Raw genomic sequence first — 57,671 nt, forward strand, 5'->3', positions numbered from 1 at the left:
TCGGGAAGCAAGGTGCTTTGACCTCGGTGTTCACCCTGGATAAACCGTTTCATGGGAATCCTTGCGATGGAAGTGTCGGAAATCATAGCAAGGATTTGTCAGGACGTTTTTACACACCCTGGGCCAGAAGCGGACATTTCCGAAGTACATGAAATCGGAGGTAGCTCACAGGCCTAGTATCTTTGACAAATGTCTGACGTCAGGTGAGCGCAAAAATATTGCGTCCTTGATCTTTCGATTGGAGCGACTATTCAGCCGCACCATGTTAAGCATAAGGCTTGTAGCTCGTTCGTAAATTACTGGATGTTCTGCTTTCGCCAGTTATTTATCGCAATCGACAGACGGTTATCTTTGGCGGGCTTTTGCCATTCATCCCAAAAATTCACCGTGCCACTATTTGGCTTATTTTTTGGCTCATCAATTCTTATTCTACTGGGCAGCAGGCTGGCATCGCCAACAACCAGGGCCTCGCCTGTATCGAGTGTTGGCAGGATATCGCTAAATCCGCCGAGGCTATCGGGAAGAAGTCGTTTAATAACGCCCTGATCTTCGGCGTTGGTCAGCCTCATCGATACAAAGTTGCTGCATTGACTGAGCATGGTTTTATTCACTTCGGATGGGCGCTGACTGATCACCACAAGACTGACACCGTACTTTCGGCCTTCCTTCGCGATGCGCTCGAAAATATCTAGTGAGATATCGTCGGCGGACTCCGCCATGCTTCTTTGGGGCATATAAAGATGCGCTTCGTCACAAAGAAGCGCGATTGGATGGCGCAATTCGGAAGGTGTCCATTGTTGGACGGAAAACGTAACCCGCGCGACGAGGGAAACGATCAATGGGAGAACGTCTGACGGCACTTCTGAAAAATTGATAATTTTGATTCCGGCGTTGCCATTCTCCTCAGAGCTGCCGAGCACGGTAGTGGTGAACTTTTCAAGCCAAGAAAAATCCAGGACATCTCCTCCACCGCTGAACATGAAGCCTAGACGTCTATCAGAAATTTTGTTCTCTAGACGGGAAATCATCCGAGCGAGCTTTCCAAAAAAATCCCCCTGCTTTTCTTTGCCAGCTGATGCCCCCGGCACCATCTCGACGTTGATATCGTTCAGTCTGCCCATCAGCACATCCAAATCAAATGGTACCGGGCTATCAACGGTGAAGTGCTTCAGTATCGCCTTATGGTCGCTATCCTCCAGATACTTTCTTTTGGCCTGGTTGATCTCACGAGACATGATCATGGCCTGGTTAGGCGCATTCTGATCACTCCGGTCTACAAACATTGAAACAAGCGCTTCATACGAAAGCAGCCAGTACGGCAAGTAAAGAACGCCATCGTTAATGGTGCGTTTTGCCTCGACATCTGCAGGTCCAGCCACCTTTAAGTGTTGAATACCCTCACCCGTCAATGGCGAGTACTCACCGTGGAGGTCAAAAACAATCGCGTTAGCCGTGGAGAGCTCTGCCACCTGTTCAATGATTTTGGCTGTCGTCCAAGATTTACCTGAGCCGGTACTGCCACCGATAAAGGCGTGGCGTTGAAAAAACTTGTTGCCGTTTAGGTAGGCCACGGCATGCTCGTCCAACGTATATTTGCCTAGCGTTAGGGCTTTCCCATCAGCTGAGACGCTTGAGAGCGTACGCATAAAGTTGGTGAGGTTTTCGCCCTCCAGCGAAAAGCAATTCGCGTCGATTTCTGGAACGCTTTCTAAAGTGCGGCGAAAGACGTTTTCTTTTTCCCCGTCTCGATCCAGCATCGTACCGATTAGAGCGATCTTGCAAAGGTTGAGTTCTGAGGTCTGATCGCTGATGCCATCATTGGCAATGTCTTCAATGCCACGCTTGCGGGTCACTTGGGTGATGAGCCCGATGAGATGCTGTCCTAGTCGACTGCTTTGGAGCACAGCCAGATGATTGACTTGCAACCTTTTGAGTTGGTCGATATTTTCCACATCCACGATAACGTTTGTCGTATCTACGGAGGCCACCTTTCCAAGCGCGTCTTCATCCCTAAAATTGAATATCGGCATCTTTTCTTCCTACATGATGAGTGACAGGTAACCCTCGAGACTCCATATATTTTTTTCAACGGTGACGGGGGTCTTGTCCAAAGAGGAGTGGACGATGGACTGATCGTCTGTTGCTCCCCGCTCTATAGCTAAGTAATTTTGCGCCTTGCCATCAGTAATCAGTTTTTTTGCCGCGGCTGAAAGCGCACATGTAATAATCGTGATCGGAGTATTCTGGCGTTGACACCTCGCCATAAGCTTTGGCTGAATGTGCTCATCATTGAAACCGTAGCCAATGCACAGGTAAGAGTTTGCCGCAGTAATTGCTCGGTCAGCGTTATTTATGATTGAGCGGTAAGGCTCTAAATGCGTTGTTTGATATTTCTGAGTGCCAGGTGTCACGATTTCCGGCTTGTAATTGGCAGGTATCTCTTGAATATTTGAAAGGGCCACAATGTCTTCGAGCGGCGATTTGAACCAATCCAGCGAGCCGTGAACTTTCCAGATATTAACTCTACGAGCAGACTCTATCTCATTCGGTGGAGCCAGTTGCCGGAAAAAGCCGTGCGTGAAGCCAGTATAATGATGAATTCGTTCCTGATCGCAGGCATATTCGGCGAGCCGGTCATAATTCGTAGTCACGATGTTTAATCGGGTGAGGCTGCTTTTGAACATGTGACCCAGCAGTCGGCTAAGAGGAAACATCGCCTGGTTCTGAAGGCTTCCATTAAAAATGTGGATATCTTCAGCATTGATGAGCGACCAAGTTGCTTCGACAATTCTAGAGGTTAGCTCAACTGTAACAGCCACCTGGTGCAGCGCCGACTCCAGATCTACGCCAGCATCTAATACTTGACAGAATCGCTCCCAAGCTTCTATTTCGTCATCGGATAATCCTGATACTGACGTATTAGCGACTAGATGCTTTGAGAGCTGCCACATGCCAGACATGCCATGGGCGGCCGATGCACCGCTGCCCAGGATAATAAGGGGAGCCTTGTTGTAATAGTCCTGTGCTTGCTTTTCAAAATTTTGGGCTGACAATAGCCTGTCCTTGCTGTTGTGTTGATCCTAAAAGCTTCCCTAGGCAGCTTATCAGGCTTCAGTGCTCAATGCCCTCGGGTTAGGCGTTGGCGCTTTCAGACAGCCTGGCCGCGAAACAGATAACAGCACCCGACCCAAGGCAGGCCCACATCGTGCTCTGGTGACACCCGGATGTCTACTTCTGGCGGATAGCAGGCATCTGTGAATAGCTTGGGTCGATGACGGTCACTCACGAACTGCTGCTCTCGACCATCGCAGTCGTTCGCAGCAATAGCACGACTGAGCGGCATTAGGCCAAAGCCGCCACTCGAAGTTCGGGTATCGGGCGAGCAGGATTTCCTAGCACTCTAATGCACTTTTATTCTTTTTAAACATCTCGCTCTACAATGGAAATTTCATCAACGGTGAGGCCGTAGAGGGTGTAAACCATCTTATCGATTTCATAATTCAGTCTGTCAATCTCAGCTTTCAGGGCAACGGCTTTGGCTCTTTCCGCCTCAAAATGCATCATCCATTCTGATTTCTGTTGGAGCGCTATTTTTTTAGGCTTTATTTGCTTTTCAATAGCACTAACAAAATCGGCAAAGGAAAGAGAATGCCAATTTATTTGCAATGTAGTGGTGGCATATCCTAAATCCGCAGAAAGCAGCTTGATAAAATTGGTAGATATGCGGTCCAGGCTAATAAACGACATTTTCATATTTAAACTTAACTGTTTTAGACGCAAAAGCTGTTCGCTTTCTCTCGATAAATCTGGAACAGGGATATTGGCAAGAACAGTAGGCTTTACTTGAGCCAATACCCTTCCGACCTCGCCCGATAGAAGCCTGTATAAATAAGTCAATAAGCGGCTGTTTAAAATTGCCACAAGACAATCGGACAGAGCATGATTGATTGGACAAAAAAGGTATAGCCCGTCTGTGGGGTATAGAATGTCCTCATCAACAGCAGTGATTATTTTATCGCCCGTGATGACTCCTATGATTTTCTTGTGCTTTTTAAAAATTTTTTCATCGCGAGGGCGGTGCAAAGTATATAGGGGGTGCTTCCCCAGTTTGACTTCTTTGCAGGAAATTAAATGCTCATATTTTGAAATATGAGAAACAATATTGGGGAACTCTTCAGGTGCATCAGTCCTAGATGTGTAAATAATTATTTTATTACTTTTGGGAATGTAAAATCTCTTTACATCCTCTCCCCCTGTAACGGTTGGTTTTAAAAATGCTGCTTCGAGGCGATTTTTTTCTGCGCCTTGATCATCGACAATAAATGCTTGCTTCAGGTCAGGGCTAACGCCGCGCTGAATTCCATCCTCATCCACAAATTCAGATAATTTAAATGGGGCCTTCTTTAATAGGGCGTAGCTCTTAATATTTTTTGTTGGCCATATTTTACCGGGCAGACTGTTTATTACACCACTTTCGATTCCCTCGGCTTTTTTCTTATTCAGCGCTATATCCTTGTTAAGCTCTTTACTTACATCAAGTATTTGCACACACGAAGCTTTTGAGGATTTCATTTTTCTAACAATAAAAATTGCACAGGGCTGCGTAACTTCATCAAATGCATCGCCTAGATTAACTACTTCTTTTAGGGTGTATTCCGATGCAAGGCGACCCCTTAGCTTTTCGTTGTCCGACTGATACAATATAGCGTCCGGAACAACCCATCCATTGTATCCATTGCTTTTCGATATGTTTAGTGCGTGATTAATAAAAAACATATATGAGTTCACCATTCTAACAATGATCTCTTTGTGTTTTTTTCTAATGGCCTCTAACTGGTCAGCTTCTAATTTTGCCCCCCATGGCGGGTTGCCAACCACAACGTCAAAGCCGCCCGCGTCCATGATTTTCGTGAACTCCCTACGCCAGTCAAAGGCCAGATCCCCCGCGATGGCTGGATCATCAATCAGGGAGTTACCAACTTTGATATTGTTTTCAAGATAGGTGAGTTTTTCGTTCCTGTTCGCGGTTTTCAGCCACAGCGATAATTTCGTAATTTCCACAGATTCACGGTTTAAATCCACGCCGTAAATATTATTCGCCAGAATATGCGTGTCCCACCGAAAAAGATCTGTCTGCTCCCCCGTCAGTCTTGCAAGTTCGTTATTGACCGCCTGCCCTTCTCTTTTGAGATAGTCGAACACCTCGTTCAAAAACGCACCGGAACCGCAGGAAGGATCAATAACTTTAATACTCGACAATTCTTTTTTATACGCTTCCCATGCAGCAATATGAGCGGCGACATTTTTATTTCGCTCGTGCTTGACTTTTCGCTTTCCAGTGATTTTAATGCTAGAAAAGTCATCATCAGTCAATAATGGCAATTTATCAAAGCCGATTTCATTTTGCCTGTCAGCCAGCCACCCCCCCACAGATTGTTCCACTATGTATCTGGTGATATAGGTGGGGGTATAAAAAATACCGTCCTTTTTACGCTTGCTTTTCTTTTTGTCGAATACGTATTCTGCGCCTTCGGCCTCGGCTTTCAGTTCTTCAATGTCTGAGATGGACTGTTCGAATATATGGCCAAGGATGTTGACGCTGATCTCGCTGTCAAAATCGTACTCGCCAATTTTTTTGAAACCTTCGCAGAGTTCGTCGCTGATCTTTAGGCTGTTCAGCTCGATATCGTCCGCGAACAGCCCACCGTTATAGCCAGGAATATTTAGAGCGGCATTACCCTTATTAATCGCCTGAAACAGCCCCTTGAAATTTTCCCAAACGGGCTGTGGGTTGAAGGGGTTTTGGGTTTCATAGGCTTGAGCTAGAGTTTTATCGGGTAACAACCCTTTATCCTCTGCAAAGGCCACGAACAAAATGCGGTCCAGAATAGTCTGTGTACACCGGATAATATCCAGCTGATTTTTAGCGGGGTTGTCGGTAGCAATTCTGTCAATCATGTGACCGCGCAGCGTTTTATAATCGGCGTAAAGCTGATCGGTAATGTCCTTTTCGGCTTGTTCGCTTTCTTTGAGCAGGGATAGGGTTTTGCCGTTCAGCAGATTTTGCGCAGAAAGTAACAGGATAAAACGAGCGTAATGCTCGGGCTTTTTTAGGCTGGACAATTCAAAGAATTCATATTCCTTGCGGCCATAACCCACGGCATAAAGACGTATTTCCCGATAATTCGACACCAGAACCCATTGCGCACCCTTGGCATCCATCGCGTATTCCCATGCCTGCTGCACGGGCGACTTGTTGCGTCCGGGCATGATAGCGTCCAGGTCGCGCGTTTTTGCGCCCTTTAGCTCCATCGGAGCAAGGATGCTGACAGAATCGGCAGTGAAATGGCCCAGCGCGACATCTACATTGCCTTTGCCAACAGGCTGGTTTTTTGCCACCGTCCATTTTTGACCGTCGCTGCTGCCGACATAACCAAGAATGTCAATCAGTATGCGCTGGATAAACTCCCCATCATTCTGGGTTTCGCTATCGTAAATCCCACGCTCAAGGTTATCCGCCCACTTGCCCAGCGCCCCGGCATGTTGAGGGGGCATATCCTGAATGTGTTTGACGTGTTTTTCGATAACGCGCTGGTGAAAGAGGGGCATAATACCTCGCAGACTTTTATTGTTCGTATCCGACCGCTATTGTAATTGCCTTGGGTTACAGATGCAGGTTATTGCCCGTATTTTTAGCTACAGCTTCTGAGGCTCGTGAATAAACTAGGGATAGGAAGTCCACTTCACCAAAAAGATCCGTTGTCATCGGACGGCTGTTTTGGCCGAGAAGTGGTCGGGCGGATTGACATATCGAACGGCAACTTCTGGCCGATAGCAGCCTTAACCGCAGGACTGATAGCGCGTCCCGTGCGGCCACTCTCACCGATTCTAGTATCCAGTAAGATTCTCTCCGGCCATTTCACCGCAAAAATCACACTAGACGCTCGGGAAAAAGAAAACAGAGATTTGAAACCTGAGACGAGATCACACAGGCCTTAGTGGGCAGTAGTTTCAGAAATGATGTGCGGTTCATGCCGGTCATGGTTAGTCCCGACGTTCGAGAATATCGGCAAGCAGCCGGGCATCTTCAAGCGCGTGATGGGGAGGTTCAGCGCCATCGTACGAAAACTCAAGGTCGCTGCTGATTCGGCCAGCCGTGACGTTACCTGGCATGCCTTCCGGACCGGCCAGCCACAACAGTAGAGGCCAATCCCAGGAGGGCGCATCGCAGATGATTTCGACCGGGCCAAGGCCCCTAAGAAAATCCAGCAGCCGCATACGTGCCTGTACCGTATCGCACCCGTGAACTTTCAGATCGAGCTGCGGTAACACGATCTCTTTGACGAAGTCCGAACAATCGCATTCTTCCCACGCGTCCGTCAGCTCGACATAAAACTCAGGGCCACTGGGGACTACTAGAGCAAGGCTGATCAGCTTGTAGATATATGAGTTCAGAACCGTGAACTCTGTGTCCAGATAGGCGCGGATCATTTCAATCTCCGGCTTGCTGCCAAAAAGTGGGTGGTGCTTTTCTTTATGCCTCTCGTACTAGAAAAAACGCCACTCTCCGACCTCCTCAAAACCCGGGCCATCAGTGGTAAGTCGGCTTCGGTAACGACCGGATAGTGTTTATCAGTACGGCCTCGTCAGCTTCGCGCATGACACAGACGTACAAGCTGTTGCGCGTGTTCAGCACCAGAAAACCGTCATGCAGAATAAAACCCGCTATGGGAGAGGTGCGTATAGTATGGCCGTCGGCAAACCTGTTTGTGACCGGATCTGCTTTGAGGTGGTGATATATCGTGCCAAAGGCCACCATGCCAACAATAATAGGATGTAGCAGATACCCTGTCACAGCGAAAGGAAAAACAGTATCCCGCGCTTTTTTTAACGCCTGCTCTTCTGACCGCAACAAGTCATAACTCATCTAGCCCTACTCTCAGATCGGAGTATTTTTACGCACCTTCGATGGCTATGGAGAGCCAAGTGTCGTCAACGCGACGATACGACGACATAACGCAAGGTGCAGCTGGAGAGAGAGAACCGCCCGAAGGCGGTTTTCAAAGCCACCCGGAGGGTGGTGAAGGATTACAGCTCGGCCACTAGAGCACCGTTTTCTTTCTAAGCCACCCAGAGGGTGGTGAAGGACTACAGCTCGGTCACTGGAGCACCGTTTTCTTTCTAAGCCACCCAGAGGGTGGTGAAGAACTACAGCTCGGTCACTAGAGCACCGATTTCTTTCTAAGCCACCCGGTGGGTGGTGAAGAACTACAGCTCGGTCACTGGAGCACCGATTTCTTTCTAAGCCACCCGGTGGGTGGTGAAGACGCTTGCTCACTTACCTAAGCGGTTGCAACAATTCCTATAGTAGAGATGAGAAATAGCCGCGTCAACATTTTTCCTATATTTTTCAAGGGTTTGGTATACTCAGTATACCAGAAGAAATACTGCCCACCTGTGAGCTGCAGCAGTACCATACGCAAAAATCTATAGTCCTCGGCCAGCCACAGAAATGCCTTTCTCTGATCGCTGGGTCTCAATTAACTGGTGGGCTGGGTACAGCCCGCTGAACCACCCCAAGAGTTTCCGCAGCAAACCCTTAGACCCCATCCGCACCCAGCGACTGCTCAATCGCTTCAGCCAAGTCACGAAGTGCATCCGAAAGCCGGCTGTCCTCGCGAGCATCACCAGTGGCGGGCTCGAAGCTCTTCGCGTGACGAAGCAAGGCTTCAGCGTCATTTGTATTCAAATCCAGTCGGATCATGGCATCGGCTTCCTCGGATACGGACAGAGATACTGTCCAGGCGGGCAGTAGACAGAATTATCTAACCCGGAAAATATTTTGGTCAAACTCCTACCCCAAACCTACCCCAAACCAATTTTTGGCCAAAAAAAAGACCTGCCCTTTCGGGCAAGTCTTTGATTTTTATGGTGCCGGCACCAAGAGTCGAACTCGGGACCTACTGATTACAAGTCAGTTGCTCTACCAACTGAGCTATACCGGCATGGGCACGCATTATATATGCCTAAATTTTTGTGTAAAGCCATGCGGCGCATCAGTTTGCATTTAAGTGCGTTTTTTTCTTCAGTGCGGCGTCTGGTCACTTGTGCATTACTTTTCGTTAATCACTTGACTTAGCACGTGCAAGCTGTTGTTTTGCCGAGCTTATCAACCGTGATCAATTTTCATACGAAAGCTGCCAGCACTCGTAATTACTGGCCCTCAGAGAGTTACCACCGTGTCATCAACACAGTTATGCACAGCTGACGTGGATAACCTCAATTATGCAAAATCTGTGGATAAGTCTGTGCACTAGCAGTTCATAGACTGGTGATTAATTGTCAGACATTTTTTCTGCCAACAGCAGCAAATTGCGTGGCGTCAGGCTTGGCGCGCAGAATTCGCCAAGCTGCACCCGGTAGCCAGCATCCTGCAGGTAGAGCGCGCGGTCGAGCAGCAGCCAGATTTCCAGCGGGCGGCGAAAGAGCCCGCGCACCAGCTCCAGGTTGCGTACCTGGGCAAGCCGCTGCCAGCCGCGGCTTTCGAGTTGCGTCCAACTGGCGGGGGCTGCCAGATGCAGCCGGTGGTGCGCAGCCAGGCTATGACAGAAACCGGCGAAGCCCTGGGCAGTGCCGCCTAGCGGCTTTGATGGCGTGGATAAGTACTCATCACGGCCCCGCTCTTCCCGTTGCCATAGGTCAAAAGCCAAACGCCAGGCCATAGAGCGATCACGCTGTTCGCGCTCACGGCGCCCGGCCGTCACCGTCTCTTGCAAAGGCAACCCCAAGTCATCTCTACTTAGCTGCAAGCGCGCCTTCCGAGCGGCCGCAGAAAGTGGCTGATAGTTTTCCCCAGCAATGCGGTTATAGCAGCAAGGCGACAGTGCCAGTTGGTGGCAGCTACGCGAGACAACCCGTTCAAGCAAGGTGGTATGTAGTTGGCCACAGGCATGCAAGGCGACCAGACTATCGCTGTTATCGAACAGCATAGAGGCATCAGCGGCCAATACGTCCTTGTCCATATGGGTAGCATCAATACCAAGCGCGCTACTAAGCTCTGCACCAGCCAGGTTCAATGCCGGGTCATGCTCCAGACAGGTGAGTGACTGCCCGCCCTGCCAGGCCAACAGGCGACCTAGGTGGCCCTTGCCCGCGCACCAGTCGACCCAGCGGACGGTGGGCTGATCAAAGCGCGCAGTCGTGGCGTAAGCAAACTCGGTAATCTGCTGCCATTTGCGGCCGGGGATATGGCGGTACAAGGGTTCAGGGAGGTGCCCGGTTGAATCACCCTGCCAGCGCGGCAGCCGACAAAACCCCTGCGCCTCGGCGGCTAGCTGCGTGAAGGGAGCCGGTGCGCTCAATAGCTGAGGTTGATGGTGTGCAGCTTCTGCCTCGGCCAGAGTTCGCTGTCGCAGCCAACCGGACAGCTCAGGGTAGTCGGCCTCCCACTCGAGTGTGAGTTGAGTGAATGGCTTCGGGCGCCACAGTTGCTGGTGTTGCTGCAGCCAGCAATCAAGCTCAGCAAAGCGCTGGGCAAAACTCACACGAGCTTGCTCAGCGCGATTGCCGACTGGCATCAACCTTGAGCCAGCGTTCTACCAAGCGAAACAGCTGGGTAAATACCAAGGTAATAATCAGGTACATCGCCCCCGCCACCATGAAGAACAACTCATATTCATAGGTCCGCGAGTTGATAGTGCGGATAACTCCCATGATATCCATCATGGTTACGGTGTAGACCACCGCACTGGCTTTGAGCATCAAGATCACTTCATTGCCGTAGGCAGGCAAGCCGATACGAATGGCGCGCGGCAGAATGATGTGCTGCAGAGCCTGACGCTTGGACATACCCAGTGCACGAGCAGCCTCAACTTCTCCCGGCGGAACCGCCTGAATGGCGCCACGCAGGATCTCGGCAATATAGGCAGCGGTGTGCATGGTCATGGTGATCAACGCACACCAGAAGGGCTCACGCAAATAGGGCCAGAGAAAGCTGTCACGGACCACCTGAAACTGCGAAATACCGTAATAGACCAGAAACAGCTGCAGCAGTAGCGGCGTGCCGCGAAAAAAGAAGATGTAGCTGTAGGGTAAGGCGCGGATATACCAATGCCGAGAGGCGCGCGCCAATCCCAAGGGGATCGCCACAAAAAGACCAATCAGCACAGCCAGGCCAACCAGCTGCAGCGTCACCAAAGTGCCGTCCCACAACTGCGGTAGAAAGCGCTCAATCAGCGCCCACTTCTCGGCCAGAATCATAGCTCGGTCCTTACATAGCCACGATTGGCCCGGTTTTCAAACCAGTGCAGCGCACCCATGATAAAGACCGTTAAAAACAGGTAAATGCCAGCGGCCAACAAGTAGAAGGTGAAAGGCTCCTTGGTCGAATTGGCAGCGGCCTGCGCCTTGCGCATGATTTCATCAAGCGTAATCAGCGACACCAACGCGGTGTCCTTGAGCAGAATCAGATATAGATTCCCCAGACCCGGCAGTGCGACGCGCCAAAGCTGAGGCAGCGTTATACGATAGAAAATACGCCAATTGGACAAACCCAGCGCCAGGCCTGCCTCTTTTTGGCCAGTCGGAATGGCGAGCAGCGCACCCCGAAAAACCTCAGTGGCATAAGCACCGAAACACAGTGCCAGTGCCAGGGTACCGGCAACAAAAGGGCTGAGCGAAAAACGCGGATAGCCAAAATAGGCACCCAGCGCGTTGAAAGCGGATACGGTGCCGAAGTAGATCATCAATACCCAGACGGTTTCCGGGATACCGCGTACGACCGAGGTGTAAAAGCCACCCAGACCACGTGCAAAGACATTGTTCGACACCTTGGCAGACGCACCGAGCAGGCCGAACAATAGGCCAACGGATACCGCGGCAAGGGACAAACGAATGGTCATCCAGGTCCCTTCGAGCAGGGCTGGACCGAAACCTTGTAAATCAGGCATGGGCATAGTTCCAGGCCGGGCTCCGCAGAGCCCGGCTGGTCATCAGTAAATGCTGAAAGGGAAGTACTTGGCGTTGATGTTCTCGTAAGAACCGTCGTCAATGATGGCTTGCAATGCAGTATTCAGGCGCTCACGCAGCGGGTCACCCTTGCGTACAGCAATACCGATCTGGTCATTGTCGAACACGGGCTCGCCCTTGAACTCAAAGTTGGCGCCAGCGTCGCTTTGCAGCCACTCGTATTGCACGAAGTTATCTGCCAGTACGCCGTCAATGCGACCGGAGTTCATATCGAGGTACGCGTTTTCCTGGGTGTCATACAGACGAATATCCACGACGTCAGCCATGTTGTCTTCGAGCCATTGGCCGGCGATGGTCGCACGCTGGGCGCCGATCGTCTTGCCTTTCAGGCTAGCTTCATCGACTTTGAAATCAGCTGACTTAGGAGCAACAAACTGCAACTTGTTGGTGTAGTAAGGATTGGTAAAGTCAACCGCCTGTTTGCGCTCGTCGGTGATCGACATGGACGCGACCAGAAAGTCGAATTTGTTGTTGTTCAGCGCGGGAATGATGCCGTCCCAATCCGAGGTCACAACTTCACAATCAACTTCCATCTTGGCGCACAGGGCGTTAGCGATATCGAGGTCAAAACCAACCACTTCACCACTGCTGTCCACCAGGTTGAATGGAGGGTAGGCACCTTCAGTACCGATGCGCAGCGTCTCGGCAAAAGCCGGAGCACTCATAAACAACGCTGTGGCGGTTGCCAGCAAAACTTTCTTGTATTGTTTCATGGACCTACTCCTATTTGTGGCTTGACATGAACTGTCTGCAGCGTTCGGAACCGGGGTTATCGAACACCTGATCCGGCGTACCGATCTCTTCGACCAGCCCTTGGTGTAGAAATACAACCTGGCTCGAAACCTGTCGAGCAAAACCCATTTCATGGGTAACCAACAGCATAGTACGTCCTTCATCCGCCAATGCTCGAATTACCGTCAACACCTCGTGAACCATTTCTGGGTCAAGTGCTGAAGTGGGCTCATCGAACAGGATGACGCGCGGCTGCATGGCCAGCGTGCGAGCAATCGCGGCACGTTGCTGCTGGCCGCCGGACAGCTGCGCCGGGAAAGCGTGGCGCTTGTCGGCTATACCGACCTTTTCCAGAAAGGCTTCGGCCGACTCTACCGCTTCAGCCTTGGACTGACCCAGCACACGACGAGGTGCCTCGATAATGTTGTCGAGAATGCTCATATGCGGCCACAGGTTAAAGCTCTGAAAAACGAACCCAACACGTGCCCGCAGACGATTGATCTGCTTGCTATCGGCAGCAACCAGCTCGCCACTGCGCGCAGGCTTAAGTTTGAGCTCTTCACCGGCAACCAGAATCTGGCCTTGATGGGGGTTTTCCAACAGGTTAATGCAGCGCAGCAACGTACTCTTGCCTGAACCGGAAGAGCCGAGAATAGAAATAACGTCGCCATCGTTGGCGACCAGGTCAACGCCCTTGAGCACCTCAAGGTCGCCGTACCGTTTGTGCAAGTTGCGCACTTCTAGAGCGGGCGAAGTCACTTATCGTTATCCACTAGGCTTTTAGCCGTCAGGTGTATTACCACCGCATTTGTGATGCGGCAGCCGGGGTGCAGCGTTCTCTGCAGACGCCCGGTCGTCATATTCTGGCAAAATTAGCACAGCTGATCCGCATGACCAAGAACCCTCTTTCGGTCACGCCGCTAAAATCACAGGCAAAACGCTTGCCAAGATGCCAGCTAGACAGCTCTCAACTGCCAAAAACAAAAAAGCCCGCTGGGGTTGCCAGCGGGCTTTCGTAATAAGTGGTGCCCAGAGACGGAATCGAACCGCCGACACGAGGATTTTCAATCCTCTGCTCTACCGACTGAGCTATCTGGGCATCAAGGGCCGCTATTAAACGGTTTAAGCCTTTTTGTGTCAAGCGCCAAACGAAAAATATTTTCTACTTATCAGCCGCTTACCCAAACATCATGCGCTCGGAGGCACGTATCCCTCGGCTTGAGCGTAATCTTCACCGGCCAGAAACTTGTCCATTTCAGCCTGGATAAAGCGTCGATCTTCCGGATCCATCATGTTCAGGCGACGCTCATTGATCAGCATCGTCTGGTGCGCTTGCCAGTCATCCCAGGCGCGCTTGGATACATCCTGAAAAATCGCTTCGCCCTTGGGACCGGGATAAGGCGGCCGCTCTAGACCGGGCAGTTCTTCTTTGAATTTGCGGCACATAACCATGCGTGTCATCGCGGGCTCCTTCAGGCAACAGTGGGAACATAGGACTCAACCAGTTTCAGCAGCTTTTTAACTGGCGCTGCCAGACCAAGACGACTGGGTTGGCGCAGGTTATACCAGACCTGCCCCGCTTCAGCCACGCCAGCACTGGCGTCCACCCGCAGCAGCAACGGCTGAATATCCAGATGAAAGTGGCTAAAGGTATGCCGCAGAGCCGGTAACGACTCACGACTATGAACACGCAGCGCCTGCCCACCTAGCCACTGGGCAAGCTCTTCCTCGCCATCCAGCTGTGGCGGGCACCAGAGGCCGCCCCATAGGCCACTCGGCGGCCTGCGCTGCAACCACACCTCGCCATCCTGATTCATCAACAAGGGCATCACGCACTGGCGTATCGGTACTACCTTACGCGGTTTGGACGAAGGGAAGCGGGTAGGCTCACCGAGCATTCGCGCCTCACAGCCGTCCTTGAGCGGACACAGCAGGCAGGATGGTTTAGTGCGAGTACACAGGGTCGCCCCCATATCCATCATGGCCTGCGTGTAGTGCTGCACCCTGTTTTGGGGCGTATAACGCTCTGCCATGCTCCACAAGCGGTCATGCACCTTCTTTTCGCCCGGCCAGCCCTCGACCGCGCCAAAACGCGCCAGTACCCGTTTGACGTTGCCATCCAGAATCGGCGCCCAGATCCCCATACTCAACGAGGCTACCGCGCCAGCGGTCGACCGGCCGATACCGGGGAGCTCAATCAGCCCCTCAATACTGCGCGGGAATTCACCGGCGTGCTCGCCGACCACCAGCTTGGCCGCCTTGTGCAGATTGCGCGCCCGACTGTAATAGCCAAGCCCGGTCCACAGATGCAGTACCTCGTCGTCACTGGCGGCAGCCAGGGCATGCACATCCGGGAGCGCTTGCATGAAACGCTCGTAATAGGGAATGACGGTGGCTACCTGCGTCTGTTGCAGCATGATCTCAGACACCCACACGCGGTAAGGCGTCATGCCCTGCTGCCAGGGCAGGTCCTTGCGTCCGTGCAGGTCATACCAGTCCAGCACCCGCTGGGCGAAGTCATCAGGGCTCAATTGGAAAACAACCCCTTGAGTGCATCGCGCAGCTGAGGTGCCTTGTCGCCCAGTTTCTCGTCGATACGCTCTTCCAGCTTGCGCTTGGCTTCATTGCCAAGTAACTGGCCAGCTACCCGGGTGACGCCCTCGCTATCAACACCACAGCTGCTGGCCGCGTTATGTAAATACCCTTGGCAGCGCACGGGCCACTCGACCCCCACATAGCGCTCGTTAACCTGGCAGGCTTCATCCGGCATGTCGCTCTTGTCACCTTCCAGCAGCAGACCAATGCGATAGTCCAGACGCTGATCTGGCAGATTAACTTCGCCTTTGCCCTTGGCCGTGATCCCCGGCAAGGAGGCGACCAAATCGCGACTGGTGATTTGGCCATCACGTATGCTGAAACTACCGTTCAGCTGTCTGAAGGGGGTGTTTTCACTACCATGCTCGCCACTGAGCGACTTGCGATTGGCCAGGGCGATAGCGCGGCATAGCTGCTGCTCGAGATTCACCCCCAGCAAAGCGCCATCGTCTACCTGGAAGCGAGCGTTGCCGCCCAGAGTATTCATCCAGCGACGCATGCTGTTGCCGCGCATGCTCAGATCCATATTCAGGTTCAGATCGCCACGTACCTGAGCCGGCACATCGTAGGCCTGTTGCGCAGCAAGCGAATCCAAACCAGCGATCTCACTAGTCAGGGACACTTTGACCGGAGTCTGGCGGGTGTCAATTTCACCTTTGCTGGCGAAGGTGCCGGAGAATATTCCGCCATCGAGCTGTTTGAGCTGGATGCGACCATCGCGCGCAACAACCTCTGCTTTAAACGGCTGGATGCTTTGGCCGGTCAGGGTGAGCTGCTTCAGTGCGAGGCTACCGTCCACATCGAGGGCGGCCAACCGCTCCAGCGGCAGCACTGACTCATCACTCCATTCTGCTGGCGCCGCGGTCGACTTGCTGCCGCCAGTTTGCTGCGACGCAGTGCCATCCTTCTGTTCCACCGCTGGCAGGTAGTTATCCAGATTGAGGCTATCGCCCGCCAGATTGAAGCGCAGCGCCTGGCGCTCAAAGTCAGCCACGCCCATTTGCCCTTTCAGGGTTGCACCGTCAACCAACAGACTCAGATCCCTGAGCATCATGCTGGTAGCAGAGCCATCCAGCTTGGCGGACAGCGATATCTGCGAAAGTGCGCCCGGGTCGGCCATATCGGGCAACTCCTGCCCCAAATCACGGAGCAGATCGCGACCATCAAACTCGGCCACATCAATCTGGCCCGCTAATGTCGGCGCAGTATCCAGGGCGGTGACCTTCAATGCGCCGGTCGCGCGCATATCGCCCAATGACATACGCAGCTGGTTCAACTCTGCCACCTGTGCGGTCAAGTCCAGCAGGCCATCGCCTTGCAGCTGGAGATTGATGGCACGACCAGAGAAGGGTTCGCCACTGGCATCCACTTTCATCTCCAGAGCGCTGAACTCGTAGCGTTTCAACCCGAGGTCGAACTGAGCAACGGTTTTCATATCCATGCGTACGCGCAACGCGGGCTTATCAGTAGTCAACAGCCCCAGAAAACTGACATCAAAGGGTTCGCCTTCGATCAATGCGCCTGTGGTCAGATTGGCCTGATCGAGGCTCAGTACCTGCCCGCTTTGGCGATCTTCGTAACGCACGCTGGCATTAGTCACCTGCACACTTTCAACCGCAAAATCCATCTGCTTGTCTTCAGTGGCAGGTGGTGCACTGGAACCGCCATCAGCGCCTTCGGCGGCAGCAGATTCCTGTGGGCCAATGCTAGCCCAGTTACCCACACCATCGTCACCTTTGACCAGTTGCAGGTGCACGTCGTCCAGAATCACATCACTCATGCGCAGCTGACGGCGCAACAAGGGCAGGACCTTGACACCAAGCCCCAGCGAGCCCACCTGAGCCAGCGACTGATCCGGATGGGCGATGGGCGCCACGCCCACATCTTTGAGCTCAATACCCAGCCAAGGGAACAGCGACCAACCGATATCGCCACCCAGGGTCAGCTCAATATTGGCCTGCTCACGTGCGGCCTGCTGAATCTCTTCCTTGTAATCATTCGGATCGAACATCCGGGTGAGGAAAAACAGCACGCCGACAGCCAGCACCGCAATGCCGAACACCACCAGCCCTAGTACCTTGGCAAAGGCTTTCATCACTTCTCCTTATTGGCCCCGCCGAAAACACTTCTGCGGGGTAATACAACCTTGATTTCAGCTTTGATTTCAGCTGGCGTCCAGCATCCGGCCTACCTGATCCGCCAGCGCTAGACTGGCAGTCAATCCCGGCGACTCTATGCCAAACAGGCTGATCAAGCCTTTCACGCCATGCGTAGTCTGATCTTGGAGGACGAAATCCATGACCGGTTCCCCCGCCCCGCTCAGCTTGGCCCGAACGCCAGCGTAGGCCGGCTGCAATCGCTGCGGATCGCAGCCGGGCCAGTAACGCTGCACCGCTGCCGCGAATGGTTGGCGACACTCTTCATCCACAGCGTAATCCAGCTGATCGACATAGCGTACATCGGGACCAAAACGCAGCTGCCCACCCATATCCAGTGTTGCATGCACACCCAAACCGGCCGTATTGACCTCCGGCATAGGGTAAACCAGATGACGGAAAGGCGACGACCCGGCATAAGCAAAATAACGGCCCTGGCACCAGTGCACGGGTGGCACCTGCCTCACCCCGGTTACCGATTGCTGCAACTGCTGCGCAAAGAGTCCGGCGGCATTGACTACCTGCCTGGCGGTAAGACGAAAAGGGTCAGAGCCGCTCATACCTTCGACCGCCAACCCCGCCCCACAAGGCACAATACGCTGCACCTGACTGCGACAGATCAGACTGCCGCCGGCTGATTGCAGGGCAGCCTCGAAGGATTGCATCAGCGCATGGCTATCCACAATCCCAGTCTGCGCCGAGAACAGCCCCGCCACAGCCCGCACCTCGGGCTCCATCGCACGCACTTGCGCCGCATCAAGCCACCGCAACGCCACGCCGCTAGCCGCCGCATTGGCCTGCAAACGCTCGAGAGCGGGAATCTCCTCTGGCGTCACGGCTACCAGCAACTTACCAATACGCCGGTGCGGCACCGCGTACTGCTTGCACCACGCGTACAGCAGATCGCGCCCGGCGACGCACAATCGCGCCTTGAGCGAACCCGGCGGATAATAGATACCGGCGTGAATGACCTCGCTGTTGCGGCTGGAACTGTGCTGGCCGATCCAATCTTCCTGCTCAAGCACCAGCACGCTGCGCCCAGCACGCGCCATGTGCTGCGCCAGGGCCAGCCCCACCACACCAGCACCAATCACTATCAGGTCAAAATCCGTCGTCATAGCCTCTATCTCTGAGCTCTAAACACCCTGTCATTTCACTACGCATTCTGCCCAGGCCTCAGCGCCGATCACAGCCCACTAGCCCAGCGACCAGGGCAATCAATCAGGCCAATAAGTCCGCGGTAGCCCAACCGGGCCACAGACACGTATAATGCCCGCCCTTGACCGACAATTTCAGCGGAGATTCATCATGGCCGAGCGCAAGGCCAGTGTCGCGCGCGACACTTTGGAAACCAAGATCAATGTTGCCATCAACCTTGATGGAACGGGTGCGGCAGACTTTGACATTGGCGTTCCCTTCCTTGAACACATGCTCGACCAGATTGCCCGACATGGCCTGATCGACATGACCATCAAGGCCCGAGGCGATCTGCACATCGACGACCACCACACGGTTGAAGATGTGGGCATCACGCTGGGTCAGGCCTTTGCCAAGGCCATCGGTGACAAAAAAGGCATCCGCCGTTATGGCCACGCCTATGTACCTCTGGATGAAGCACTGTCACGTGTCGTGATCGACTTTTCCGGTCGTCCCGGCCTGCAGATGCATGTGCCCTTTACCCGCTCCAGCGTCGGCGGCTTTGATGTTGACCTGTTCATGGAGTTTTTCCAGGGCTTCGTCAATCACGCTCAGGTTACCCTGCATATCGATAACCTGCGCGGTGTGAATACACACCACCAGATTGAAACCGTGTTCAAGGCCTTTGGCCGCGCACTGCGCATGGCTATCGAGCAAGACGAGCGTATGAGCGGCATCATGCCGTCTACCAAAGGCTGCCTGTAATCCATGTCGAGTCATGTAGCGGTTATCGACTACGGCATGGGCAACCTGCATTCGGTTGCCAAAGCACTGGAGCATGTCGGCGCGCAACAGGTTGAAGTGACCAGCGATCCACAGGCCATACTTAATGCCGATCGCGTGGTACTACCTGGCGTTGGCGCGATCCGCGATTGCGTCAGCGAACTGCGCCAACTGGGCCTGGATCAGGTGGTACTGCAGGTCGCCAGGGAGAAACCCCTGCTCGGCATCTGTGTCGGTATGCAGATGCTGCTGGAGCACAGCGAAGAGAATGGCGGCGTTGATAGCCTTGGCCTGTTTCCCGGTCAGGTGAAGTTTTTTGGTGACGAGCTGTACGACGCAGACGTACGCCTCAAGGTGCCGCACATGGGCTGGAATCAGGTGCAACAAACCATCGACCACCCGCTCTGGCACCGCATTGAACAGGATGCCCGCTTCTACTTTGTGCACAGCTACTACGCCGCACCCGGCAAAACCGGACAGCTGGCCGGGCGCTGCCATTACGGCGTCGACTTCGCCGCGGCACTCGCGCAGGACAATGTATTCGCCACCCAATTCCACCCCGAGAAAAGCCACACCAACGGTCTGCAGCTACTGCAGAACTTTCTCGCCTGGGATGGGCGCTGGTAAAGATCAGAGCTGCAGGCTGCAAGTCGCACGTCGCAAGCAAATCCGCTTGCCGCTCGCCGCTTGAAACTTGAAGCTCTTTTTCCAAAGGAAAAAGTTATGCTCATTATTCCCGCTATCGACCTCAAAGACGGTGCCTGCGTACGCCTGCGCCAAGGCCTGATGGACGATGCAACGGTGTTTTCCGATGACCCGGTCGCCATGGCCGCCAAATGGGTCGAGGCCGGCTGCCGTCGCCTGCACCTGGTCGACCTGAACGGTGCCTTTGAAGGCAAGCCGGTCAATGGCGCCGCCGTGACTGCGATTGCCAAGCGCTACCCCGACCTGCCAATCCAGATCGGTGGCGGTATTCGCTCACTGGAAACCATCGAAGAGTACGTCAAGGCTGGCGTCAGCTACGTCATCATCGGTACCAAGGCGGTAAAAGAGCCTGAATTTGTAGCCGAAGCCTGCCGCGCCTTTCCGGGCAAGGTCATCGTTGGCCTTGATGCCAAGGATGGCTTTGTCGCGACCGACGGCTGGGCCGAGGTCAGCAGCATTCAGGTGATCGATTTAGCCAAGCGCTTTGAAGCGGACGGTGTCTCTGCCATCGTCTACACCGATATCGCCAAAGACGGCATGATGCAGGGCTGTAACGTAGAAGCCACCGCAGCGCTGGCGAATGCCACCTCGATACCGGTTATCGCCTCCGGCGGCATCCATAATCTGGGCGATATTCAGACCCTGCTGGATACCACCACACCCGGCATCATCGGCGCCATCACAGGCCGTGCTATTTATGAAGGCACGCTGGATGTCGCGGTAGCACAGGCCCTGTGTGACGAGTACGCGGCCAGCAATAAGTAAAAGCTGGAAGCTGGAAGCTGGAAGCTGGAAGCATGCGTCGAGGAAGCTCGACGTCAAGCACATACAATACTTGGGCCGAGCACGATCGGCCGAATTCGATGCTTTTGCTTTAAGCTTCCAGCTTTTAGCTTCAAGCTCGCCAAAAGATCTGGAGCTAATTACCTATGCCGCTCGCCAAACGCATCATCCCCTGCCTCGACGTAGACAACGGTCGCGTGGTGAAAGGCGTCAAGTTCGAGAATATCCGCGATGCCGGCGATCCGGTTGAGATAGCACGCCGCTATAACGAGCAGGGTGCCGATGAGATAACCTTTCTCGACATCACCGCCAGCCACCAGGAACGCGACACCACGCTACATACAGTGGAACGCATGGCCAGTCAGGTATTCATTCCGCTGACCGTGGGCGGCGGCGTACGCACGGTTGCAGACATTCGCAACCTGCTTAATGCTGGTGCCGATAAGGTCTCGATCAACACCGCAGCCGTGTTTAATCCGGAATTTGTGGGCGAGGCCGCGGATCGCTTTGGCTCACAATGCATTGTGGTTGCGATTGACGCCAAACGCGTCTCAGCACCAGGCGAGCCGGGGCGCTGGGAGATTTTCACCCACGGCGGTCGCAAGCCTACCGGGCTGGATGCCGTGGAATGGGCGCGCAAAATGGAACAGCTGGGCGCAGGCGAAATATTGCTCACCAGCATGGATCAGGACGGCGTCAAAAGCGGCTACGACCTGGGCGTTACCCGAGCCATCAGCGATGCACTGCACATCCCGGTCATTGCCTCTGGCGGCGTCGGCAACCTGCAGCACTTGGCTGACGGCGTAACCCAGGGCGGCGCAGACGCCGTGCTGGCCGCCAGCATCTTCCACTTTGGTGAATTTACCGTCGCCGAAGCAAAAGCCTACATGGCTGAACGCGGCATTGAGATGCGCCTCTAAGCGGGCCAGCTCAGGTTAATGCGGGCGCGTCAGTAGCGCCTGCACACTCACCAGCCTTACGCCCTCGCGCTCTTCCAGTTCCGGCAAGCGGCGCTCGAGAAAACTCAGACTCTCAGGATAAGGATGACCAATCAGCACCGCTGAACCCTGCTTGCGCGCCAGCGCCAACGCCCGCTTAAACTCCTGTTCCAGCCCTGCCGTGCTGCGTTCGTTATCCAGAAAGACATCACGCGATACGCTATCCACATTCAACGCCTGCGCGGCAAAAGCCGCCTGCGTGTCCTTGGTTGTGCGGCTATCCACAAAAAACAACTGGCGCGCAGCCAGCTGCGCCATCAGCCAGTCCATGCGCTCGCGATCGGCCGTCAGCTTACTACCCATATGATTATTGACGCCCTGAATTGGGCTGAACGCATTGAGACTGGCCTGCAGCCGAGCATCAAACACGCTTCTACTCATCTGTGTATCAAGACCGCCCTCACCCATCGAGAGCGAGGCCATGCTTTCCATCGGCAGGTGCAGCATAACCGGCTTGCCCGCCTCGGTAGCGAGCCGGGCCAACAGCTGCGCGTTGGGCGTTAAAGGCATAATGGCCAGCGCTACCTGTCCCGGCAGCGCAATGACCCGCTCACCCGCAACGCGGCTTTGGCCTATATCGTCAATGATGATACTCAGCACTGGGACCCGCAGCGATGGCTGTGCAAACTCTGCCGGGGCAGGCATCTCAGGAATGACGACGGGAAGCAGGTCAACAGCCGGCACGCCCGGCTCCGTCAGCGGAACCTCGGCAGCCGGCGGAACAGGTGTAATCGCGCTTTGCGGATCATCAGGCGGCAACGATGGCAGCGATTCAGTTGCGCCGGGGGCTGCTTGCCGAGCTAACTCAGCGGCTGGCTCTGGCGGCTGTTCATCAGTGCACCCGCCCAAAAATAGCGCAGAGATCAGCAACCAGGTCATCAACAGCCGCGATACGCGCGCGCAATCAGCTGCAGCTATAAATAGCCTGACCACCTGCTGAACTTACTGCACGCGTTCGCGGGCGACGTTCAAGCCTTTCAGCAGGCTAACGGCCTGGCTAAGCTGATAGTCATCAGCCAGAGGGCTGGCATCTTGACGGGCAGCCGACGTCGGACGCTCATTACCACTGGCGTTGTTCAGATGGCCAGCCAGATCAGCCTCACGGTAGCTGATCTCACTTTCATCCAGCGTCAGGTGAGCACGCTCCACTCGGATATCCGGAACAATGCCCTGCGCCTGAATAGAACGACCCTTCGGCGTGTAATACAGCGCGGTGGTGAGCTTGAGACCGCGATCATTGTTCAATGGCAGCACCGTTTGTACCGAGCCCTTGCCAAAACTGTCGGTCCCCATAATCACTCCGCGCCCCAGATCCTGCAGCGCACCAGCAACGATCTCTGAGGCAGAGGCTGAGCCGCCATTGATAAGTACCACCAGGGGCACGTCGCCGGAGGGGTTATTACTGGTCGCGCTGAAACGCATTTCTGCATTACTCAAGCGGCCCTTGGTATAGACGATCAAGCCTTCGTCGACGAAGGTATCTACCACCTCGACTGCGGACTGCAGCACGCCACCTGGGTTGTTACGCAAATCCAGCACCAGCCCCTTGAGCTCGCCATCGGCTTTCAGGCGGTTAACACTAGTGCGCACTTCGTCCCCGGTATTGACCTGAAACTGGGTAATACGCAAGTACGCATAGCCGGGCTCAAGCATCTCGGACTTAACACTCTTGACCTTGATGATGGCGCGCTCCAGCGACACCTCGAACGGCCGACCGTTATTTCTCACCAGCGTCAAACGAATGCTACTGCCGGGCTCGCCGCGCATTTTGTCGACCGCATCCATCAGACTCATGCCCTTGACCGGCTGATCGTCAATCTTGACGATCAGGTCGCCCGCCTCGATACCCGCCTCGGCGGCGGGCGTGTCATCGATCGGCGAAACCACTTTGAGAAAGCCGTCTTCCTGACCAACCTCAATACCCAAGCCGCCGAATTGGCCCTGAGTCGAGTCCTGCAAACCGGCAAATTCATCCGGCCCCATATAGGCGGAGTGCGGGTCCAGTCCTTCAAGCATGCCGCGAATGGCATTTTCCAGCAGCGTGGCGTCATCCACCGGCTCAACATAAGCCGTGCGGATACGCTCAAACACTTCAGCGAAGGTACGCAAGTCATTCAGCGGCAGGGGAGCAGCAGCCTCCTGTGGTGCTTCTTGCGCATACACAGGAGCCAGGCTGAGACTCAGGCTCAGGCCGGCTACGAACAGACTACGCACTGCAATCATGAAACTCTCCCAACGCAAGAAAGACGGACAGCAACCAAGCTGCGAACAGGCGGCAACTCAGGTGGCATCATCCCGACAGCATACACCAGGCCAATGGATCAAGGGCCTGCCCTCTGTGACGGATCGCAAAATACAGCGATGGTTCAGGTAAACCGCCACTATTACCTACCGTAGCGATAGCTTCGCCCGGCTGTACCCAGGTGCCCACCTCGCGCAGCAAAGTCTGGTTATGGCCATAAAGACTGAGGTAGCCGTTGCCATGATCCAGAATCAGCAACAGCCCGGAGCCACGCAGCCAGTCCGCGAAAACCACGCGGCCGCCGTGAATGGCATGAACCTGAGTACCTAACGACGCGGAAACCAGGAGGCCATCCCACTTCAGCCGGGCATCCCCACCGCGCTGACTGCCGTAGCGAGAGACAATGCGCCCACGCACCGGCAGCGGCATCTTGCCTCGCGCCTGGGCAAAGGCAAGGCCGCCGGCAGGCCAAGCCGCCGGCGTCTGACTGGCATTCTGATTTGCACTCTGGCTTTGGCTGGAGGCTTGGCTCCGCGCGGGAGGCGGCGTAGGCGTGGGCAGGCTGGTAATGGCTTCGTCCAGCTGTTTGATCAGTTTGTTCAGCGCCGCCCGCTCGGACTCCCGCGCGGCGAGTTTCTGCGCTTCTGAGCGACTCTGTCCCTGCAGCGACGCCAGCAACTGAGAGCGCTTGTGCTGTTGCGCCTGCAGCGCGCTTTCACGCACTACCAGATCCTCGCGCGCGCTCTGCAGGGCGGCCTGCTCGCGCACTATATCGGCACTGGCCAGCTGAATCTGGCTCAGCGTATCGTTGAAACGGTTGATCTCCTCGACACGTGCTTGCCCCACGTACTCGTAGTAGCGCATCATCCGCGCCATGCGGCCCGGGTCATCCTGGTTCAGTAGCACCTTGAGGTAGCCTTGCTGCCCGGCCATGTAGGCCGCCCGAACTTGCTGGGCTATTTGCTCCTGCTGGGCTTCCAGCGAAGCCTGTAGCGCCTTGGCCTGCTCGCGCAAGTCCAGCAAGCGAGTCTCGCCTTCACGGATCTGCTGCTCCAGCTCGTTGCTTTCGCCCTTGAGACGACCGATGTCCGTCTCGCTTTCCTTCAGCTCGGACTCTAGCCCGGAGACTTCCTGCTTAAGCCCATCGAGCATATCCTTCAAGCGTTGAATATCGGCCTGAGTCTTCTCCAGCTCAGCACGCGCCGCGCGCGAATCGGTCTCCTGCGCAGTGACAGGCAGAGCAGCGCCCAACACCAGCACACTCATGCCAGCGGCGATCAGCGCCCTGCCGCAAAACCTTGCCGTTACCAACAGCCACTCCATCGGCCCTGCCTCCCGCTGCGGATATGTAGGTTTCAGAGCCGAGTCACAATCGAGCGACCGGTCATTTCTGCCGGCTGCGGCAAGCCGAGCAGCGTCAGCACGGTAGGCGCCACATCAGAGAGAATGCCGCCATCGCGCATCGTAACGGCACGTGGGCCAACATAGACAAAGGGCACCGGCTCGCAGGTATGAGCGGTATGCGCCTGACCTGTCGAGTCATCTGCCATCTGCTCGACGTTACCGTGATCGGCGGTAATCAGCGCCTCACCACCGACCTTACCCAGCGCCTCTTCAATGCGCCCGACACATTTATCAAGACACTCTACAGCGGCTACGGCTGCATCGAACACGCCGGTATGACCGACCATATCGCCATTGGCGTAATTAACAATAATCACGTCGTAACGCTGCTGCTCAATGGCCTCGACAATACGATCAGTGACTTCAGGCGCGCTCATTTCCGGCTGCAAATCGTAAGTCGCTACCTGCGGTGAAGGGATCAAAATGCGCTCCTCACCGGCAAAGGGCTCTTCGCGCCCACCGGAGAAGAAGAAGGTCACATGCGCGTATTTTTCTGTCTCCGCGATGCGCAGCTGGGTCTTGCCTTGTTTAGCGAGATACTCACCCAGCACGTTGTCGAGCGACGCCGGCGGATAGGCACAAGGAGCAGGGATAGTGGCCGCGTACTGCGTCAACATGACAAAACCGCCCAGATTGAGTTTGCGCCCGCGCTCAAAGTCACTGAAAGCAGGTTCCACGAAAGCGCGACTCAATTCACGTGCGCGGTCAGCCCGGAAGTTCATAAACACCACAGCATCGCCATCTTCAACCCGCACCGCATCGCCAATAGTGGTGGCCTTAACAAACTCATCACTCTCGCCGCGCTCGTAAGCAGCATTCAAGGCATCAACGGCGGTCGGCGCGGAGAACTCGCCCTGCCCTTCGGCGATCAAGCGATAAGCAGATGCAACGCGATCCCAGCGGTTGTCACGATCCATCGCAAAGTAGCGACCAATCAGGCTGGCAGTGCGCCCCTTGCCCAAGCGGGCATAGGTTTGCTCCATCAATTGCAGCGAGGGTGCAGCGCTCTTAGGCGGCGTATCGCGCCCATCCAAGAAGCCGTGCACGTATATCTGCTGCGCACCACGCTTGGCGGCCAGTTCCACCATGGCCGCCAGATGCTCCTCATGACTGTGCACGCCGCCTGGCGACAAGAGACCCATAATGTGTACCGCGCGACCCGCGCTGACGGCCCTATCAACGGCGACACAAATAGTCTCGTTGGTAAAGAAGTCACCGTCATCGATCGCCTTGGTAACCCGGGTAAAATCCTGATAGACCACCCGTCCAGCGCCCAGATTCATGTGACCAACTTCAGAATTACCCATCTGCCCATCCGGCAGCCCCACATCCATGCCCGAACCGGAAACCAGCGTGTGTGGCGCGTTAGCCCACAGCCTATCCCATACCGGTGTATTGGCAGCCATGATGGCATTGGATTCCGGCGACTCGCTGTGACCGAAGCCATCCAGAATCATGAGGACTACGGGCTTTGGGGTTGCTGTCATACTGAATGAACTCACAGGTTGAATTGGGCGAAGAGGACCACAGCCAACCAGGGCTGTGCCAGGCGACAAACTAAGTCTACAGTTTACTTGCCAGGCCCCGAGCTGTCATGCTCGGTTCCGCCCCGGTATTGCATCGACCGTTCGCACCTGCACAATGCTTTTCCCAGGCGCGTCACCCGCACTCGTTATTCGATGCCCACCTTGGTGTATACTCGCCCCCTTTATCGATTTTGGAAGCATCTCCAATGCAGTTTCTTCAGCACTTGATTGAATTCATCAGCGCCCACTATCTGCTAACCACCGCCTTTCTCGTCGTACTGGCGCTGTTGCTGTTTACGGAAGGACGTAAGTCCGGCACCGCGGTCAGCACCCAGCAGGCAACGGCCATGATCAACCGCGAAAATGCCATTGTTGTCGACCTACGCCCCAAAAAAGAATTTGCGGCTGGCCATATCGTTGACTCCATCAACATCCCGTATGACAGCCTGACCACTCGCATCAGCGAGCTGGACAAGCACAAAGGCAAGCCATTGCTACTGGTTTGCGCCGCCGGTCAACACTCGGGCGGTTGCGCCAAGCAACTCAAGGCAGCTGGTCACGACAACGTCGCTCGCCTGTCCGGCGGTGTTGGCAGCTGGCGCTCAGACAATCTGCCGCTGGTGAAATAATATGGCAAAGGTCGTAATTTACAGTAGCAACTACTGCCCCTTTTGCATGCGCGCCAAGCGGTTACTCGACAGCAAGCAGGTCGAGTACAAAGAGATCAACGTCGATGGCTTGCCTGCCGTGCGCGCAGAAATGACGCGCCTGGCCGGTGGCCGCACGTCGGTGCCACAGATTTGGGTCGGTAACACCTACATTGGTGGCTGTGACGAACTCTTTGTCTGCGAGCGCTCTGGACAACTGAACAGCCTGCTGGCAGGGTAATCAGCCGATTTAACCAACGCTTTAAACAACACTAACGAGCACTTCATAAGGACCGAACATGGCCGAAGAAAACCAGAACAATCAAGCCGCCAACGGTGCAGCCAGCCAGCCGCAATTCAGCCTGCAGCGCATCTATACCAAAGACATTTCCTTCGAGTCCCCGAAAGCGCCCAGCGTATTCCAGACCCAGTGGAACCCACAGGTTAATCTGGACCTGAACACGCGCCACACCGAGCTACAGGAAGGCATGTACGAAGTCGTGCTGACGCTGAATGCCACCGTCACTAATGGCGACAACGAAACCACCTTTATCGCCGAAGTGCAGCAGGCCGGTATTTTTGCCATCAATGGTCTGGACGAAGCGGCTCTGCGCCATACCCTTGGCGCCTTCTGCCCGAACATTCTGTTCCCCTACGCACGTGAGGCGATCGACAACCTGGTTCTGCGTGGCAGCTTCCCTCCACTGATGCTGTCACCAGTCAACTTCGACGCACTCTACGCTCAGGCCGAGCAACGTCGCACCGAAGAAGCCGCTGGTACTGCCTGATTCTTTTGGCGACAGCGACAACTGTGGCGCCCCTTCGTCGGGCGCGCCACACCGTTTATCCCCCGCTTGCAACCGTCCGCAACCACCACTGCGCTGAAACCGACTTTAGCCTTGTGCGCCATGCAGCGCATGCTCTAAGGTAAGCAACCGCAAATTTGCAGAAGACGGAATATCGCATGACCCTGCCGGCCTCCCGCCCCCTTTACCTGCTTGCCTTCATTGCCTGTGTGTTGCTGATGGGCGCCGCCCTGTACCTGGAACACATAGTAGGCCTCGAACCCTGCCCGCTCTGCATAGTGCAACGCGTTGCCGTGATCCTGATCGCGCTGACTTGCCTTGCTGCAGTGCTGCACAACCCCAAGCCGAACAACGAAAAGCGCACCACTGCCCGCTGCTACGGCGCACTAGTGACCCTGATCAGCGTGTTTGGCGGGGCTATTGCGTCACGCCAAATATGGCTGCAGCATCAGCCTGCCGACGAGCTTCCTGCGTGCCTGCCAAGCCTGGACTACATGCTGGACGTGCTACCGTTCCAGGAAATGCTCAGCCTGGTCTTCAGCGGGACCGCAGAGTGCGCCGAAGTAAGCTGGACCTTTCTTGGTCTGAGTATTGCCGAGGGCACACTGATTGCCTTTGTCTGTTTCGCCGTGTTCGGCCTGATGCAACTGGTGCGCAGGGTCGACTAATCCTGACTGGAGTCTTGTCGATGAAAAAACTGTTAACGGTACTGCTCTGCTGCGTTCTGGCCAGCTGCGCCAGCCCCGATGTTGAGCAATACGCGGCGGAGAAACCAGCACTCTCGCTGCAGGACTACCTCAATGGCGATCTGCAGGCCTGGGGCATGTTCCAGGACCGCAGCGGTGAGGTGATCAAGCGCTTTCACGTCAAGATGACAGGCACCTGGGAAGGCGACACCGGCACACTGGATGAACGCTTCACCTACTCCGACGGTACTACCGAGCGCCGGGTCTGGACCCTGACCCGGCAATCCGATGGCAGCTGGCAGGGCACCGCGGACGATGTAGAGGGCGTTGCGCAAGGCACGCTGGCAGGCAATGCGTTCCACTGGCGCTATACCCTGCGCCTGCCGGTCGATGGCCGTACCTGGCTGGTCGACCTGGATGACCGCATGTATCTGGTGGATGACAACGTCATGCTCAACCGCGCCGTGATGAGCAAATGGGGCTTCACCCTTGGCAGTATCACGCTGAGCTTTTATAAACCTTGAAGCGCAGCTGTCGAGTGGCCTATTCTGTAGCGACAACGAAAGAACATATACCCATATAGTCGGTCCGCCGGCACAGTTTGACGAGGTGGAACATGCTGGACAGTTGCAGAAACTCCCAGGAACGCTGGGGCGGTGTTCACCAGTTGATCGACCGCTGGCTCGCAGAGCGCAAACAGCTCATTCTGCACTACACCAACTTGCGCAAGCGCGAGGCACCAAAGAACGCCCCGGACAATGAACTGGCGGCCTTTTGCGATGCGCTCGTCGACTACCTGTCAGCCGGCCATTTTGAAATTTATGAACAGCTGATGCGCGAAGCGGAAGACTTCAAAGACCAGCGCGGCATTGAACTGGCCCACCAGGTTTATCCGCGCATCGAAACCACTACCCGTGAAGCGGTCACCTTCAACGATACTTATGGCCAGCCCGACTGCGGCGTCGATGAAGACACCATGCAGACTCGCCTGCAACACCTCGGAGGCTTGCTGCATGAGCGCTTCGAGCTGGAAGATTGCCTGATTGAAGTACTGCATACCGCTCACAAAGACATGCTCAGCACCGTCTGACCCACAGGAAATGCCAGTGACCAGCACCGATAAAAGCGCCACCACCGCCAAGCAAGACGACAAGGTTTCCAATCCTCTCAACCTGCTGCAAACCTTGACCAGAACGCTCAACGAACACTTGGCGGATGCGTGCAATCAGGCCGAGCAGGACGCACAGAAAGCCTTGGCCAAGCTGCAGCGCCAGCAAGAGAAGCTGGATCTCAAGCTCAGCCAGACCAAGCAGAAACTCAGCGCGCGGGAAGCCGAGCAGCCAGAGAAACCAGCGAACAAAACACGCAAGAAGCTGGCCGAACTGGAGTCAGCCAAGGTCGAGCTACATGAAGCCCGACTGAGAGCCGAAAGCTATATCAAGCAGTTGAGCAGCGATGTACGCCAGACCCTGCGCCTTGCCAAAGGCCTCGAGCGCATCGACACTCAGGTTGGCCAGGCACTGGAAAAGCGCGACAACCCAAAACCTGCAGCCAAGCCTCGTACACGACGCCCCGCTGCGCCGCGCAACAACAATAACGCCAAGTCATCACGCGCGCGCAAACCCAGATCCGCAGCCAAGCCCACTACGCCGCAGTCGAACTAAAGTCGGCGACAGCGGCTGCATACTGATCAAGCAATGCTTGCAGCCGCTCACCACTCTCTCCTCCGCCTTGCACCTGCGCCAGCACGCCAAGCTGCTCAACCAAGGGCAACATGACAGGCACGGACAACTCCGCAAACAACGGCTCCAAGCGCCGTAACTGTAACAACTCAGCTTCCAGCTCAACCGCTTTCACCTGTTGATACAGCGACTGTGCCGACTCATCCTGCTTGAGCTTGCGCCGAACCAGTCGTAATGGCTTGATCACCTGGTCCTGCCAGGATTGCTGCTGCGCAAGCATTGGCAACATATCCTCGTGCGACACTCGCCGACCCTGGGTCCATAACCACGCGGACGCCAGCAACAGCAAAACGTCCAACCCACACTCATCCTGCAACGCCAGCAAGGTACTCATCACCCCTGGCTGCTGATAACAATCCAGCGCCCAGCCAATCAAACTATCGCGATCTTCACTCATTCTTGTATCCCCTGCTCACAGTACCTTGGCGCGCTGATATACTCGCGCCCTATGATCACCATCGAATCCCTTAGGTTACAGCGCGGCCCATTGCGGCTGCTTGATGACGCCAGTCTTACCCTGCACTCAGGCCAGAAAGTTGGCCTATTGGGTACCAATGGCGCCGGTAAATCCAGCCTGTTTGCACTGCTGCGCGGAGAGCTTGAGCCCGATGCTGGCAGTTGCAGCCTGCCCGCCGATTGGCGTATCGCCCATATGCGCCAGGAAATCGAAAACCTGGATCGCCTTGCAGTGGATTACGTGCTGGACGGCGACCTGCGCCTGCGCGACATTCAGCACCGCTTGCAACAGGCAGAAGCGCAACAGGCCGCCGAGCAACTAGGCAGCCTCTATGGTGAACTGGAAAGTCACGATGGTTTTACCGCAGATAGCCGCGCACGTACATTGCTTGCCGGCCTGGGTTTCAGCAGCGAGCAATGCGACCGCCCGGTTGGTGACTTCTCCGGCGGCTGGCGTATGCGTCTCAACCTGGCGCAGGCGCTGATGCGGCCATCGGACCTGCTATTGCTGGATGAGCCCACCAACCACCTGGATCTGGACGCCATACTCTGGCTGGAAGACTGGCTACGCAGCTATCCGGGCACGCTGCTACTCATATCCCACGACCGCGACTTTCTCGATGCAGTGGTCGAGCATATCGTGCACGTTGAAGGCCAGAAACTGAACCTTTATCGTGGTGGCTACAGCCAGTTTGAACGCACTCGCGCCGAACGCCTGGCACAGCAACAGTCAGCATTCGAGAAGCAGCAAGCGCAACGCGAACACATGCAAGCCTATATCGCGCGCTTTCGCGCTCAAGCCACCAAAGCCAGACAGGCGCAGAGCCGCCTCAAGGCGCTGGAACGCATGGAAGAGCTCGGACCAGCGCATATTGATTCGCCGTTCTCCTTCAGTTTTCGTGAAGCGACCAACCAATCCACACCCTTGCTGGACCTGGACAAGGGTCAACTGGGGTATACCGGCAACAGCATACTCGCCAACGTCAAATTGCAGCTCGCGCCTGGCGCCCGTATCGGGCTGCTCGGCCCCAACGGCGCAGGCAAATCCACGCTAATCAAGTCACTGACCGGCGATCTGCCGTTAATTGGTGGCGAACTGAAGACCGGCGAGCACCTGGCTATCGGTTACTTTGCCCAGCATCAACTCGACAGCCTTGACCCTGACGCCAGCCCACTGCTGCATTTGGCGCGACTGGCGCCGGATGAGCGCGAACAGACATTGCGCAACTTTTTGGGTGGCTTTGCCTTTCAGGGCGACCGTATTGATCAGGCAGTCGAGCACTTCTCGGGTGGCGAGAAAGCGCGTTTGGCGCTGGCTCTTATCGCATGGCAAAAACCCAACCTGTTGCTGCTCGACGAACCAACCAACCACCTCGACATGGAAATGCGTCACGCCCTGACCATTGCCCTGCAAGCCTTTGAAGGCGCCATGCTGCTGGTATCCCACGACCGCGCACTGATTCGTGACACCACTGATGAGCTTTGGCTGGTTGCCGACGGCAAGGTTGATACCTACAACGATGACCTGGACAGCTATACCCGCTGGCTGGCGCAGTTCCGCCAACAACAAGCCGCCGCCGCACAACCCGAGTCCAACAGCGCACCCAAGGTAGATGCCAAGGCCCAGCGGCGTGCAGCAGCAGAGCACCGGCAGCGCCTGGCGCCGCTGAAGAAGGCCGCTGACAAACTGGAGCAGCAACTGGCTGGCACCAACGAGGAACACACACAGATAGAAACCGAACTCGGTGATCCCAGCGTATACGAGGCCAGCAACAAGGACCTCCTGAAACAACTGCTGGCCAGACAAGCCAGTTGCCAGCAACGTATTGCCGAGCTGGAGGAGGCCTGGCTGCAGGCGCATGAGGAACTCGACGAATTACAGGCTGCCCTGGCAGACGAGTAACCGCACAACGGAGCAAACATGATTCTCTGGATTGATGCCGACGCTTGCCCCAGACCGGTACGCGATGTTGCAGTAAAGGCGGCGCGCCGCAAGCAGATCGAGCTGGTCTTGGTCGCCAACAGTGCCCAGCAATTGCCGCCGGGGCCGGGCGTGCGCCAAGTAATTGTTTCCGCTGGCGCAGACGCTGCCGATCATTACATCATCGAGCAAGCGAGCCAGGGTGACCTGGTCATTACCGCCGACATACCACTGGCGGCTGGCCTGGTAGATCGCCACGTTACCGCGATCAACCCGCGCGGCCAAGTCTATGATAAAGCGAGCATCGGCGACCGCTTGGCGATGCGCAACCTGATGGATGAGTTACGCGGCGCCGGCCTCGCCGGTCGCGGCGGACCAGCGCCCTACAGCGACAAAGACAAACAGGCGTTTGCCAATTCACTTGACCGCCTGCTGTCGCGCGGCAACTAGCCGCGCTTGGTAGCAAACTGACGAACCTGGTCGTTTAACTGCCCTCGAACAGCCTCCAACTCACTTGCCAGACGCGCCAACTCGACGGCCTGATCGGCATTGGCGGTAGCAATATCGCCAATGCCGTGCAGATGTTTAGCCACATCGTCACCTACGCTAGCTTGCTCCTGAGTAGCGGCCGCGATTGTAGTGTTGAGGTTTGCGATACTGGCGATTTCTGCCACGATTCCAGAGAGAATCTGTGCACTATTTTCGGTAACCGAAATACACCTTTCGACTGAATCCTGGCTGCGTTCCATCGCGCCGCGCGCCTGCTCTGAAGCACGCTGCAAGCGCGATATAAAATCCTGGATTTCGGCAGTTGAACGGGCAGTGCGCTGCGACAAATTACGAACCTCATCAGCTACTACTGCAAACCCACGACCGTGCTCACCGGCACGCGCCGCTTCGATAGCTGCGTTCAATGCCAGCAGATTAGTCTGTTCGGCCACGCTCTTGATCACATCAACCACCTGATCAATATCGACCGCCAATTGTGCTGCGCCATCAACGGCAGTACCGGTAAGGCGAATATTTTCTTCCAGCGAGTTCACCTCCGCACGAATACCCTCCATCGCCCTGTACCCCTGCTGGGCGTGACCATCTGCACCCTCGGATGCTGCTGCTGCATCTGCCGCGTTACGCGCAACCTCGGCCGTCGCACGACCAAGCTCCTGCATCGCCTGGACCATGTATTGGGTTTCACTCTGCTGGCGCTCGGCACTTTGGCGAACCGCTACGGACTTTCCCGTAACCGCCTGCCCCACCTCACCCAGCTGCTCCAGGCTATCACCCACGTCAGCGACCATTGCGTCCAACCCGCCAACAAATCGATTAAATGAGTCAACCATAGGGGTACGCATCGCTACGCGATAAGTTAGGTCTACTCTCTCGCCCTCGACCATCATCATCGCCGTGGCTCGCCCCATAGCCTCGCCCTCCAGCGCATCGCGATAGCCTAATTGCGCGAGATATATCAATACGGCCGCTTCAACCACGACATAACCTGCATGCACGAAAACCAACCCGAAGGTCAATCCTGGCGCCAGCCATACCCCCTGCAATCGTGATTGCAAATAGAAAAACATGAGGTGATGGACTGCAATAACCAGCGTCGCGACCAGAATTGGCATCCAATCACGGTAATAGATAAGAAAAGCCAGTAGAACGAAAATGGAGAAATGCATCTCCATGGTGCCGCGGCTCTGATTAATATGCAGCGCCGCCATCACCATAAAGGCAGCCCCTATAGCACAGCGAAATAGCCGCCCACCTTTACCCAAAGCGTGCAGGCCATGCATAACCATCAGCGTGCCGCCACCAACAACTAGAGCCTGAGCCCAAGTCCCATACCAGGAGGCCAGTGCCAGGGAGGCGAGCATACATAGCCAGAGCACACCCAGCATGACACGGTCAGCTTGCAGGTAATGGGCATCAAGGCTCAGAGACTGGGGAACTGTTGGATTCATCAATAGCTATCTCACCGGGATCAAGGTCACACAAACAAGCCACCGCATCCTGGCGAGTAATTGCTACCTTGCGTCCGGCTAGCAGGGCTTGCACCACTGGCTCGACAAAACTGCTGTCAGTTGTACAGTGAGCTCCGTCACTGTAAGGACCTACATAGGCTAACTGTCCTTCAGCGTCCCAAATAGCAATTGCAGGGGCACCGGGCCAGTTCGCCCATAACTCAGGTATCGGCCAATAAGGCAGCACCTTGAGGCCGTCAGTCAGATCGTCGGTACTGCGCTGTCCGGAGCGCGCGAACTCTACCCCCTGCTGCGCAAAGCGCTGGGTCATCTCATCCACATAAGCTTCATGCCCTGCACTGCAGGGGCAGCCTGACTGCCACACGTGGAGAACCTGAACATGCCCGGGAGCAAAAGGCGGGCTGACGGCTTCCCCCTGAAAAAAGGCCGGCCGCTCGAACGACTTCACGTAGCGCGCTTCGAACCACCAGTAAGCCCAGACAAGGCCCGCGAGCCAGATCAATAGCAATAACAGGGTCAAACCCCGGCGAAGCCAGATACGCATCAACACCATCCAGACAAGGAAATAGCACTGCATTTTGCCACATACCAGCGGACCAATTGACTGATTGAGCGCAGCGAAAGCTGTGTGAATCAGCATTAACCGCAGCGACTTGTGCCAACTGCTACTCATCTTCAGGCATAACAGCGCCCATTATCTTTGCCGCGCGCAGTACTTGGTTTAATTTTGCGGTCTACCGAGATGATCACTTTTGCTTTCATCTTCCGGCAGAGCGACCAACCCTCATTGATCTGTCGCCGCTATTTCAAGGAAGATGACACAACGTCTTGGCAGCGCGCTGCCGAGCAGGGAAGCCGCAGTGCACATACTCACTAACCTAGACCTGACAACGCTGACAGTCACCCTGACACTGGTGACCCTTAGCATGACATTACTGCTCGCACTGGCAGCCTGGCATGCAGGCACCGAGCAAGGGCTACGCCACTGGGCACTGGGTAACTGCAGCCTGATGCTGGGCCTGCTGCTGAACGTCAACCAGGAGCTACTACATCATAGCCTCTCAATCGTTCTCGCCAATGGGCTGATGACCGCCGGACTAGGGGTCATCTGGCTTGGCGTACGCGCCTTCAAAGGCCGCAGCCAGCCCGAATGGGGTCCCATCAGCGCCGCAGCACTGATCATGCTAGCACTCTGGGTTTGCCGCTTTCAGCTGGGCAGGCTGGATATCTGCTACGCCATCAGCTCGCTCGTGCTTGGCGGCTTTTTCCTGATGTGCGCCAAGGAGCTGCTGATACGTGCGGCCCAGCCGCTGCGCACAGCCTATTGGTTTACCGGCAGCATAGCGCTGCTATTCGGCATTGGTTTGATTGGGCGCCCGCTCGCCGCACTCAGTGGCTTGCAGAGCGACCACCCGGCCTTGGACAACCCACTACAAAACCTGACCCTGCTGGGCGCGATGCTGGCGCAGATAGGCATGGCCAGCGGGTTCATTCTGATGACCCATTACCGGACGGCCGAGGCGCTGCATAGACTGTCCGAACGCGACGGCCTGACCAACGCGTTGAACCGCAGAAGCTTGCAAGAACAGGCAAAGGCGCTGCTGGAGATAATGGCTGAGCGCAAACAACCAGCAACCCTGATAATGGTCGATGCTGACCACTTCAAGCGCATCAACGATGAGTTTGGCCATCAAACAGGCGATGCCGTGCTTTGCCATCTGGTCTCGAGTATCAGCCAGCATTTGCGCAGCGACGACCTGCTCGGGCGCTTTGGCGGCGAAGAGTTCACCTTGATATTGCCAGGCCTGAACACCGAGCGTGCAGCCCAGGTAGCCGAACGCATACGCCAAGGCTTATGCCGTCACCCTTGGGAGCAGGAAGGTCAACCCGTCTGGCTTAGCGCCAGCCTTGGAGTGGCCTGTTCGGAGCACCATGGTTACGACTTCAGCATCTTGCTGGCCGCCGCCGATGCAGCGTTGTACCGCGCCAAGGCATTGGGCCGCAATCGCGTAGAGTTAGCGCCAGAGCCTGGCGCAGAGCTCGAAGAAAAAACAGCCTTACGCCTTCTGTCACAATTCCGTCATAATCTGGACGTATAAACGTCAACCAGATAGGTGCATAGTGGATTGTATTCCACCGTACCAATGGAGTTTTCGTGAGCCAGTCTTTTGTACCACGCCCGTTCCCCCTGAGCCGTCCCCGCCGTATGCGCCGTGATGACTTTTCACGCCGCCTGATGCGCGAGAACACCCTGACCACCGATGACCTGATCTACCCGGTTTTTGTTCTGGAAGGAGAAGGTCAACGCGAAGCCATCGCCTCGATGCCCGGCATCGAACGGCTGTCCATCGACCTGTTGCTGGAAGAAGCAGCAGAGCTGGTAGACCTTGGAATTCCCGCGATAGCGCTTTTTCCGGTGACGCCGCTGGAGAAGAAATCGCTGGACGCCGCCGAGGCTTATAATCCGGAAGGCCTGGCTCAGCGTGCGACCCGCGCTCTGAAGGCACGCTTCCCAGAGTTGGGTGTTATCACGGACGTAGCCCTGGACCCGTTTACTACCCACGGACAGGATGGGATTATCGACGACAACGGCTATGTAATGAATGACATCACCGTCGAGATTCTAGTCAAACAGACACTGTCCCACGCTGACGCCGGTGCCGATATTGTGGCACCCTCTGACATGATGGATGGCCGCGTTAGCGCCATGCGTCAGGCGCTGGAAGACGCAGGCCACATTCATACCCGCATAATGGCCTACTCGGCCAAATATGCCAGTGCGTACTACGGCCCGTTTCGCGACGCCGTCGGCTCTGCCGGCAACCTCGGCAAGGGCAACAAGGCTACTTACCAGATGGACCCGGCCAACGGTGACGAGGCACTGCAGGAAATTGCTGCTGATCTGGCCGAAGGTGCGGACATGGTCATGGTTAAACCCGGCATGCCGTATCTGGACATTGTCTACCGCGTCAAAGAAAGCTTTAAGGTACCGACATTCGCCTATCAGGTTAGTGGTGAGTACGCCATGCATTGCGCCGCCATCAACAATGGCTGGCTTAGTGAAGCAGTGATTCTCGAATCACTGATCGCCTTCAAACGTGCCGGCGCCGACGGCATCCTGACCTACTTTGCCAAAACCGCCGCGCGCCAGTTGCGCGAGCAACAATCAAACTGAACGAGGCCCCCATGCCAGAGCTCAACAGCAGCCGCGAAAGCAACCCGCAGGAAGCGACCACAAGTAACGCAGAGACAGCGCCCAAAGTTGAGTTGCTGCCACGCCCGGCAGCCGTTAGCGAAAAGCCTATGGATCCCGCGCCAATGGCCGACATCAACGCGCCAGAGCTCTATATTCACCGCGAGCTGTCACAGCTGCAGTTCAATATCCGCGTACTTGAGCAGGCACTGGACGAGTCCTACCCGCTATTGGAGCGACTCAAGTTCCTGCTGATTTTCTCCAGCAACCTGGATGAGTTCTTTGAAATTCGCGTTGCTGGCCTGAAAAAACAGATCACCTTCGCTCGCGAGCAAACCGGCCCGGATGGTCTGCAGCCGCAGCAGGTTTTGAGCAAAATAAGTGAGATTGCACACCAGCACATCAGTCGTCAGTACAGCATTCTCAATGACATCCTACTGCCCGCACTGAGCGAAAAAGGTATCCGCTTTGTTCGCCGCCACCAATGGACTCACAAGCAGACATTATGGATTCGCCGCTTCTTCCGCCAGCAGGTGGCGCCGGTTATCAGCCCCATAGGGCTGGACCCGACGCATCCCTTTCCGCTGCTGGTCAACAAGAGCCTGAACTTCATCGTGCAACTCGAAGGCATCGACGCCTTTGGTCGCGACTCGGGCCTGGCGATCATCCCTGCGCCGCGCTCGCTGCCACGACTGATTCGCCTGCCAGAAGAGCTATGCGATGGCGGCGATAACTTTGTATTCCTGTCGTCGATGATTCACGCACATGCCGACGACCTGTTCCCCGGCATGAAAGTTCTGGGCTGCTATCAGTTCCGCCTGACGCGCAACGCCGACCTGATCGTTGACCCTGATGAAGTCGACGACCTGGCACGCGCACTGCGCGGCGAGCTGCTCTCACGCCGCTACGGCGACGCTGTTCGCCTTGAGGTAGCGGATAACTGCCCAAAACCACTGACCGACTTTCTGCTGCGCCAGTTTGGTTTGAGCGAAGCCGAATTGTATGAGGTCAACGGCCCGGTTAACCTGACCCGGCTATTCTCCATTACCGGACTGGAAAATCATCCCGAGCTGCAATTCCCTACCTTTAGCCCGGGAATTCCCAAGCTGCTGTCGAGTGCCGACAATCTGTTCCAGGCCATCAGCAAGCAGGACATTCTGCTGCAGCATCCCTACGAGTCCTTCAGCCCGGTGGTCGACCTGCTACGCCAGGCGGCACAAGACCCTAATGTGCTGGCGATCAAGCAGACGCTGTATCGCACCGGCGCCAACTCCGAGATCGTCAACGCCCTGGTTGAGGCCGCGCGGAACGGCAAGGAAGTGACGGTGGTAATCGAGCTGCGGGCACGCTTTGACGAAGAGTCGAACCTGCAGCTGGCCAGCCGCTTGCAGCAGGCCGGGGCTGTGGTGATCTACGGTGTGGTCGGCTTCAAGACGCACGCCAAGATGATGCTGATCCTGCGCCGCGAAGAGAAAAGCCTGAAGCGCTACGTACATATGGGTACCGGCAACTATCACGCTGGCAATGCGCGCCTGTACACCGACTACAGCATTCTGACTTCGGACCTGGCGCTCACTGAAGATGTGCACAAGCTATTCAACCAGCTGATCGGTATGGGTAAGACCCAGCGTATGAAGAAGCTGCTGCAAGCGCCCTTCACACTGAAAAAACGCCTGCTCGAACTGATCAACCGCGAGACCCTGAATGCCCTGGCTGGCAAGCCTGCGCATATCATTGCCAAAGCCAACTCACTGACCGATGCCAAGATCATCAAGGCGTTGTACAAAGCCTCGCAATCGGGCGTCAAGATTGACCTGATCATTCGCGGCATGTGCTGCTTGCGGCCCGGTATACCCGGCGTCTCACACAACATCACCGTGCGCTCGATTATCGGCCGCTTCCTTGAACACAGTAGGGTGTATTACTTCCTCAACGACGGCCAGGATCAGGTGTGGATGTCCAGCGCCGACATGATGGAGCGTAACCTCGACAAGCGCGTAGAGACTTGCTTCCCGCTGGAAGGCAAGAAGCTGATCACCCGCGCCAAGCAGGAGCTACAGGTGTTTCTGACTGACAACACGCGTAGCTGGATACTGCAGAGTGATGGTTCCTACGTGCTTAGCTCGCCCAGCGGCAACCAGATTGCCCGCAGCGCGCAGAACGCACTGCTGGAAAAACTGGCCAACTCACCTCAGCGTACCGTCAACCTGTAACTGGCCTTGGCCCAATACAGGGCTTCCTGGTCGAAGTCAGCCTGCGTCAGCGGGTTGGCTTCGAGCCAGCCCTCGGGGAAGTGCAGAATCAAGTAGTCCTGCCCCGCCTCGACGGCCAGCTCAGGCATGTCCTGATTACCACGAATGTGGTGATAGAGAATGGCCAGCCGCAGAATCATGCATAACCGCAGCAAGGTCCCGGCGTCATCGCCAAACTCACTGAGACGCTCGGCATTGGGCAGGTTGCGTCGATGACCGCGCACCAGTAGCGCCAGTGCCTGCTGATCCTGCCGGGAGAAACCGGGCAGATCGGAATGCTCAATAAGGTAAGCACCGTGCTTATGGAACTGGTGATGCGCAATATCCAGCCCCACTTCGTGCACCCGCGCAGCCCAGATCAGCAAATCAGCCTGCTTGCTGACCGACAGGTGCCACTGCTCGTCCACCTTGTGCATTAAACGCTGCGCCTTGGCCTCAACCCTGGCTGCCTGCTCCATGTCGACGTGGTAACGCTCCATCAATGCACTGAGCGTCCGCTCGCGAACGTCCTCGTGCTGCTGACGACCCAGCAAGTCATAGAGCACGCCTTCGCGCAAAGCCCCCTCTGAGTGCGCCATGCTTTCAATACCCAAGGCATCAAACATCGCTTCCAAAATAGCCAGTCCCGCCGGCAAGATAGGCTGACGGTCAGCCTTCAGGCCCTGAATATCCAGTTTTTCAACATGCGTTGCCTTCAGCACCTTGCGCTTGAGCCATTGCAGGCCCTCACGGGTCACCTCACCCTGACCTTTACCCGCTGCTTGAATGCATTGACCGATAGTGCGAATCGTACCCGAGGCACCCACAGCCTCGGTCCAGCCGAGCCGATGGATAGCTTTTTCAATATTCATCAACTCCAGCCGCGCAGCGGTATAGGCCTGGCTGTAGCGCGCGGCAGTAATCTTGCCGTCAGCAAAAAAGTGCCGACTGAAAGATACACAACCGACATTGAGACTTTCACGCAGCAGCGACTCAAAACGCTCACCGACAATAAACTCAGTGCTTCCGCCGCCAATATCCGCAACCAGGCGACGACCGGAGTCGTCGGCCAATGTATGCGATACCCCGAGATAAATCAGACGGGCCTCCTCCCGACCAGAAACCACCTCTGCACGATGGCCAAGAATCTGCTGCACCTGCCGAATGAACTGACCACGATTACGCGCTTCACGTAGCGCGTTAGTGCCGACAATACGGACCGCGCCCGGTGGCAGCCCGTTGATCAACTGTGCAAAACGACGGAGACAGTCAAGACCCCGCTGCATAGCCTCTTCGCTGAGCATGCGGTTCTCATCCAGTCCCGCCGCCAACTGCACCTTCTCACCCAGGCGCTCCAGAATGCGTATCTCGCCCTGATCAACCCGAGCCAACACCATGTGAAAGCTGTTGGAGCCCAGGTCAATCGCCGCTATCAACGAGAAATCGTTCTGATGTGAATCAGCCATGCAGTTGTCCCTTAAGTCGGTTGTGTCCCGATTCTACCACCCGCGAGGTGACAGTTGTCTGCTGCGCAAGCGTCACAGAGCATAGAATCCATCAGCTTCCGCTTCGCGCTTGGGTGGTGCTATGATGGGCCAATTATGTATTTTAAAACCCTTGGAGAAACGCATGAGCGATTTGATAGTGCATGTCACAGACGGCAGCTTCGAAGAAGAAGTGCTCAAGTCTGACACCCCCGTCCTGGTTGATTACTGGGCAGAATGGTGTGGCCCCTGCAAGATGATTGCCCCGGTTCTGGACGAGATTTCCAAGGACTACAACGGCAAGCTGAAAATCTGCAAGCTGAACATCGACGAGAATACCGACACACCGCCTAAGTATGGCGTACGGGGCATCCCGACGCTAATGCTGTTCAAGGACGGCAATGTCGAAGCGACCAAGGTCGGCGCTCTGTCCAAATCTCAGTTGGCAGCCTTCCTCGACAGCAATATCTGATGTCTCAGCCCCAGCCAAAAAAAGCTGGGGCGCATTTTTCTGCTAAAACCTAGACTCCGCGGCAAAGCGGTGCTAGATTTGCTTTCCAACTTCCGGTCGCCCCCTGCGACAGTGGCTCATTTTTTCTACAGCCAACTCATCGCCCCATTCCAAATGGCGGCCGAAAACCAACCCTATCCTGCCGACAAAACTATTGCTCACCGACCCTATGAACCTGACTGAACTCAAACAAAAACCCATTACCGAACTGCTCGAAATCGCTAACCAGATGGCCCTGGAAAACATGGGTCGCTCGCGAAAACAGGATGTGATCTTTGGCATTCTGAAAAAACACGCGAAAAGTGGCGAAGATATCCATGGCGATGGTGTCCTGGAAATCCTGCAAGACGGTTTTGGCTTTCTGCGCTCAGCTGACTCTTCTTACCTGGCTGGCCCTGATGACATCTACGTCTCGCCCAGCCAGATCCGTCGCTTCAACCTGCGCACAGGCGACACCATCGCCGGCAAGATCCGCCCGCCCAAAGACGGCGAGCGCTATTTTGCGCTACTGAAGGTCGATTCGATCAACTTCGATCGCCCGGAAAACACCAAGAACAAGATTCTGTTCGAAAACCTTACCCCGCTTTTCCCTGATGAGCGCCTGGTCATGGAAGCCGGTAACGGTGCCACTGAAGACCTCATGGCCCGCATCATCGACTTGTGTGCGCCGATCGGCAAAGGCCAGCGCGGCCTGCTGGTGGCACCGCCCAAAGCAGGTAAGACGCTGATGTTGCAAAACATCGCCTCGAACATCGCACGCAACAATCCCGAGTGCCACCTGATCGTATTGCTGATCGACGAGCGCCCGGAAGAAGTAACCGAGATGCAGCGCACTGTGCGCGGCGAAGTGGTTGCCTCTACCTTTGATGAGCCACCAAGTCGCCACGTACAGGTCGCCGAAATGGTGATCGAAAAGGCCAAACGCCTGGTTGAGCACAAGAAAGATGTCATCATCCTGCTCGACTCCATTACCCGTCTGGCTCGTGCCTACAACACTGTAATCCCCAGCTCCGGCAAGGTGCTTACCGGTGGTGTCGACGCCCACGCCCTAGAGAAGCCAAAGCGTTTCTTTGGCGCTGCGCGCAACATCGAAGAAGGCGGCAGCCTGACCATTATCGCCACCGCACTGGTCGATACTGGCTCGAAGATGGACGAAGTCATCTACGAGGAATTCAAAGGTACCGGCAACATGGAGATCCATTTGGATCGCAAGATTGCCGAGCGACGCACCTTCCCTGCGATCAACATCAACCGCTCCGGCACTCGCCGTGAAGAGCTGCTCACTAGCGAAGATGAGCTGCAACGCATGTGGATTCTGCGCAAGATTCTGCACTCCATGGATGAAGTTGCCGCGATTGAATTCCTCTTGGACCGTCTGAAAGACACCAAGACCAACGACGAATTCTTCCAATCGATGAAGCGCAGCAAGAACTAACCCTCAGCTGTAAGCTACAAGCCTCAAGCGGACCGCACAGGCTTGTAGCGCTTTGCCTTGTTTCTGCCGCCGTTCTGTTGGCGAAATGGCAGCAGGTCAAACTTCCAAGCGGCAAACTGACCTCAAACAGCTTGCCGCTTGCCGCTTGAGGCTTGAAGCTCAGATGCAATACTCCGATTTACGTGATTTCATCAAGGGCCTGGAACAGCGCGGCGAACTCAAGCGCATTCAGACTCCAGTCTCTCCAATCCTGGAAATGACTGAAATTTGCGACCGCACGCTGCGCAAGGGCGGCCCCGCATTACTATTTGAAAACCCCACAGGTTATGACATGCCGGTACTCGGCAACTTGTTCGGTACGCCTGAGCGTGTCGCCATGGGCATGGGTGCAGAGAGCGTCAGTGAACTGCGTGAAATCGGTAAGCTGCTGGCTTTTCTGAAAGAACCCGATCCGCCAAAGGGATTGAAAGACGCCTGGTCCAAACTGCCGATCTTCAAAAAGATCATCAACATGGCCCCCAAGGTAGTGCGCGACGCGCCGTGCCAGGCGACCGTGTTCGAGGGTGACGACGTCGACCTTGGCCGGATCCCGGTGCAGACCTGCTGGCCAGGCGACGCTGGACCGCTGATTACCTGGGGACTGGTGATCACCAAGGGGCCCCACAAGGAACGCCAGAACCTGGGCATCTATCGCCAGCAGGTGATAGGGCGCAACAAGGTCATCATGCGCTGGCTAAGCCACCGTGGCGGCGCGCTCGACTTCAAGGAGTGGCAGGAGAAGCACCCTGGCGAACCCTTCCCGATTGCAGTGGCCCTGGGCGCCGATCCGGCAACCATACTCGGCGCCGTTACCCCGGTGCCAGACAGCCTGTCGGAATACGCCTTTGCTGGCCTGCTACGCGGACAGCGTACCGAACTGGTCAAATGCCGCGGCAGTGATCTTCAGGTACCCGCCAGTGCAGAAATCGTACTCGAAGGGGTCATACACCCCGGCGAGATGGCCGATGAAGGCCCTTTTGGCGATCACACCGGCTACTACAACGAGGTTGATCGCTTTCCGGTATTTACCATTGAACGCATAACGCAGCGCGAAAAGCCGATCTATCACAGTACCTATACTGGCCGGCCGCCGGATGAACCTGCGGTACTCGGCGTTGCACTGAACGAGGTTTTCGTACCGCTGCTGCAGAAGCAGTTCAGCGAGATCACCGACTTCTACCTGCCGCCCGAAGGTTGCTCTTACCGCATGGCGGTGGTGTCGATAAAAAAACAGTACCCGGGCCACGCCAAGCGGGTGATGCTGGGCGTCTGGAGCTTCCTGCGCCAGTTCATGTACACCAAATTTGTGATCGTAGTTGACGACGATATTAACATTCGCGACTGGAACGATATTATCTGGGCCATCACCACACGCATGGATCCCAAGCGTGACACCGTGATGATCGACAATACGCCAATCGACTATCTCGATTTTGCCTCCCCCACTTCCGGTCTTGGCAGCAAGATGGGGCTGGACGCCACCAACAAGTGGCCAGGCGAAACGAGTCGCGAATGGGGCACCGCGATTCACCAGGATGAGAACGTAAAACAACGCATTGATGCTCTGTGGACAGAGCTGGGCATCGATTGATGAGACCTTGCTGAGAACTTAATGATAGTCACGCTACAACCTTCAGGTTTGACCCTGGACATCCAACCCGGCGAGCGCATTCTGGATGCCGCACGGCGGCTGGGTTTTGACGCCCCGCAGAGCTGCCGCAACGGCAACTGCCATGTTTGCGGTGCGACCCTGTTAAGCGGCAGCGTTATGCTTGCCGATGGCAGCCATACCGATAGCGGCGACATCTATACCTGCGTGGCAGAGCCCACAAGCGACTGTGAGCTGCAATGGGAGGGGATACTTGCCCCAGGCGAGCTACCAGTGCGAGAGCTCGCCTGCCAGGTCAGCGAGTGCGTCAACATTGGCGCCGATGTCTGGCGCGTGCGCCTGCGCCTGCCCGCAGGCAAGCCATTGCGCTATCACGCCGGTCAGTATCTTTTGCTGGAGCGCGACGGCGCAGAACCTGCGGCGTTTTCCATCGCGTCAGCACCTCAAGAGGAGCGCACTCTTGAGCTACACATACTGAATCGTGACCCAGTCACTCACGACGTGATTGAGTACCTGCAAAAACACCGTATTGCTCGCGTTCAAGCGCCCTTCGGAGATGCATGCGCTCGCGTATTGCCGGACCAGCCGCTAGTACTAATTGCTGCGGGTACTGGTTTGGCTCAGATGCAAAGCCTGATCGAGTCCTGCCTGAACCAAGGCTTCAAACAGCCAATCCATCTTTACTGGGGCGTACGGCATAGTGCCGATTTCTATCAAGCGCCGCATTGGTCACAGTGGCAAGCACAGCCCAACGTGCATCTGCATCAGGTTGTCAGTGACCAGGCTGATTGGACAGGAAGAGAAGGGCTACTGCATCAGGCAATCTGCGAAGACATCGCCGACTTGGCGGGTTACCGTTTTTTTGTCAGCGGCTCCCCAGCGATGGTGTATGCCACCCTGGATGCCCTGGTAGACGCAGGCATGCCAGCGACGCAAATGCACGCTGACGCCTTTGCGTACGCGCCGCGTTGAAGCATAGGATGACAGTTAGCGGGTCCGCACATACACTGGCATGAAAGATGGTTAGGCTAAACCTGTCAGCCAAGAGGAATCATGCGCCAACTCCTGACCCTGTGCGCTCTCAACCTATGGCTGACGACATTACCCGCTTCAGCGATAGAGTTGAACACCCTCGAGTGGCCACCCTATACCGGCGCCGGCCTGCCTGGACAGGGAGTCAATATCGAGCTCATCAGGCAGGCACTGATGAGCCAAGGACAGCCCCTAAAGGTCAATTTCATGCCTTGGAACAGGGCTATAACGTCAGCACAGACGCTTTCCGCGCAGACTGGCTACTTCCCGGTATACCGCTCACAAGGTGCAAGCTGCAATTACTCGGAAAGCCTCGGCACCAGCCTATTGGTCATGGCTCAGCGCCAGGACAGTGTGCTTAGCTGGAATAGCATTGACGATCTTGCCGATTATAAAATTGGCGTTGTCAGCGGTTACAACAACTCTCCCGAGTTTGACCAAAAAGTGTCTGAAGGAAAACTACAGGTTGAAAAGGCGGCGAGCGATCGACTCAACCTGCTAAAACTACTGTACCGGCGCATCGACTTCGCCGTGATCGATAGCGAGGTCATGGCGTACTGGCTGGAAAATGACCCCGAACTACGTCAAAGCCCGACAGCACTAACATATCACCCCATGCCGTTGGCTGAACTCACACTGCATGTTTGCTTCGTCTCTGGCCCCGAGGCAAACCATGCGCGTGAAGTGCTGAATCGCGGACTAAAGACACTTCAAGCGCACAACCCGCAGAGTCAGACCGAAGACGGGAGCGGCAGCGCCGGCAAGTGATCCTCGAGTATCTCAAAACCGTCCCGGATAGTGCGTTGAGCTCCGGCACTATCGCCCATGCGATCCAGTAAACGCGCTAACTCGGCGCAAGTCTGGATATCGCGCTTACTGGCAAAGCTGGCTTCCAGATAATCCCTTGCCTTACCCCACAAGCTGTTTCGCTGAGCCAGACGTCCCGCAGCCAAAAGCAAGGTCGCGTTATTCGGATGACTCTGCAACCATTGTTCTGCTGTAGCCAGCTGACGCGCAGCGTCGCGACCTTGCAGCAAACCATACAAATTCATCAGCCGGTCGTTGTAACTGCTCTGCAAAGCTTTTCGCAGCGCTTCCTCAGCCAATACATCGCTACCCTTGGCGCGCAACTGAAGACAGTACGCTTCCACTACCAGGGGATCGTCGTGCATACGCTTGGGCATCTGCTCCCACGCAGCGATAACCAGGCTGGCCGGGTTCACATCGGCAGGTGCGGCGCGCTGGCCCGCCTGCTGCAGCAGAGCGCTGTGAACTTGATACTCCAACGCATCCTGATCGGCCGCCTTAAGCACCTGCTGCTTACGTAACTCTGGCAACAACTCAAGCAGACGCTCCCAATCCTCCAGACGCAAATACACCTGACTCATCAGTTTGAGCGCGTAAAGGTGTTTGGGATGATCCTTGCGCAACCGAGTAAGGGTCGCCAGCGCCTGTTCAAGCTGGCCTCGAGCGATCTGCAACTGCGCCTGGGTTATAGCAATGGCAACATCAGCCTTGGGGGTCGTTTCGTAGGCCTCGCGCAACAGGCTGTCGCACTCACTATAGTCCTCCATCTCCTGCGCAGCTCTGGCAGCAACCAGGTAATTGATCAACGGCAATTCAGCATGCGGTGCGGATTTTTTCAACAGCCGCAGCGCTGACTTCCAGTGCCCTTCCGCAAACTCCAGTAACCCGCGAGTCGCCACCACGTTGGCTCGCTGCTGAAGGTTGCGCTGCGACCAGGGGTTGATGCGGCGTCCCGAGGCATTAATCACGCGGATCACCGCCCGCACCAGCAAGATCAGTAGGCAAAGCGCCAGCAGAAAGCCAAAACCAACCCAAATACTGGTTTCAATCGAGACATTACGCCAGGCAATCAACAAATACCCAGGATCTTCCGCGATCGCCATGCCCAATAAAGCCGCCACCAGCAGAACAGCGAGCACCGCTATATAGCTTTTACTCATCGCCGGCCTCCGACTGTTTAGCCGCAGAGGCAGAACGTCGATTCTGAATATAAGTAGCCAAGCTTTGCTGCAGCGGCGCCAACTCAGGCGGATTCAAGCTCACCGCCTGCTCATGCAGCTCCTGCAATTGCTTCTGCATGCCCTGAACCTGCGGATTTTTCAGCTCGAAATACTGCGACAACATCTTTTCAGCCTGTGTCAGGCTAGCTTGATACACCTCAGTCTCGCCGCGCAGGGCCGCCCATTGAGCTTGCTCCATGGTCAACTGCAAGGTGCGCTGGACGCGCTGCATCTCAGCTTCGTCCAGCAGAGGCGTAATCACCTTGCCGCGCTGGAAATCAACCCTGACATAGCGCTCCAGGCGCATCAGCACGCGATCCCAACGATCGCGGCGCTGCAGGCGATCAGCGTATTCTTCTTCAGTTGAAACTTCATCCGGATCAAACTCGGGGACCGGTAACAGCACCAAGCGCTCAACCTGGTCACGCAGCGCGGCAAGACGCAGAAAGACACCAGGACGATCCAGCTCCGGTAGACCTTCAAGCTGTGCCTGGTATTGCGCCAACTGTTGACGAACGCCGTAGAGCCCACTGTCCGGCATCGACTTGAGGATGCCATCTACCGTACCCAGCAGCTCGCGCGCCGCGTTTACATCCTGCACCGCCAGCAAGCGCAGCGAAGCCAGGCGCAACAGATATTGAGCTTCAGCCAGCTTCCAGTCTTCTCGACCATCACCCTGCAATATATCCAGTCGCTCGCCGATGGCTTGCTGACTGCGCTGCATTTCTGCTACCAGCCGCTGCATGGACTGCCAGTCATCGCCCTGTGGCACGCCTTCCAGGCGGCCATTCATTTGCTGCAAGCGCTGCTCACCGCCCGCCTGCACTTGCTCGAGCAAGACTTGCATCTGCACTTGCTGTGCCTGGCGCTGCTGCCACTGCCACAGACTAAAGCCAAGAGCTACAAGAGCAACCAACAGTGCCAACCAGCCTAGCCCCCGCCCATTACCGGGAGATTTGGCCCTGGGCGGCACGCCAGGCTTGGCTGGCTTACGAACGGCATCCGGCTTGGCCGCGGACGCAGACGTCTTCGACTCTGCCTTGTCATTCGAGGCCGCTGGTGCAGATGATGGTTCTGCAGCGCTCGACGCTGTGCCGTTATCCGTTTTGTTATTCGATTCTGTTGGTTCCACGCCTTTCCCCTTTAGTCCTTCAGCGGGTGTGCCCGCACAGCCTCGACGATGGCTGCATCATCTGCACCCTTGCAGATTACTACATCGTGACACCCAAGGTCAGTGGCCTGTGCCGCAACCCTGGCACTCGGCACCCAGCAGCGCCAATTGCGCTGGCGCTCCCAGTCGGCGCCCGCCGCCTCGTGCCAATACAGTAACGACTGGCTACTGAGCACTACTATTCCGCCAACGCCCCGCGCAGCCATGAGCGACAGCCCGCTAGACAAACCTTCTGGGACGCGCCGCTCATAGAGTTCAAGATAGTCGACCTTACCGCCTGCAGCGCGAACCTGATCGGCGAGATGCTCGCGACCACCCAGGCCACGCCATATCAAGACCTTAAGGTCCGCACGAGAAAAATGCGCCTGCCATAGCGGCAACCGCAGCAATGCTTCGCTGTCCTGACCATCACCTGGCAACTGCACCGGCAAACCAAACTGCTGCAGCGGCTTGGCACTGCCGGGGCCCACCGCCAGCCAGTCGATACCGACCGGCGTCTGCGGCCAATACTGATCCAGTCGCTGCAGACCCAGGATCGCCGCCAGCCGACTGACGACGATAACCACCTGATAGCGGTCAAGCTCGAGCATCAACCGACGCTGTTCGCCCGTCTCAGTGAGGGGCGCAAGCTCCAGTAGTGGCAGGCTTTCACTGCTAACACCCTGCTGCTGGAGCTGTTCGGCCAGCCGCTGATTATCCCCCTGCTGACGAGTGAGCAACACGGACTTACTCACCGCGGCGGCTCACCTTCATAGACGGCGTCGAGGATGGCTTGCGCGCCTTGACCAAGCAAATCCTCGGCGACCGAAATACCCAATGCTTCAGGGTCGGACTCGGCTCCAACCGCTTCAGCCCGGAGCAGGCGGGTTCCATCCGGATCGCCAACCAGCCCACGCAGCCATATTTCCCCATTGGCACGTTCGGCATAGCAGGCGATGGGTACCTGACACCCGCCGTTAAGGCGAGTATTCAACGCTCGTTCCGCGCGCACACGCAACGCGCTGTCTTCATCGTTCATCTGCGCCAGCAGCGCATGCAACTGCGTATCGCTGGTGCGACACTCAATGCCGACTGCGCCCTGGCCACCGGCCGGCAAACTTTCTTCCGGCGGCATGGCATAACGTATGCGGGAATCAAAACCCAAGCGCATCAAACCGGCCGCGGCCAGAATGATCGCGTCGTACTCGCCAGCATCCAGCTTGGCCAGACGCGTATTCACGTTGCCGCGCAAGAAACGCACTGTCAGATCCGGGCGACGCGCCATCAGCTGCGCTTGCCGCCGCAAACTGGAAGTCCCGACAACACTGCCTGCCGGCATCGCATCAACCTTGTCGTGATGATTCGACACAAAGGCATCGCGCGGATCTTCACGCTCGCAAATCGCATAAAGCCCAAGGCCTTCGGGAAATTGCATGGGCACATCCTTCATGGAGTGCACGGCAAGATCGGCTTCGTCATTGATGATCGCCGTTTCCAGCTCCTTGACGAACAGGCCCTTACCGCCAATTTTGGCTAACGGCGAGTCAAGTAGCTGATCGCCACGGCTGACCATGGGCACCAGGCTAACCTGCACGGAAGGATCGAGTTGTTCGAGGCGCGCTTTGACGTATTCGGCCTGCCACAGGGCCAAAGCGCTCTTGCGGGTGGCAATTCGCAGATGTCGAGTCATGGGATTCTCATTAAAAACCAACCTGCATGATACGCCATGACCTTCCGGGCATCCATGCGGGTCGCTGACGCATCACTTTTGCAGATGATCCATCAAACGGCGCACCCCCGGCACGTGGCGGCGACTGACCGTCAGAGTCTCGCCCTCAAGATCCCTCAGGCGTAATTCGGAATGGCCCATGGCCGTGCGCTGAAGGCATTCGATGCGCCGGCGCGCCACCAGTGCGTTGCGATGAATACGGACAAACTCGTCGCCAAACTCTTCTTCCAGCGACTTTAGCGGCTCGTCAAGCAGGACCTCGCCGCCGAGATGGCGCAAGGTGACGTACTTGTGGTCGGCAATAAAATAGAGCACATCCTCAATCGGGATGAGTTCAATACCCTTACGTGTACGTGCGCTGATGTGACTGCGCGCCTGTCCTGTTTCACCTTGGTCACTGGCTTTGCCCAGGCTCGCCAGTTGCATGCGATTAGGCCGCTGCGCCTTGGCCAGCGCGCTGGCCAGATCTTCGCTACGCACCGGTTTCAGCAGATAGCCCACCGCGCTGACCGCGAATGCATCCAGTGCGTACTCACCATGCGCGGTACAAAAGACCACGGCGGGCGCGTCACTGCTTTCACAGAGCTTTGCGGCCGCTTGCAAGCCATCCAGGCCAGGCATGCGAATGTCCAGCAGCAGGATATCCGGCCGCAACTCTGCTACCAAGCGCAGAGTCTCGTGACCATTACTGGCCATATCTGGCAGGACCTGATAGCCAGGCAGCGCGCTAACCAGCCGGGCCAGGCGCTCGCGCGCCAAGGGTTCATCGTCAGCGATCAGTACTTTCATGCCTCAATGACTTCTCTGCTGTAGTGAAGGCGTTTGCCTACAAGGATAGACCAGCCTGCTGAAGAAGCATGAGCCCTCACGCCAAAGCTCGACCTTAGCCTCTTCACCGAACAGCGTCTGCAAGCGTGCACGGATATTCTCCATCGCCATCCGCGCCCCCTGATGATTGCCCGTTTCTTCAGGACAGGTGTTACGCACCATAAGTTCAACCTGCTGATCGGCGTACTCGGCAGTGATAACAATTTCGCCGCCATCAAGTCGCGGTTGCAGCCCATGCAGAATGGCGTTCTCCAGCAGGGGCTGCAACGTCAACAATGGCATGGGTGTGGCATCCGGCAAGGACGCCACGTGCCAGATAACGCGCATACGGTCGCCCAGACGGTACTGTTCTATACGTAAATAGCCTTCGCATAAGCGTCGCTCCTCAGCCCAGGTCGCCAGACTGTCGGCACTACCCAGATTGGCACGAAAAAGATCGGAAAGATCCAGCACCGACTGCTCCGCCTTGTCCGGGTCGCTGGCAATAAGGCTGACTATGCTGTTGAGGCTGTTGAACAGAAAGTGCGGACGGATTCGCGATTGCAGCGCCTGCAGGCGAGAACGCAACTCGGCCTGACTTTGGCGCTGCCACTGCTGCTGCAAATAAAAATAACGCAGCAGTAGACTGGTCATGATCAGCGCGATCACGCCGTGGCGGAGCAATTGCTCGGTTTGCCAGTGAAAGGGGCCTGACATACCACGATAGACAATCCAGTCACCTATTACCGTAAAGCCGAGCGTCAATCCCACGACCACGGCAAAGCAAGCCGCAATCGCCAACCCCAGCGGTCGGCGCTGCATCCAGCTGCGCAGGCGACAAAGCAACGCCGCCGAGAGCAATACCACCCATTGTACGAACAAAGAGGCCATTGCCAGCCCCAGCCAGTTGAAGCCATCTACTGCCGGCTGCGCCAAAACCCAGACCAGCACCACCAGTTGCGCCAACACCACCAGGGTAAAAACGGCAACAGACGAGCACAGGTCGGGGAGGAAAAAATCTTCCCCGGCATAAGGTTGCTTGAGCAAGGACCAGAATCCGTTCTTCATTACCCAAGTGTCTGCCAGCCGGACGCCATCGCGCAAGCGTGAAATGATATGCTATGGGCTTTTACTTGCCGCGGAAAAACCGACATATGAGCCAAGACCAGACAACAAATCAATCCTGGGGTGGCCGGTTCAGCGAACCGGTTGATGCCTTCGTCGCCCGCTTTACCGCCTCGGTGGATTTCGACAAGCGCCTTTACAAGCACGACATCCAGGGTTCCATCGCCCACGCCACCATGCTGGCTCAAGTCGGCGTACTCAGCGATGCCGAGCGCGACACCATTATCGAAGGCCTGCGCGCGATCCAGACTGACATTGAAAACGGCCAGTTCGACTGGCGTGTCGAGCTGGAAGATGTGCACATGAACATCGAAGCCAAGCTGACCGACCGTATCGGCATCACCGGCAAGAAGCTGCATACCGGACGCTCACGCAACGACCAGGTAGCAACCGACATTCGCCTTTGGCTGCGCGAAGAAATCGACATCATCCTGGTTGAGCTCGCGCGACTGCAAACCGGCCTGCTCGACCAGGCTGAGCGCCACAATGCGATCATTATGCCCGGCTTTACTCACCTGCAAACCGCACAGCCAGTGACCTTCGGCCATCATCTGCTGGCCTGGTTCGAGATGCTCAGCCGTGACCGTGAGCGTCTTCTGGACTGCCGCAAGCGCGTCAACCGCATGCCTCTGGGTAGCGCGGCACTCGCCGGTACCACCTATCCGATTGACCGCAATATCACCTGCGAGCTACTCGGTTTTGACGCCGTTTCCGGCAACTCGCTGGACGGGGTATCCGACCGCGACTTTGCCATCGAATTCTGCGCTGCTGCTGCTCTGGCAATGATGCACTTGTCACGCTTCTCTGAAGAGCTGGTGCTCTGGACCAGCGCACAATTCAATTTTATAGAACTGCCCGACCGCTTCTGCACCGGCTCCTCGATCATGCCGCAGAAGAAAAATCCGGACGTCCCTGAGTTGGTGCGCGGCAAGTCCGGGCGTGTTTACGGTCACCTGATGGGCCTGCTGACCCTGATGAAAAGCCAGCCACTGGCCTACAACAAGGACAACCAGGAAGACAAAGAGCCGCTGTTTGATGCGGTCGATACCCTGCGTGACAGCTTGCGCGCCTTCGCCGACATGATCCCGGCCATCCAGCCACGCGTAGAGGTTATGCGTGAAGCAGCACTGCGCGGCTTCTCAACCGCGACCGACCTTGCCGACTATCTAGTGCGTAAAGGCCTGCCATTCCGGGACTGCCACGAGATCGTAGGTCACGCGGTCAAGTACGGTGTAGACCACAAGAAAGACTTGGCAGAAATGAGCTTGGCAGAGCTACGCCAGTTCAGCGACCAGATTGAACAGGACGTATTTGAGGTATTGACGCTGGAGGGGTCGGTAAACGCGCGCGACCATATCGGCGGAACAGCACCGGCTCAGGTGCTCGCTGCGGTAACGCGTGGCCGCGAGCAGCTAAACCGCTGACTAGAGTGCGCCGCGCCAAGCGGCGCCACTTGTTACTGCGCACAAAAAAGCCCGCCGGACATACGTTCGGCGGGCTTTTTAATGGCTAACAACTAGCCCTCGTCTGTCTGCTCGACCGACAACACATAGTCACCTGTTTTGCCGTTTTCATAAGACTTGGCCGTCAAACGGTAGCTGCCAGCGTCCAGATAACGACCGATACGCGAGTTGGTACCACCGGCACCATCGTCATCCTCAAGATCCATACCTTGACCTTCCATGTGCAGCACGGCATCAAAGTCGGATGAGACCAGATCAACTTGGTAAAAACCCGGCTCGCTGATGACCAGCGTGACCTGGCTACCTTGGTCACCGCGCAAACGTCCGGCTACCGCTTCTCCAGGGCGAACGCGGTCACTTCGACTGCTGACCGCCCGCACAGAGCTGGTCAGCGCAAACAAGCCTGCGGCGCCGTTCACGGTAGACGCGGAGATACGATAATTACCGGGCTGAACCAACGCGGTAATTTGGGCATCATAATTATCGCCGCTATCGTCATCCTCAGCATTAACACCCGGGCCTTGCAGCTTCAGGTAGCTATCCACATCACTGGAACTCATATTGACACGGAGCAGAGCGCGTTCGGTGATGTTTATCCGGTAATGCTTCTCACCGCTATCGGCCAAACCGTTAATGGTCTGACCTACACTAATTTCACCACCGTTGGTTAGCTCCACCCCCTCAGGTAATGCCTTGCGACCAACCTGCAAATCGTAAGTACCTTCCGGTGGCTGATCTAGAGCGGTGGCGGTAACTGTGTAAGTAATACCTGGCTGCAATTGTGTTACCAGCTGTGAGTCGGTTGACTGGGCAGTATCGTCATTTTCCAACTCCAGGCCACCACCGCTGAGCTTGAGGACAGTATCAAGCTCACTTGATCCCAGGTTGATCTCATACAGCCCCGCCTCGCCAACAGTGAGCTGGTAGTCGTTGGCGTTTTGATTACGAGACAACAGACCGAATACAGATTCATCAACCTGCAGATCGCCGCCATTTTGTGCGGTAATCGTATCCAGCTCTAGCGTAAATGGACCATAACCATTATCCGAGCCACCACTAACACCCAGTCGATACTTGCCAGTTGTTTCCGGAGCCAGGTGCAGAGACCCTTGGCTTGGACCTCCTACAAGCTGACCTCTGTCATCGACCAGCGTCAGGACGGCATTTTCCAACGCGCCAGTCTGACGCACACGAACTAACTCGCCCGCCTTAAGATTTAGGTAAAAGGACTGATAACGCGAGCCATCATTAACGTTGATTGGGCTTGAACTGGTTATTTCGCCCTGCAGGCGAGAAGGTTCAGTGCTGGAGACATTAGTCGCTGTATTCATGCCAGCACAACCCGAAAGGGCAACGGCCAAGCCGAGTGCGAGAGTGGTACGAGAGAACGGAAAGCTAAGAGAAGACCGCATGCAAAATCCTTCTGGAAGTTGAAACATCCTGAGCAAGTGCCAAAAAGACACCCTTGCCGCGCTAGTGAAGAAAGGAAGATTATGCCCCATCTGGCAGTGGCCGCTCCACTACCGGTTCTGGGTATGTGCGCCACTCCCGTTTTTTAGCCTGATATTGGCTGTTGCTGGGTAATACAGTGGATATTGCCACCACCAAGCAATATCTCACGCCCGGGCACAGTCACGACTCGCCGTTCAGGAAACAGTCTCTGCAATATTTCCAGCGCCACCTCATCCTGCGGATCATCAAAAGCAGGAGCAACGACGCCATCATTGACGATAAGGAAGTTGACGTAGGAGCCGGCCAGCTGAATTGCGGGGTCACGCGGCTGACTGCCGGGTACAACAGCCACACCGGCACACTCTTGCTGCGTCGCAAAGAGGGGACCCGGGATAGGTATACGATGAACCAGCAACTCCCGCCCCTGAGCATCACGCTCAGCTTCAAGCACCCTGGCAGCAGCCTGGCAACGATCGTAATTGGGGTTGGACTCGTCATCGGTCCAGGCTAGCAATACCTCACCAGGCCTAACGAAGCAGCAGAAGTTGTCGACGTGGCCATCGGTCTCATCATTGTAGAGGCCGGACGGGAGCCAAATAACCTTACTGACACCCAAGTGATCCGCCAACAAGAGTTCAATCTCTTCACGCTGCAAGTGCGGATTGCGGTTGGCATTGAGCAGACACTCCTCCGTGGTTAACAGCGTCCCCTCGCCGTCAACGTGAAAAGAGCCACCCTCGAGCACAAAACCCTCGGTGCGATAACGGGGGCAACGCTCAAGCGCCAGAATCTTGTCTGCCACCTGATCATCCAGCGCCCAATCTGCATAAAGCCCACCGTTGTCACCGCCCCAGGCGTTGAAGGTCCAGTCAACGCCGCGCAGGCCACCCTGACCATTGACCACGAAACTCGGGCCAGTATCGCGCACCCAGGCATCATTGCTGCTCAACTCTATGACCCGAATGCCTGGATGATCGAGCACTGCCGCGGCAGCGGCATACTGCTGCGCACTGGCGCAAACAGTCACGGGTTCGAAGCCGGCAATCGCCTTGGCCACCT

The 57,671-nt window shown here is 56.1% G+C and carries 54 protein-coding genes and 2 tRNA genes (1 of these 56 running past the window's edge); 22 read left to right on the forward strand and 34 right to left on the reverse strand.

All coding sequences use genetic code 11. The annotated features are described in order from the left end of the window. Positions 1-296: 296 nt before the first annotated feature. The 18 genes from H4J77_RS08305 to H4J77_RS08390 all read right to left on the reverse strand — a co-directional run bounded on the left by H4J77_RS08305 (position 297) and on the right by H4J77_RS08390 (position 18,628). Positions 297-2,030, reverse strand: coding sequence for an ATP-binding protein (locus H4J77_RS08305; RefSeq protein ID WP_182247825.1), 1,734 nt, complete (start codon positions 2,028-2,030; stop codon positions 297-299). A 9-nt stretch (positions 2,031-2,039) separates the two neighbouring features. Next, positions 2,040-3,053: an SIR2 family protein gene (locus H4J77_RS08310; RefSeq protein WP_182247828.1), complete on the reverse strand. Its 1,014-nt coding sequence runs from the start codon at positions 3,051-3,053 to the stop codon at positions 2,040-2,042. 95 nt (positions 3,054-3,148) lie between these two features. Next, a complete protein-coding gene (locus tag H4J77_RS08315; protein WP_182247830.1) occupies positions 3,149-3,343 on the reverse strand; it encodes a hypothetical protein in 195 nt (64 codons plus the stop codon). A 77-nt stretch (positions 3,344-3,420) separates the two neighbouring features. Next, positions 3,421-6,609: an Eco57I restriction-modification methylase domain-containing protein gene (locus tag H4J77_RS08320; protein ID WP_182247832.1), complete on the reverse strand. Its 3,189-nt coding sequence runs from the start codon at positions 6,607-6,609 to the stop codon at positions 3,421-3,423. 435 nt (positions 6,610-7,044) lie between these two features. Next, the gene (locus tag H4J77_RS08325; protein WP_220469299.1) at positions 7,045-7,491 is read right to left on the reverse strand and encodes a hypothetical protein; all 447 of its coding nucleotides are present in this window, start codon (positions 7,489-7,491) and stop codon (positions 7,045-7,047) included. A gap of 100 nt (positions 7,492-7,591) precedes the next feature. After that, on the reverse strand, positions 7,592-7,927 hold the full coding sequence (locus H4J77_RS08330) for a hypothetical protein (RefSeq protein WP_182247834.1): 336 nt from the start codon (positions 7,925-7,927) through the stop codon (positions 7,592-7,594). Positions 7,928-8,599: 672 nt separating this feature from the next. After that, positions 8,600-8,764, reverse strand: coding sequence for a hypothetical protein (locus H4J77_RS08335; protein WP_022964622.1), 165 nt, complete (start codon positions 8,762-8,764; stop codon positions 8,600-8,602). Between the two features lie 165 nt (positions 8,765-8,929). After that, positions 8,930-9,005 (reverse strand) — tRNA-Thr (locus tag H4J77_RS08340). Positions 9,006-9,335: 330 nt separating this feature from the next. Then, positions 9,336-10,577, reverse strand: a complete 1,242-nt coding sequence (locus tag H4J77_RS08345; protein ID WP_182247836.1) for a methyltransferase — start codon at positions 10,575-10,577, stop codon at positions 9,336-9,338. Continuing rightward, on the reverse strand, positions 10,555-11,259 hold the full coding sequence (locus H4J77_RS08350) for an ABC transporter permease (protein WP_123889334.1): 705 nt from the start codon (positions 11,257-11,259) through the stop codon (positions 10,555-10,557). Before H4J77_RS08350 ends, H4J77_RS08345 begins: the two co-directional genes overlap by 23 nt. Next, complete coding sequence (locus H4J77_RS08355; protein WP_372237878.1) at positions 11,256-11,948, reverse strand: ABC transporter permease; 693 nt, start codon at positions 11,946-11,948, stop codon at positions 11,256-11,258. Before H4J77_RS08355 ends, H4J77_RS08350 begins: the two co-directional genes overlap by 4 nt. A 42-nt stretch (positions 11,949-11,990) precedes the next feature. Next, positions 11,991-12,740 (reverse strand): ABC transporter substrate-binding protein, encoded by a 750-nt coding sequence (locus tag H4J77_RS08360; RefSeq protein WP_182247838.1) that lies wholly within the window; start codon positions 12,738-12,740, stop codon positions 11,991-11,993. 10 nt (positions 12,741-12,750) lie between these two features. Continuing rightward, a complete protein-coding gene (locus H4J77_RS08365) occupies positions 12,751-13,518 on the reverse strand; it encodes an ABC transporter ATP-binding protein (protein ID WP_123889337.1) in 768 nt (255 codons plus the stop codon). 264 nt (positions 13,519-13,782) lie between these two features. Next, a tRNA-Phe gene (locus H4J77_RS08370) sits at positions 13,783-13,858 on the reverse strand. A gap of 89 nt (positions 13,859-13,947) precedes the next feature. Continuing rightward, on the reverse strand, positions 13,948-14,220 hold the full coding sequence (locus tag H4J77_RS08375) for an oxidative damage protection protein (protein WP_123889338.1): 273 nt from the start codon (positions 14,218-14,220) through the stop codon (positions 13,948-13,950). A gap of 11 nt (positions 14,221-14,231) precedes the next feature. Continuing rightward, a complete protein-coding gene (mutY, locus tag H4J77_RS08380) occupies positions 14,232-15,290 on the reverse strand; it encodes an A/G-specific adenine glycosylase (protein WP_182247840.1) in 1,059 nt (352 codons plus the stop codon). After that, a complete protein-coding gene (locus H4J77_RS08385) occupies positions 15,287-17,449 on the reverse strand; it encodes an AsmA family protein (protein ID WP_182247842.1) in 2,163 nt (720 codons plus the stop codon). The genes mutY and H4J77_RS08385 overlap by 4 nt, the downstream gene beginning before the upstream one ends. 69 nt (positions 17,450-17,518) lie before the next feature. Next, the gene (locus tag H4J77_RS08390; protein ID WP_182247845.1) at positions 17,519-18,628 is read right to left on the reverse strand and encodes an NAD(P)/FAD-dependent oxidoreductase; all 1,110 of its coding nucleotides are present in this window, start codon (positions 18,626-18,628) and stop codon (positions 17,519-17,521) included. A 190-nt stretch (positions 18,629-18,818) separates the two neighbouring features. Between H4J77_RS08390 and hisB the strand changes: the two genes are divergently transcribed. From hisB to hisF, 4 genes are all read left to right on the forward strand, one after another. Further along, positions 18,819-19,412 carry an imidazoleglycerol-phosphate dehydratase HisB gene (gene hisB / locus H4J77_RS08395; RefSeq protein ID WP_123889342.1) on the forward strand — a complete coding sequence of 198 codons (594 nt, stop codon included), beginning with the start codon at positions 18,819-18,821 and terminating at the stop codon, positions 19,410-19,412. A 3-nt stretch (positions 19,413-19,415) separates the two neighbouring features. Beyond that, complete coding sequence (gene hisH, locus H4J77_RS08400) at positions 19,416-20,057, forward strand: imidazole glycerol phosphate synthase subunit HisH (protein ID WP_123889343.1); 642 nt, start codon at positions 19,416-19,418, stop codon at positions 20,055-20,057. Positions 20,058-20,153: 96 nt separating this feature from the next. Further along, complete coding sequence (gene hisA / locus H4J77_RS08405) at positions 20,154-20,900, forward strand: 1-(5-phosphoribosyl)-5-[(5-phosphoribosylamino)methylideneamino]imidazole-4-carboxamide isomerase (RefSeq protein WP_123889344.1); 747 nt, start codon at positions 20,154-20,156, stop codon at positions 20,898-20,900. Positions 20,901-21,064: 164 nt separating this feature from the next. Next, positions 21,065-21,838 carry an imidazole glycerol phosphate synthase subunit HisF gene (hisF, locus tag H4J77_RS08410; RefSeq protein WP_182247846.1) on the forward strand — a complete coding sequence of 258 codons (774 nt, stop codon included), beginning with the start codon at positions 21,065-21,067 and terminating at the stop codon, positions 21,836-21,838. A 15-nt stretch (positions 21,839-21,853) separates the two neighbouring features. On the opposite strand, the gene H4J77_RS08415 is transcribed toward hisF, so the two are convergent. The 4 genes from H4J77_RS08415 to gpmI form a co-directional block, all read right to left on the reverse strand. Beyond that, positions 21,854-22,795, reverse strand: coding sequence for a divergent polysaccharide deacetylase family protein (locus H4J77_RS08415; protein WP_182247848.1), 942 nt, complete (start codon positions 22,793-22,795; stop codon positions 21,854-21,856). Positions 22,796-22,858: 63 nt separating this feature from the next. Then, positions 22,859-24,139 carry a S41 family peptidase gene (locus H4J77_RS08420; RefSeq protein ID WP_123889347.1) on the reverse strand — a complete coding sequence of 427 codons (1,281 nt, stop codon included), beginning with the start codon at positions 24,137-24,139 and terminating at the stop codon, positions 22,859-22,861. Between the two features lie 67 nt (positions 24,140-24,206). Beyond that, positions 24,207-25,481: a murein hydrolase activator EnvC gene (locus H4J77_RS08425; protein ID WP_182247850.1), complete on the reverse strand. Its 1,275-nt coding sequence runs from the start codon at positions 25,479-25,481 to the stop codon at positions 24,207-24,209. Positions 25,482-25,513: 32 nt separating this feature from the next. Continuing rightward, entirely contained in the window at positions 25,514-27,049 is a 1,536-nt protein-coding gene (gpmI, locus tag H4J77_RS08430) for a 2,3-bisphosphoglycerate-independent phosphoglycerate mutase (protein ID WP_182247851.1), read from the reverse strand. Between the two features lie 245 nt (positions 27,050-27,294). On the opposite strand from gpmI, the gene H4J77_RS08435 reads away from it, so the two are divergent. The 7 genes from H4J77_RS08435 (at position 27,295) to H4J77_RS08465 (ending at position 30,891) form a co-directional block, all read left to right on the forward strand. Next, positions 27,295-27,717 carry a rhodanese-like domain-containing protein gene (locus H4J77_RS08435; RefSeq protein ID WP_123889350.1) on the forward strand — a complete coding sequence of 141 codons (423 nt, stop codon included), beginning with the start codon at positions 27,295-27,297 and terminating at the stop codon, positions 27,715-27,717. Position 27,718: 1 nt separating this feature from the next. Continuing rightward, positions 27,719-27,976: a glutaredoxin 3 gene (gene grxC / locus H4J77_RS08440; RefSeq protein ID WP_123889351.1), complete on the forward strand. Its 258-nt coding sequence runs from the start codon at positions 27,719-27,721 to the stop codon at positions 27,974-27,976. Positions 27,977-28,034: 58 nt separating this feature from the next. Next, entirely contained in the window at positions 28,035-28,523 is a 489-nt protein-coding gene (gene secB / locus H4J77_RS08445; RefSeq protein ID WP_123889352.1) for a protein-export chaperone SecB, read from the forward strand. Between the two features lie 176 nt (positions 28,524-28,699). Further along, positions 28,700-29,209: a disulfide bond formation protein B gene (locus H4J77_RS08450; protein ID WP_123889353.1), complete on the forward strand. Its 510-nt coding sequence runs from the start codon at positions 28,700-28,702 to the stop codon at positions 29,207-29,209. Positions 29,210-29,229: 20 nt separating this feature from the next. Continuing rightward, positions 29,230-29,751 carry a DUF3833 domain-containing protein gene (locus H4J77_RS08455; RefSeq protein WP_182247853.1) on the forward strand — a complete coding sequence of 174 codons (522 nt, stop codon included), beginning with the start codon at positions 29,230-29,232 and terminating at the stop codon, positions 29,749-29,751. Positions 29,752-29,843: 92 nt separating this feature from the next. Beyond that, positions 29,844-30,317, forward strand: coding sequence for a sigma D regulator (gene rsd, locus H4J77_RS08460; RefSeq protein WP_123889355.1), 474 nt, complete (start codon positions 29,844-29,846; stop codon positions 30,315-30,317). A 16-nt stretch (positions 30,318-30,333) separates the two neighbouring features. Next, positions 30,334-30,891, forward strand: coding sequence for a hypothetical protein (locus H4J77_RS08465; protein WP_182247855.1), 558 nt, complete (start codon positions 30,334-30,336; stop codon positions 30,889-30,891). Here the strand turns inward: H4J77_RS08465 and H4J77_RS08470 are convergent. Further along, positions 30,872-31,366, reverse strand: a complete 495-nt coding sequence (locus H4J77_RS08470; protein ID WP_182247857.1) for a TIGR02444 family protein — start codon at positions 31,364-31,366, stop codon at positions 30,872-30,874. The genes H4J77_RS08465 and H4J77_RS08470 overlap by 20 nt on opposite strands. A 51-nt stretch (positions 31,367-31,417) precedes the next feature. Here H4J77_RS08470 and H4J77_RS08475 point away from each other — a divergent pair, with 51 nt between their 5' ends. Both H4J77_RS08475 and H4J77_RS08480 read left to right on the forward strand, forming a co-directional pair. Further along, entirely contained in the window at positions 31,418-33,328 is a 1,911-nt protein-coding gene (locus H4J77_RS08475; RefSeq protein WP_182247859.1) for an ATP-binding cassette domain-containing protein, read from the forward strand. 18 nt (positions 33,329-33,346) lie between these two features. Then, complete coding sequence (locus tag H4J77_RS08480; RefSeq protein ID WP_123889359.1) at positions 33,347-33,796, forward strand: YaiI/YqxD family protein; 450 nt, start codon at positions 33,347-33,349, stop codon at positions 33,794-33,796. Here the strand turns inward: H4J77_RS08480 and H4J77_RS08485 are convergent. Together H4J77_RS08485 and H4J77_RS08490 are read right to left on the reverse strand one after the other, a co-directional pair. Next, the gene (locus H4J77_RS08485) at positions 33,793-35,304 is read right to left on the reverse strand and encodes a methyl-accepting chemotaxis protein (protein ID WP_123889360.1); all 1,512 of its coding nucleotides are present in this window, start codon (positions 35,302-35,304) and stop codon (positions 33,793-33,795) included. The genes H4J77_RS08480 and H4J77_RS08485 overlap by 4 nt on opposite strands. Next, a complete protein-coding gene (locus H4J77_RS08490; RefSeq protein WP_182247861.1) occupies positions 35,270-35,869 on the reverse strand; it encodes a DUF6436 domain-containing protein in 600 nt (199 codons plus the stop codon). Before H4J77_RS08490 ends, H4J77_RS08485 begins: the two co-directional genes overlap by 35 nt. 271 nt (positions 35,870-36,140) lie before the next feature. On the opposite strand from H4J77_RS08490, the gene H4J77_RS08495 reads away from it, so the two are divergent. The 3 genes from H4J77_RS08495 to ppk1 are packed head-to-tail and all read left to right on the forward strand — an operon-like array spanning position 36,141 to position 40,731. Beyond that, complete coding sequence (locus H4J77_RS08495) at positions 36,141-37,424, forward strand: GGDEF domain-containing protein (RefSeq protein WP_182247863.1); 1,284 nt, start codon at positions 36,141-36,143, stop codon at positions 37,422-37,424. A 56-nt stretch (positions 37,425-37,480) separates the two neighbouring features. Continuing rightward, a complete protein-coding gene (gene hemB, locus H4J77_RS08500; RefSeq protein ID WP_310734952.1) occupies positions 37,481-38,500 on the forward strand; it encodes a porphobilinogen synthase in 1,020 nt (339 codons plus the stop codon). An 11-nt stretch (positions 38,501-38,511) separates the two neighbouring features. Then, positions 38,512-40,731, forward strand: coding sequence for a polyphosphate kinase 1 (ppk1, locus tag H4J77_RS08505; RefSeq protein ID WP_123889363.1), 2,220 nt, complete (start codon positions 38,512-38,514; stop codon positions 40,729-40,731). Here ppk1 and ppx read toward each other — a convergent pair. Next, a complete protein-coding gene (gene ppx / locus H4J77_RS08510) occupies positions 40,710-42,215 on the reverse strand; it encodes an exopolyphosphatase (RefSeq protein WP_182247865.1) in 1,506 nt (501 codons plus the stop codon). The two genes, ppk1 and ppx, sit on opposite strands and share 22 nt — an antisense overlap. Before the next feature lie 163 nt (positions 42,216-42,378). On the opposite strand from ppx, the gene trxA reads away from it, so the two are divergent. From trxA to H4J77_RS08535, 5 genes are all read left to right on the forward strand, one after another. After that, positions 42,379-42,705: a thioredoxin TrxA gene (gene trxA / locus H4J77_RS08515; RefSeq protein WP_092286297.1), complete on the forward strand. Its 327-nt coding sequence runs from the start codon at positions 42,379-42,381 to the stop codon at positions 42,703-42,705. Between the two features lie 208 nt (positions 42,706-42,913). Further along, positions 42,914-44,179 (forward strand): transcription termination factor Rho, encoded by a 1,266-nt coding sequence (rho, locus tag H4J77_RS08520; RefSeq protein WP_123889365.1) that lies wholly within the window; start codon positions 42,914-42,916, stop codon positions 44,177-44,179. 163 nt (positions 44,180-44,342) lie between these two features. Next, positions 44,343-45,809, forward strand: coding sequence for a 4-hydroxy-3-polyprenylbenzoate decarboxylase (gene ubiD, locus H4J77_RS08525; RefSeq protein WP_123889366.1), 1,467 nt, complete (start codon positions 44,343-44,345; stop codon positions 45,807-45,809). A gap of 21 nt (positions 45,810-45,830) precedes the next feature. After that, positions 45,831-46,799, forward strand: a complete 969-nt coding sequence (locus H4J77_RS08530; RefSeq protein WP_182247867.1) for a CDP-6-deoxy-delta-3,4-glucoseen reductase — start codon at positions 45,831-45,833, stop codon at positions 46,797-46,799. An 81-nt stretch (positions 46,800-46,880) separates the two neighbouring features. After that, on the forward strand, positions 46,881-47,627 hold the full coding sequence (locus H4J77_RS08535) for an ABC transporter substrate-binding protein (protein WP_182247869.1): 747 nt from the start codon (positions 46,881-46,883) through the stop codon (positions 47,625-47,627). Here H4J77_RS08535 and H4J77_RS08540 read toward each other — a convergent pair. The 6 genes from H4J77_RS08540 to H4J77_RS08565 all read right to left on the reverse strand — a co-directional run bounded on the left by H4J77_RS08540 (position 47,591) and on the right by H4J77_RS08565 (position 53,619). Continuing rightward, positions 47,591-48,826 (reverse strand): heme biosynthesis HemY N-terminal domain-containing protein, encoded by a 1,236-nt coding sequence (locus H4J77_RS08540; protein WP_123889369.1) that lies wholly within the window; start codon positions 48,824-48,826, stop codon positions 47,591-47,593. The genes H4J77_RS08535 and H4J77_RS08540 overlap by 37 nt on opposite strands. Then, complete coding sequence (locus H4J77_RS08545; RefSeq protein WP_182247871.1) at positions 48,819-50,018, reverse strand: uroporphyrinogen-III C-methyltransferase; 1,200 nt, start codon at positions 50,016-50,018, stop codon at positions 48,819-48,821. The genes H4J77_RS08540 and H4J77_RS08545 overlap by 8 nt, the downstream gene beginning before the upstream one ends. An 11-nt stretch (positions 50,019-50,029) precedes the next feature. Next, positions 50,030-50,791, reverse strand: coding sequence for a uroporphyrinogen-III synthase (locus H4J77_RS08550; RefSeq protein WP_182247873.1), 762 nt, complete (start codon positions 50,789-50,791; stop codon positions 50,030-50,032). Continuing rightward, positions 50,788-51,726, reverse strand: coding sequence for a hydroxymethylbilane synthase (gene hemC / locus H4J77_RS08555; RefSeq protein ID WP_123889372.1), 939 nt, complete (start codon positions 51,724-51,726; stop codon positions 50,788-50,790). Before hemC ends, H4J77_RS08550 begins: the two co-directional genes overlap by 4 nt. 72 nt (positions 51,727-51,798) lie before the next feature. After that, the gene (locus tag H4J77_RS08560; protein ID WP_123889373.1) at positions 51,799-52,554 is read right to left on the reverse strand and encodes a LytTR family DNA-binding domain-containing protein; all 756 of its coding nucleotides are present in this window, start codon (positions 52,552-52,554) and stop codon (positions 51,799-51,801) included. A 3-nt stretch (positions 52,555-52,557) separates the two neighbouring features. Continuing rightward, entirely contained in the window at positions 52,558-53,619 is a 1,062-nt protein-coding gene (locus H4J77_RS08565; protein ID WP_259364782.1) for a sensor histidine kinase, read from the reverse strand. Between the two features lie 107 nt (positions 53,620-53,726). Here H4J77_RS08565 and argH point away from each other — a divergent pair, with 107 nt between their 5' ends. Continuing rightward, positions 53,727-55,121, forward strand: a complete 1,395-nt coding sequence (gene argH, locus H4J77_RS08570) for an argininosuccinate lyase (protein WP_182247877.1) — start codon at positions 53,727-53,729, stop codon at positions 55,119-55,121. A gap of 92 nt (positions 55,122-55,213) precedes the next feature. Here argH and H4J77_RS08575 read toward each other — a convergent pair whose 3' ends face one another. Together H4J77_RS08575 and aguA are read right to left on the reverse strand one after the other, a co-directional pair. Further along, positions 55,214-56,572: a hypothetical protein gene (locus H4J77_RS08575; RefSeq protein ID WP_182247879.1), complete on the reverse strand. Its 1,359-nt coding sequence runs from the start codon at positions 56,570-56,572 to the stop codon at positions 55,214-55,216. A gap of 143 nt (positions 56,573-56,715) precedes the next feature. Next, positions 56,716-57,671: the 3' portion of an agmatine deiminase gene (gene aguA / locus H4J77_RS08580; protein WP_182247881.1), read on the reverse strand. Its footprint extends 145 nt past the window's final position; the window shows 956 of its 1,101 coding nt (coding positions 146-1,101); the start codon falls outside the window, past its right edge — the gene reads right to left on this strand; the stop codon is at positions 56,716-56,718.

This window comes from Pseudomonas sp. 5Ae-yellow (genome assembly GCF_014077575.1).
Lineage (GTDB): Bacteria > Pseudomonadota > Gammaproteobacteria > Pseudomonadales > Pseudomonadaceae > Halopseudomonas > Halopseudomonas neustonica.

What these genes read in the sequence shown, in the direction of transcription:
- grxC (WP_123889351.1), top strand. Translation starts at nt 27,719, where the DNA reads ATGGCAAAGGTCGTAATTTACAGTAGCAACTACTGCCCCTTTTGCATG.
- H4J77_RS08455 (WP_182247853.1), top strand. Translation starts at nt 29,230, where the DNA reads ATGAAAAAACTGTTAACGGTACTGCTCTGCTGCGTTCTGGCCAGCTGC.
- H4J77_RS08470 (WP_182247857.1), bottom strand. Translation starts at nt 31,366, where the DNA reads ATGAGTGAAGATCGCGATAGTTTGATTGGCTGGGCGCTGGATTGTTAT.
- H4J77_RS08425 (WP_182247850.1), bottom strand. Translation starts at nt 25,481, where the DNA reads ATGGAGTGGCTGTTGGTAACGGCAAGGTTTTGCGGCAGGGCGCTGATC.
- H4J77_RS08480 (WP_123889359.1), top strand. Translation starts at nt 33,347, where the DNA reads ATGATTCTCTGGATTGATGCCGACGCTTGCCCCAGACCGGTACGCGAT.
- hisF (WP_182247846.1), top strand. Translation starts at nt 21,065, where the DNA reads ATGCCGCTCGCCAAACGCATCATCCCCTGCCTCGACGTAGACAACGGT.
- gpmI (WP_182247851.1), bottom strand. Translation starts at nt 27,049, where the DNA reads ATGACAGCAACCCCAAAGCCCGTAGTCCTCATGATTCTGGATGGCTTC.
- rho (WP_123889365.1), top strand. Translation starts at nt 42,914, where the DNA reads ATGAACCTGACTGAACTCAAACAAAAACCCATTACCGAACTGCTCGAA.
- ppk1 (WP_123889363.1), top strand. Translation starts at nt 38,512, where the DNA reads ATGCCAGAGCTCAACAGCAGCCGCGAAAGCAACCCGCAGGAAGCGACC.
- ubiD (WP_123889366.1), top strand. Translation starts at nt 44,343, where the DNA reads ATGCAATACTCCGATTTACGTGATTTCATCAAGGGCCTGGAACAGCGC.
- H4J77_RS08305 (WP_182247825.1), bottom strand. Translation starts at nt 2,030, where the DNA reads ATGCCGATATTCAATTTTAGGGATGAAGACGCGCTTGGAAAGGTGGCC.
- H4J77_RS08325 (WP_220469299.1), bottom strand. Translation starts at nt 7,491, where the DNA reads ATGATCCGCGCCTATCTGGACACAGAGTTCACGGTTCTGAACTCATAT.
- trxA (WP_092286297.1), top strand. Translation starts at nt 42,379, where the DNA reads ATGAGCGATTTGATAGTGCATGTCACAGACGGCAGCTTCGAAGAAGAA.
- hisB (WP_123889342.1), top strand. Translation starts at nt 18,819, where the DNA reads ATGGCCGAGCGCAAGGCCAGTGTCGCGCGCGACACTTTGGAAACCAAG.
- H4J77_RS08485 (WP_123889360.1), bottom strand. Translation starts at nt 35,304, where the DNA reads ATGAATCCAACAGTTCCCCAGTCTCTGAGCCTTGATGCCCATTACCTG.
- ppx (WP_182247865.1), bottom strand. Translation starts at nt 42,215, where the DNA reads ATGGCTGATTCACATCAGAACGATTTCTCGTTGATAGCGGCGATTGAC.
- H4J77_RS08355 (WP_372237878.1), bottom strand. Translation starts at nt 11,948, where the DNA reads ATGCCTGATTTACAAGGTTTCGGTCCAGCCCTGCTCGAAGGGACCTGG.
- H4J77_RS08420 (WP_123889347.1), bottom strand. Translation starts at nt 24,139, where the DNA reads ATGATTGCAGTGCGTAGTCTGTTCGTAGCCGGCCTGAGCCTGAGTCTC.
- H4J77_RS08475 (WP_182247859.1), top strand. Translation starts at nt 31,418, where the DNA reads ATGATCACCATCGAATCCCTTAGGTTACAGCGCGGCCCATTGCGGCTG.
- H4J77_RS08320 (WP_182247832.1), bottom strand. Translation starts at nt 6,609, where the DNA reads ATGCCCCTCTTTCACCAGCGCGTTATCGAAAAACACGTCAAACACATT.
- H4J77_RS08315 (WP_182247830.1), bottom strand. Translation starts at nt 3,343, where the DNA reads ATGCCGCTCAGTCGTGCTATTGCTGCGAACGACTGCGATGGTCGAGAG.
- H4J77_RS08540 (WP_123889369.1), bottom strand. Translation starts at nt 48,826, where the DNA reads ATGAGTAAAAGCTATATAGCGGTGCTCGCTGTTCTGCTGGTGGCGGCT.
- H4J77_RS08450 (WP_123889353.1), top strand. Translation starts at nt 28,700, where the DNA reads ATGACCCTGCCGGCCTCCCGCCCCCTTTACCTGCTTGCCTTCATTGCC.
- H4J77_RS08415 (WP_182247848.1), bottom strand. Translation starts at nt 22,795, where the DNA reads ATGACCTGGTTGCTGATCTCTGCGCTATTTTTGGGCGGGTGCACTGAT.
- rsd (WP_123889355.1), top strand. Translation starts at nt 29,844, where the DNA reads ATGCTGGACAGTTGCAGAAACTCCCAGGAACGCTGGGGCGGTGTTCAC.
- H4J77_RS08435 (WP_123889350.1), top strand. Translation starts at nt 27,295, where the DNA reads ATGCAGTTTCTTCAGCACTTGATTGAATTCATCAGCGCCCACTATCTG.
- H4J77_RS08530 (WP_182247867.1), top strand. Translation starts at nt 45,831, where the DNA reads ATGATAGTCACGCTACAACCTTCAGGTTTGACCCTGGACATCCAACCC.
- H4J77_RS08385 (WP_182247842.1), bottom strand. Translation starts at nt 17,449, where the DNA reads ATGAAAGCCTTTGCCAAGGTACTAGGGCTGGTGGTGTTCGGCATTGCG.
- hisA (WP_123889344.1), top strand. Translation starts at nt 20,154, where the DNA reads ATGCTCATTATTCCCGCTATCGACCTCAAAGACGGTGCCTGCGTACGC.
- H4J77_RS08495 (WP_182247863.1), top strand. Translation starts at nt 36,141, where the DNA reads ATGACACAACGTCTTGGCAGCGCGCTGCCGAGCAGGGAAGCCGCAGTG.
- H4J77_RS08350 (WP_123889334.1), bottom strand. Translation starts at nt 11,259, where the DNA reads ATGATTCTGGCCGAGAAGTGGGCGCTGATTGAGCGCTTTCTACCGCAG.
- H4J77_RS08375 (WP_123889338.1), bottom strand. Translation starts at nt 14,220, where the DNA reads ATGACACGCATGGTTATGTGCCGCAAATTCAAAGAAGAACTGCCCGGT.
- hisH (WP_123889343.1), top strand. Translation starts at nt 19,416, where the DNA reads ATGTCGAGTCATGTAGCGGTTATCGACTACGGCATGGGCAACCTGCAT.
- H4J77_RS08335 (WP_022964622.1), bottom strand. Translation starts at nt 8,764, where the DNA reads ATGATCCGACTGGATTTGAATACAAATGACGCTGAAGCCTTGCTTCGT.
- H4J77_RS08330 (WP_182247834.1), bottom strand. Translation starts at nt 7,927, where the DNA reads ATGAGTTATGACTTGTTGCGGTCAGAAGAGCAGGCGTTAAAAAAAGCG.
- H4J77_RS08390 (WP_182247845.1), bottom strand. Translation starts at nt 18,628, where the DNA reads ATGACGACGGATTTTGACCTGATAGTGATTGGTGCTGGTGTGGTGGGG.
- argH (WP_182247877.1), top strand. Translation starts at nt 53,727, where the DNA reads ATGAGCCAAGACCAGACAACAAATCAATCCTGGGGTGGCCGGTTCAGC.
- H4J77_RS08345 (WP_182247836.1), bottom strand. Translation starts at nt 10,577, where the DNA reads ATGCCAGTCGGCAATCGCGCTGAGCAAGCTCGTGTGAGTTTTGCCCAG.
- secB (WP_123889352.1), top strand. Translation starts at nt 28,035, where the DNA reads ATGGCCGAAGAAAACCAGAACAATCAAGCCGCCAACGGTGCAGCCAGC.
- H4J77_RS08360 (WP_182247838.1), bottom strand. Translation starts at nt 12,740, where the DNA reads ATGAAACAATACAAGAAAGTTTTGCTGGCAACCGCCACAGCGTTGTTT.
- hemC (WP_123889372.1), bottom strand. Translation starts at nt 51,726, where the DNA reads ATGACTCGACATCTGCGAATTGCCACCCGCAAGAGCGCTTTGGCCCTG.
- H4J77_RS08575 (WP_182247879.1), bottom strand. Translation starts at nt 56,572, where the DNA reads ATGCGGTCTTCTCTTAGCTTTCCGTTCTCTCGTACCACTCTCGCACTC.
- H4J77_RS08535 (WP_182247869.1), top strand. Translation starts at nt 46,881, where the DNA reads ATGCGCCAACTCCTGACCCTGTGCGCTCTCAACCTATGGCTGACGACA.
- H4J77_RS08490 (WP_182247861.1), bottom strand. Translation starts at nt 35,869, where the DNA reads ATGCGTATCTGGCTTCGCCGGGGTTTGACCCTGTTATTGCTATTGATC.
- H4J77_RS08560 (WP_123889373.1), bottom strand. Translation starts at nt 52,554, where the DNA reads ATGAAAGTACTGATCGCTGACGATGAACCCTTGGCGCGCGAGCGCCTG.